This is a genomic window from Amazonocrinis nigriterrae CENA67, from assembly GCF_016056305.1.
GTDB classification, from domain to species: domain Bacteria; phylum Cyanobacteriota; class Cyanobacteriia; order Cyanobacteriales; family Nostocaceae; genus Amazonocrinis; species Amazonocrinis nigriterrae.
The window spans coordinates 1-56,121 of record NZ_JAECZC010000097.1; the positions used below are offsets into that span (position 1 = coordinate 1).

Here is a 56,121-nt window from a genome sequence, read left to right on the forward strand (position 1 = left end):
GGATGAGGGGGATGAGGGGGATGAGGGGGTATTTTCTGGTGCAACTCGTCCTATTCCTCCAGCTTTGATGTCTTCCCCTTTACTCAGGCAGGGAGTTTTACTGTTTTATATTGGGCTATGTTATTGCCGCTTAGCTGAACAAAATCAGATAGAAAATCGTCGCCATTGGGATGTAGCTAAATGTTATTTTCAGCAATGCTTGAGTGTGTTACAAGTGGCTGGTCGTCCAGATATAGCTGCTGAATTTATTGGTCAACTGGCTGAAGTTTTGCAACATATGCAAGAGTGGGAAGATTTGCAAATTGTTGCTCAAAAATCTTTAGAGTTGCATCAAACTTATGGCAGTCAAATTCAACTTGCTTGTGACTACGGTTTTCTGGCTCAAGTGGCTGTACAACAAGCGCGGTGGGTACAGGCGAGTATATTGGCACATGTATCATTGCTAAAATTAGCTGAGGCGCAAAAGCAAAGCGGGAGTCAACAATCTTTATTTCCGTTACTATTGGCGCAGATTTCTTATTTAGTTTTAGCGAAAGCACAAAGAAATCTGGGTGAGCAAAATGTCGCCCGTGAATATTTAGATAGAGCTAGTAAGGAACTGTCAGCAGCTTTAGAAAATAGTACTCATCAATATGATGCCCATCGTTATATTCGCCTGTTACGGAGTTTGCGATCGCTCTATTTTGAAGCAGGTAGATATGTAGAAGCCTACACCATTAGACAGAAACGGCGTTCTGTCGAGCAACAGTATGGTTTCCGCGCTTTCATTGGTGCAGGTCGCTTGCAACCACAACGACAGGCGACAAACCCCGCTTTGATGTCGTCATCTGGAAGTAGCAGTGTCGCTTTAGAAATAGTTGCCTCTGGTCGAGAACGAGATATTAACAATTTAATTGGTAGAATTAGCCGCGCGGATCAAAAGCTGACGGTAATTCACGGTCAGTCAGGGGTGGGTAAAAGTTCTATTGTCAGTGCAGGGTTAGTGCCAGCGTTGCAAAATAGAGCAGTTGGTGATCAAATTGCTGTACCTGTGGTCTTACAAGTTTATACCGATTGGGTACAGGCTTTAGGCAAATCTTTGAGTCAGGCAATCTCTCAAATCAAGACAGAGGTAGCCATTGAACCGGATGCTTTGCCATACGCTGATACACCCATAACCATTGCCGATATCTTGCAACAATTACGAGAGAATGCTAATAACCATCTGATAACAGTTTTAATTTTTGACCAGTTTGAAGAATTTTTCTTTGGTTATAGCGATCGCCAGCAAAAGCAAGCATTCGATAGATTTATCAGTGACTGTTTAAATATATCTTTTGTGAAAGTGATTCTCTCCTTACGAGAAGATTATTTACATCGTTTATTAGAATTTCAACATCTCTCAGCCCTAGAGGCAATTAATAATAATATCCTGGACAAAAATATCCGCTACCAATTAAAGAATTTTTCGCCAGAATATGCCAAAGCCATCATCCGCAAATTAACAGAACGTTCTCATGCTCACTTAGAACCTGCCTTAATTGATGCTTTAGTCGATGATTTATCCACAGAATTAGGAGAAGTCCGTCCTATAGAATTGCAAGTAGTTGGGGCACAACTCCAAGATGAACAAATTACTACACTACAGCAATATCAGCAATATAGACCAAACAAACTAATTGAAAAATATCTCAAAGAACTGATTAAAGACTGCGGCCCAGAAAATGAACAAGCAGCTTTACTTGTTTTGTATTTATTAACAGATGAAAGTAACAAACGCCCTTTTAAAACTCGTGCAGAATTAACCGCAGAACTAGCAGAATTAGAAGATGCTGCCAAATTAGAACTAGTATTAGATATTTTAGTGCGCTCTGGGTTAGTGGTGTTATTCCCTGATGTACCAGAACGCTATCAACTGATTCATGATTATTTAGTAGATTTAATTCGCTACCTACAGCAACAAGAATCGAGTTTACAAGCACAACTGAACCAACTACGCTCTAAAGTAGATCAAAGTCAAGCTGAAATTGAGCGACTGAAAACCGAACTCAGACAAAAAAAGCATCAAGTCAAATTAGTAGGTTCTCTCCCGCAACAGGGATTAGATTTAGTTACAGAATTACGAGAACTTCGTAAGCGTGAAGAACTGAGTCAGTTAGAAATTGAGCAATTACGAGCTGAACTAAAGGAAAAAGAATTAACAACTCAATTAGCAGAAAGTCAGGAGAAACAAAGGCTAAGTGAAACTCGATTAAATCGTTCACTGAAAATTGCCTTAACTGCTTCAATCCTCGCGATCTTAGGATTAAGCGTCTCGATTATTACAGCAGTCAATAACGAAATTAAAACCCAGAGTGTATCCAGTGAAGCACTGTTTGCTTCCCAAAAAGGTATCGATGCCTTAAAAGAAGGTTTAAAGGCAGGGAGAAAATTGCAACAAGCAGTCTGGGTAGATGATAATACCAGAGAGCAGGTACAGACAGCGCTCTATCAGGCAGTGTCCGGAGCAAGGGAGTATAATCGCTTAGAAGGGCATTTATCTGGAGTAAATACTGCTACATTTAGTCCCGATCGCTCTTTAATTGCCTCTGCTAGTGCAGACACCACTATTAAACTCTGGTATCCCGATGGTAGCGAGTTTACAACTTTATCAGGGCACAAAGATGTAGTTAATAGCCTCAGTTTCAGCCCAAATGGTCAAATTATTGCTTCTGCTAGCCAAGACAAAACAGTAAAATTGTGGAGCCGGGATGGTAAATTGCTTAACACCTTCAATGGTCATCAACTTGGGGTAAATAGTGTTAGCTTCAGCCCTGATGGTCAAATTATTGCTTCAGCTAGTAGCGACAAAACTATCAAGCTTTGGAATCGAGACGGTAAATTACTCAAAAACTTAGAAAATAATAGTGCTGTGTTAGGTGTAGCCTGGTCGCCTGATGGTCAAAGTATTGCCTCTGTAAGTGCTGATAACACTATCAGCCTTTGGAGTAGAGACGGTCAGCCACTCAAAACTTGGAAGGGACATAATGATGCAGTCTTGGCTGTATCTTGGTCGCCTGATGGTCAAACAATTGCTACCGCTAGTTTAGACAAAACAATCAAACTTTGGAATCTGTCAGGGAACTTACTAAGTATTTTGTCAGGTCATAGTGCAGGAGTTACTGGTGTAGCTTGGTCGCCTGATGGTCATACTATTGCTTCAGCCAGCATCGACGAGACAATCAAACTTTGGGGTGCTGATGGTGTGTTTTTGGGTACGCTGAAAGGACATAATAATTGGGTAAATAGCGTCAGTTTTAGCTCTGATGGTCGCACCCTCGCTTCTAGTAGTCGGGACAAAACTATCAAACTCTGGCGTTGGGATGATTTGCTGCTACGCAACCCCAAAACCGATAACAATGATTGGATTACTAGCATTAGTTTTAGCCCAGATGGACGCACCTTAGCAGCAGCGAGTCAAGATAACACTGTCAAAATTTTAACTCGTTATGGGAAATTACTCCGCACTTTCAAAGGCCATAATAAGCAAGTTTGGGGTGTGAGTTTCAGCCCTGATAGTCGGGAAATTGCTTCAGCGAGTAAAGATGCAACGGTAAAGGTTTGGAGTAGCGACGGTAAACTATTGCACACCTTGCAAGGTCATAATGATACAGTTTTGGGTGTGGCTTGGACGCCTGATGGTCAAATCATTGCTTCAGCGAGTAAAGATGCAACGGTGAAACTTTGGAGTCGTGATGGTAAATTGCTACGCACTTTACAAGGTCATCAAGATGCAGTTAATTGGGTCAGTTTCACCAAGGATGGTCAGTTACTAGCTTCAGCTAGTGACGACAACACAGTGAAAATCTGGGGTATTGAAGGTAAATTAATATACAACTTAAAGGGTCATAGCCGCCGGGTGAATGGTGTAGCTTGGTCGCCTGATAGCCAAACTCTTGCCTCAGTTAGTATTGATAGTACGGTGAAAATTTGGAGTCGGAACGGTCGTCTACTTAAAACTCTCAAGGGGGATGGCGATAGTTTCATCGGTGTCAGTTTTAGTCCTGATGGCAAGACTTTAGCAGCTAGCAGTGATGACAAAATCAGACTTTGGAATCAACAAGGAACTTTGTTGATTGTGTTGAAAGGTGATAAAGAAGAGTTAACTAGCGTTAGTTTTAGCCCTGATGGTCAAATTTTAGCGGCAGGTAGTGGCAATGGTACAGTAATTTTTCGGAAATTAGCTGATTTAAAGCTAGAAAATTTACTGTCACAAGGTTGTACTTGGCTACAGGATTATTTGCAGACTAATCAGAGGGTAACAAAAAGTGATCGCGCTTTGTGTCCTGGTAGGTAATCGGGTGCAGGGGGGATGAGGGGGATGAGGGAGATGAGGGAGAATTCTTAACTCCTAACTCCTAACTCCTAACTCCTAACTCTTCATTCACTGTGGTTATATTTCTAGCAAAGACTCATGGTAAATGTTCTCGTTAAATGAGTAACAATAGCGATCGCGCCCCTTTTGTTTGGCATTGTACAGTGCTTGATCGGCTGAAGTGATGAGTGTATCTGGTTTGATGTCGTAAGTGGGTATGACACAAGTAATACCCAAACTAACTGTGACGATATTCTTGATATCAGACTGTGCATGAGGAATAGCCTGATTGTGAATTGCTTGTTGAATATTTTGTGCTACTTTGATCGCTCCTGGTAAGTCAGTATTGGGGAGGAGTACCGAAAATTCTTCTCCTCCATAACGCGCTACTAAATCAGCAGGACGGTGAACTGTCTGTTGCACTGTTTTGGCTATTCTAATTAGACAATCATCGCCTCCAAGATGACCATAGTAGTCGTTGTAAGATTTGAATTTATCAACATCGAATAAAATCAGTGACAGGGGTTGTTGTTCTTGTGCAAGGCGTTGCCATTCTACTTGCAGTCTTTCATTGAAGCAGCGACGGTTAGCTACCTGAGTCAAACCATCTAGATTTACTAGTTGTTCTAGTTTCTGATTGGCATCTTCTGCTGTTTCTTTAGCAATTAATAACTCTGCTGTTCTCTCCTGTACCCGTTGTTCCAAAGTTTCAAAAGATGTTTGTAACTGAAGTGCCATGTTGTTAAACGACTTTGCCAGTTGACCTATTTCGTCTTTTGAGCTTATTTTGGCGCGGATATTTAAGTTACCTGCGGTAAACTGCAAAACTATATTGGTAAGGTAAATTATTGGCTTTGTTAGCAGTTCCCCAATGGTAAAAGCGACGATTGTCACGACTGAAGCGATAATTGCAAATAGAAACATTGCGTCACGCATTTGCTTTTTTACAGGTGCGAGGGCAACAGTCAGGGGTTGTGCGAACAACACAGACCAAGGTTTATATTTTAAACGAGCGATCGCAATCAAATTAACCTGATTACCTGTTGCTGATAAAGATGCAATTAAATATGAATGTTTATTATCTAATGCTTGCTTAAGTTTTAACTCATTAGTTGCCAATTCTTTGACAGGATAATTGGGCAAACGCCCTTTCCTTTGTAGTTGATTTATAACCTCCAAAGGCAGAGGTACAATTGATTTAAAAAGTAGTTTTGGTGCAGTACTATGTGCCAAATAAATATAATTTTCATCTAAAAGAATAGCAAAGGATTTTGCCCCTGCCCGTTCAGTTTGTCGAGTTACTAACTGCTGGACAACAGTAGCATTGTAAGAAACACGCAATACACCCAATATATCTCCCTTGGCATTGCGAACCGGACTGCTAAAAAACAGGGTAACAAGATCAGGAATTGTCGGCGATCGCTTCATACCAGAAACAAAGGATAACCCAGTTTGCAGAGGTTTCTTAAAATAATTTTCAACTGATTCATCTTTGCCAATATTCGATGTCTGTGTATCCAATACATTTTTCCCATTTAAGTCGAGCAAAGCATAGGAGAGAATATTGAGCATATCTTTGCGACTAAGACGAATTAATGTTTCTGTCGCCAATAGCATTTCGGGGCTGTCATCTCGCTGTTTTGGAGCTAGGCTGAGGTAGCGTGCTAAACCTGGTAAAATCGCCTCTACGCGCACGGCATTGAGATTACCATCAATAAAGGTATCTATTCTATTAGCGGTTTCGTTAGTCGCCGCAGATAAAGCTTGTCGGGCGTTGTCTGTTAGTGCTTTTTCAGTTGTCTGTTTGTTAATAAATGCTAATAATAGCAAAGGAATCAAAGCAACAATGAGAAACGAGGTGATCAACTTTGTACGGATGCTGCCCAAAAAAGGCTGCTGCATGGCTTTAAACTAGGAGGGAGGATTCAAGAAGGAAGAATTGAACAAACTTTTTAACTCAGGAATGCGGGTAACATTTCCAGAGCGAATAAAAAAGTCTGCATATATATTGGCAGTTTTGTAGATGGAGTTAGGGTTGCTAGATTGAAATAATTTTTGATTTTCAGCTAAATCAGTTAGGTTTACTCCCTCCAGAGAGACTGTATTGCTAGGAATTTTTAAGGCTTTGCTGATGATAGCGTTTCCTTCTTGAACATTTGCTTTCCAGTAGGCGGCGGCTTGCAGCCATGCTTGCACAAATGCACGAATGTCTTGGGGGCGATCGCGGATTGTATCACCGCGAAAGATAATCATATCTAAAATCAAGCCAGGAGTTTGTTTACTGGTAAATAAAATATGTCCTCCTGATTTAATAGCTTCAGAAAGATAAGGTTCCCAAGTGTGTCCGGCTTGAATAACATTATTTTTCAGGTGTTGAGGAATTTCTAAAGCCTCTAATTTAAGCAAGTTCACATCATCGCTGGTTAAGTTAGCAGTTTTCAACATTTCAGTCACAAAAACTTCGCTAAAACCGCCTAGATTTGCACCTAGCTTTTTCCCTTTCAAGTCAGCGAGGGTTTTAATTTGTGATTGGGCGACTACCACATCTGCTCCTATTGATTCATCTATCACCAGCACACCTTGTATATCAGGATTTGTGGCACTTAAGATAATAAAACTTCCCAAGGATGCTGTAATACCATCATACTTACCCGCACTGAAATTTGCTCTTTCTAATTGAGTGTATCGCTTATTATAAATTAGTTCTACATCTACCCCTTGGGCTTTGAAGAATCCTTTTTCTTTAGCAATGATGCCTGGATATTCTCCAACAAAATATCCAATTGGCATTTTCAGGGGAGGGCGTTTTAATTCGGTTGGTACTGAAGCATAACAAGCAAATAGCAAACAGATGATAATGAGAAAAATACTAAAATATTTGAGTAGTTTAAACATACAATACTTGATAAATTTTAATAAATTTTTATAAAATATTTCAATAAATTAAATTATCTATTAAAACTTAAATAACGGAAAAACCTTGTTAATTTATTTATGAAAAAAAATAATTATTTTCTTATCCCTCCACCCATCAATAAACCAATCTCTTCAACTGTCGCTGTCTGTGCATCTAAAATAGCGACAAACTCACCCCTGTACATTACAGCAATGCGATCGCTCATTGCCATTACTTCTTCTAATTCAGTAGAAATATACAAGATTGCCGCGCCGCGATCGCGTTCTGCTAACAATCGAGAATGTACTGCTTCGGTTGCGCCCACATCTAGCCCCCGTGTTGGTTGCATGGCTACAATTAAATCTGGTTCCCCTGCAAGTTCCCGCGCCAACACTACCTTTTGTTGATTTCCCCCTGAAAGTTGACTGACTTTGATATCTTCTCCCGTCGCCCGGATGTCAAATTCTTGCATTGCAGACTTCGCATGATTGCTAATCGCCTCTTTTTGTAATAAAAAGCGACGACAAAACGGCGACTTTTTAAAAGCTTTCAAAATCAAGTTTTGGGCGATACTAAATTGCAAGACCAAACCCATTTTTTGCCTATCTTCAGGAATGTAACCAATAATCCCTCTTTTTAAAGAAGAATCTCCAAACTCGATTTTTCCCTGTTTAATGCTTTCTAAACCAATGATTGCATTAGCTAATTCTCGCTGTCCATTCCCATCAACACCTGCAATTCCTAAAATCTCCCCCGCCCGCAAATCAAAAGATAAGTTGCGGACAGCCACAACACCCCGATTATCTTTCACTTGCAAATTCTGCACTGATAATGCTATCTTTCCTGGCGATAAAGGTGATTTTTGGATATGTAAAGCCACTTCTCGCCCTACCATCAATTCTGCTAACTGGTGAGGTGTGGCTGATTCGGTTGTGGTCGTTGCTACTACTTTTCCCCGCCGTAATACTGTGATTGTCTCGCAGAGATTAATAACTTCCTCTAACTTGTGGCTGATAAAAATAATTGTCTTGCCAGCAGTCGCCAATTGCTGCAAGATCGTAATTAATGATTTTACTTCCGGTGGTGTCAAGACTGCTGTAGGTTCATCGAGAATCAATAATTGGGCTTGGCGGTAAAGAATTTTGAGAATCTCTACACGCTGCTGTACACCTATTGGTAAATTTTCTACTTTAGCAGTCGGGTCAACTTCTAATCCATAAGCTTGAGATAATGCGGCAATTTCTTGTTGTTTTTGATGCAGATTCAGATGCCAATAATTCTCTGTTCCTAAGACAATATTTTCTGTAACAGTCAACTGAGGTATGAGCATGAAGTGTTGGTGCATCATACCGATTTTTAGTCTAATCGCTTCCTGTGGATCAATAATTTTGACTGGTTGTTCTTGGATATAGATTTGACCACTATCAGGTTGATATAAACCACTAATAATCTTCATTAAAGTGGTTTTACCTGCTCCATTTTCGCCTAAAATCGCATGAATTTTTCCAGTATCAACGCTCAGGCTAATATGATCATTAGCGACAAATGAGCCAAAGCGTTTCGTGATGTTTTCTAAGCGTAAATAAGTCAATTTTAGATTTTAGATTTTGGATTTTGGATTAAAATTTCGATAATTCAGCTATTACACAGTGTATGCAATAACTTATGTATTGACTTTTTTGACACAGCGTGTGCCTTTACCACCTTCTTGGCAGTTGTCAAACGTGATTTTTTTATTGATAATTTCTTGTTGCGTCTTTAGGGCTTTTTGCTTGACTGCTTCTGGTACTGCTTTACCAAATTTACCTAAATTTAGTATATCTGGCTTTTCTAGCCCAATTGTATATATTTGACCTTTTAACTGTTTTTTTTGTGCTAGTTCTGCAAGGTAGGTGATTCCTAAATCTAACCGTTTAATAGCGCTTGTCAAAACAGCTTTGGGGGCCACATCTAACTGGTCTTTAGTGTTGCCAAAAGCATAAACTCCTTTGTCACTTGCAGTTTGTAAAACTACGTTGGAAGCATTATCTAACCATTGATAAATTACATCTGCGCCGGAAGAAATCAAAGCCAAAGTCGCCTCTTTCCCCTTAGCAACATCATTCCAATCACCTGTGAAAGTAGAAGTAATTTGGATATTTGGTTTAACTGATTTTGCCCCTAGTTCAAATCCCCGTAATTCTTCCTCTGTTGCTGCAAATTTTTCGCCTGCAATGTAAGCAATTTTGTTGGATTTTGTGATGGAAGCGCCAATAATACCGCACAAGTAGCTGGCTTGCAGGTGGTCTATTCGTAAAGAGGCAATATTTTCTCCTTTAAGATTACCATTTACACCAACAAAAAATGTATTGGGAAACTGTGAAGCGACTTGTTCCACGGCTGCATCAAATTGTCCACCGTGGGCAAATATCAAATTATAGCCTCTACGAGCAAAATCTGTAAGGGCTTCTGTTTGATCTGCTTGTGCGACTTGTTCCACATAGGCGATGTCTGCACCTAGTCTTTGTTTTGCTAGCTTCACTCCCTCGTAACCAGATTGATTCCAAGCTTTATCGGTGATGACTCCAGGGAGGGCGATCGCTATTTTAAACCCTTGACCGCTCCCAGATGTGGCTGTCTTGGTTGGATTGTTACTGCAAGCTTTCAGCAATAAGCTAGTAGCAAAGGTAGCTGAACCATACAAAACAAATCTACGCCGACTGAAATTTCTCATCATACACCAGCCTGATAAGTGATATTCCTACTATTGACCGAAGACAGACCGACACCAACCAATAACACTGAAATAGTTAGGTCAAGTGTAAAATCAGGTGAAACCCATGAGCAAAAATAAGGAACTGTTCCGTGTCATCCTTGCAGTATCTATTATCATAGTTGGAGTCACACACTTTGTTGTGCCAGAACAATATGTCAAAATTGTGCCACCGCAACTTCCTTATCCTTTAGGATTAGTTTATCTCAGCGGCTTTTATGAAATTTTGGGCGGTATTGGGTTATTAGTCCCGCCTGTCAGCCAAGCAGCTGCTTGGGGACTTTTTGTGCTTTTTATTGCTGTTTACCCAGCCAATATCAATATGGCGGTGAACCTGATTAAGGTTGACCATATACCAAATTCACCTTGGGTTCACGTAGTCAGACTTCCTTTGCAAGCAGTTTTACTTGCTTGGGCTTGGTGGTATACAAAACCTTCAGATAAAGAAAAACAAGCTTCTCTGATTCCTAAATCACTGATTCCCAAAGAATTAGAATGGTAATACCATTTTAGATTTTATATTTTAGAGCCAGTCGCGTGAGTGAGTCTCTTAACTTTTCCCTTAACTGGCGTGATTGTGAAAGATTTACTAGTAATCGTATTGAGCTTTTTATCAGTCGCAATTCTTTTTCAAATTGGTATAATTTGTAATTATTTTCAACAAATCAATATATTTTATGAGTACATCAAAAACAGTGCAACAATTGCAAGCTGAATGGATTACACGAGAAAATTTTCAGCGTTATGGACAGGTGATTTTTGCTAGTCAAGATGGTAAAGGTTTTGATGCAGAAGATGCTCAATTAAACTTGCAAAATGGAACTCCGCGATTTTATATTATGCGCCTGGATAAGCGAGGGCGGAAATTCCATAAAATTACTCGTCATGTACAATGTACTCAATGTTTAGGTTCCTTGGAAGGGAAAGACTGGTTTATTGCAGTTTGTCCTCCTCATAATGATGTGAATGAACCAGTGTTAGATGAAATTGCTGCTTTCCGTATTCCGGGAAATTGTTTTATCAAGTTAAATGAAGGAACTTGGCACGCGGGGCCATATTTTGAGCATGATGTAGTGGATTTTTATAATTTAGAACTCGCGGATACAAATGTGGTGGATCATTTCACCCACGATTTTCTCAAAAGTCATCAATTGGAGTTTGAGATGGTGTAGGTGAGAGAAGAGTTGAATTAGGTAGAAATGAGGTAGCGATCGCCTGATTGGATATTTGCGATTAACTGATAGGTTTAATCAAATTTCTGAAACTATAAACTCAGCACTAGAGGCAATGATGATGTGATTACCTCTAGTGCTGAGTTTATGTATCTATTTGAGTAGAAATTATATAGAGAAGTGGAAGATTTGAGTCAAAGATAAACCCTAGTAATGAGATATACCCTAGTAAAAGGTAACAGCACAAAGGGGAGGGTAACGAAACCATCCACTAGTGCATTATCACTAGAAATAGCAGAGATTACCCGCAGGCGTATTATCATTACGAGTTTTGGAATCAGAACGATCACCTTGTGAAGTTATAGAACTACATTCCCAAGCGTCTGCTGAACTAGATTCAGGAGATAGAGCAAGAAAAAGCGCCTGTTAGGAAGATTTTTCAGGTATTGGGTGATGAAATCATGATTTTGAGTTATCACAGTCAACAAGACTATATGAAGCTTTTATAAACTTAATTATTGCTTGTGCGAAGAGATCTTCATCTTAATATATAGGAATATTTTATGTATTTTTTAATACAACTTTTTATCATAAAATCATGACTTATGCAAAAATAAATTGCTTTTTTTTCAATTAAACTATGCGTTTTTAGCAAGATAAAAGCGAGATTTATCTCCTTATTTTCTTTTTAATAAGCAAATAAAATACCTTCAGAGGAAAAATAAGTTTAAAAATATACTTATGTTAGATATGTATAAGTATTTGTATTAGTTAAATAATTTAAGATTCAGTAAAAATGCTTATTTAACATAGAAATAGTGATAAATAATCATAGTGAATGTCAAAAACTGAATGGAAATTGATAGGAGGTAATGTGATGACATATAAAGATTTATTGTTTAGACGACAATTTTTGATCACACCTGACAGATGTGAAGAGCTTGAGCATTGGCAACATAAAACCCTTGGTAAGTTTCATATTTACGCTCACCCTGATATTGAGCTTAATGTTATTGATGAAAATCATGAAAAGCCTAAAATGGCTTTGATCGGATACATGATTGATCCAAATTTTCCAGAGCAAACGAACATTGATATATTAAGAAGTATCTATAATTCCATAAACTCCATCGATGGAATTTGTAAATATTTATATGATATGGCAGGACGATTTGTCTTAGTAATAGATGATCCGAAAGATACATTTATTTTTCATGATGCCTGCGGTTTACGAAGCGTTTTTTATACTCAAGAAGGAAAGTCAACTTACATTGGTTCTCAACCTCTGGTCTTTAAATATGTAATGCCGATCAAATATGATGAAAGATTTCATATTTACAACGAATCTAAGTACAAAAAGAGCAATATCGAACATTGGATACCAAGTGGGTGTTCTCTTTTTAAAGACATTTTTCATCTAGTGCCCAATCACTATTTACGATTATCTACTTTTGAACAAGTACGATATTGGCCAAATAAAGAATTGCAAGATGAGCCTCTTGAGTATGTCGCAGGAAAAGTATCTGAGTTGTTAGAGAGGTTAATGAAAGCAGGTAATTATAGGTTTTCATTAGCTTTTTCTTTAACGGCTGGATTTGATTCTCGAACTCTACTTAGCGCCTGTAAAGCTATTGCACCAGACATTTATTTCTACACGCTTCAATATCGTAAATTAACATTGTTGGCACATGATATAGCAATCCCAAACAAATTGTTGGGTTCACTTGGTTATGATCATCATGTAATAGATTGTAGAAAAAAAACTGATCCATCATTTGCTCAGGTCTATGCACTAAATACACCAATATCCCACAATAATGATTGGGGCGATATAGCCTATGGAATGATGGTAGGTGGTTATCCTTCAGATAGGATAGCTGTTAAAGGAAATTGTTCAGAAGCAGGTCGTTCTTATTATCGTACTCTTTATGAGACAACAGGAAATCATCAACCTCTTGAAACTCCAGAACAGATTATCGATTTAATACAAAGAGGATGGTATGAAATTCCTTTTGTGTGCGAACAAATAAGGGATTGGTACAATCAAACAAAACCAGTATCTGAGGTCAGCGGAATAGATATACTTGACCTGTTTTTTTGGGAACACCGAATGGGAAGTTGGCAAGCTCAAAGTCAGCTTGAATGGGATCTTGTACAGGAAGTATACACTCCTTTTAATCACAGACGTTTGCTGGAAATAATGCTCAGTACTCCAATAAAATACCGACGCGCCCCAGAGCATTTATTACATAAGGAAATATGCAAGACTCTTTGGCCTCAAGTTCTGGAACAACCGATTAATCCTCCTTCTCCTGTAAAAGACTGGTTTAAAAACAATTTTGAGCGGCTCGGATTAGAGAAAGTAGCAAGAATAATTTACACAGGCGTTGTTTCACAAATAGGCTAAACTGCTGAGAGAGCGAGGCAAGCAAGGTCTTGATGTTAACGCAGAATTAGGGTGATAACAAGAATACATTCCATCACCAAGTGATGCTGTGATGACGGAGTAAAAACTTTTCACAGATCGCAATGTGTATTTTGCTAAAACCAGAGAACAACTAGCAAATGGTGAGTTTGAATTTAAAGCGGAAGATTTGCCTAACATAATAGTAATTATTTACTGCTAGTAGAGACTTTAGTACTATCCATAAGGGGTCTACGGAGTTTTTGCAGCGAGTCTCAATTTACTCTTGATTTTCATAAAGGTAGTCTTCTAAGTCATTTAGACCCACCTTTGCAGTGTCTTTGCCTTTAAATAAACTGTAGGCATAGTATATCTTCATTAGCCTCTTTCTATTTTATTCATGTTTGCTGTTGTAAGCTAATCGTCATTCATTTTTCCGGGGTGAGTTGCTTGTGGTAAGCGGTTCAGCTTTGGGGTTATGCAACTTAAATGCTCATTAGCTTATCCAAGAAAGAGGCTGACAGGAAGAGGCATTTTTCTGCTTGATATCAAAAATTTTTTACTAAAATTGTGCGCTTGCTCTCAATTTTTATCTCTTTGAATCTTGCAATTTCACCCATTGAGCAGGAACAAAACAGCCCTGCTCTCCAAACCTCTCCCCGAAGGGGAAAGAGGCTTTGAAACCCCCATTTCCTCGTAGGGAAGGGAGGGTAGCGGGGTTAGGTTCGGAAGCTTTTGTTGTTAGTAATAATACTTTTTAAACATCCTCTAAGCGTTGGGTTGTAGAGCGAACTTTTGGTTGGTTTAATTGGTGTCGGTATTTAAGCAAGGATAATGAATTCCGCCTAATGGTTGGTTTAATCATCCTTATGTTCATCTTGTCTGTTGCTTTGCAAACCTCGTTTTTTCTAGATGTCTGGCTTCTTCCTCTGCTGCTAGGTGCTGCACCTATACATGCTTTAATTGAATTACCAGAACACTTAGGTTGCAATAGTAGTACAACAAATTTGTTCAAGAATACTCGAACTATTAGAACTAATAAGTTTGTTGAATGGTTTACAAATGGTAATAATTGGCATGTAGAGCATCACGAAAATCCAGCAGTGCCTATGGAGTATCTTCGTGAACGGCACAAGCAGCTTGCACCTAAGATCGAGTACCTAGAACCTTCCTACCGAGAATTTTACAGGAAATTCTTTAGAGATTTGATTAGTCGAAGCTTTAGAGGTGAAAGTAGCCAAGCCGCATTTAAAAATTAGGGACTTCCAGAAAATAAAATATACAATATCTAATAATGATAATCATTACAAAAAGGATAGAGGCTGCCGCAGGCAGCCTCTATCCTTTTTATAGTAAATTCGAGAATGATTAGATTGTTGGGTAGAAAAAGGTGTCTATTAATTTCTACTGCTGCCATGTCAGGTTGCTAGGATATGCTTTAGTCATTCGCTCACGAGGTGCTGATTATTATACAAATTTCAGCTTAAGCCTTGTGGGTTTTCTTACAACAGTCTCCCACTTTTAAAACATCCTCTAAATTCCTGTCATGATTCAAATTTTTTGTAGCTGCGATCGAACATTATTTATTAGTGTATTTATTAGTGTGTTCTCTTCCATCAGCAATCCCACACTATCGATGATTAGGCTGATTGCGTTTGTCGAAAAATTTATAGAAATTGACTCTAGCCATTACATTAAAAATATAGGAACACGAACTATTATTATCAACTGAGCTTGCAGATACTTTGATTAGAAATCTTCTTTAACTAATACAAATTTTCAAATATCAACAACTGATTTTTGAGATTTTAATCTTCGTGTGCTATCCAAAGTTGATGTTCTAGTAACTACATTAAAAAATAGCTCTTCATATTGCTTAATCGCATATTCAAAAGAATAGCGTTCGACAGCAAATTCTCTGCCTTTGTGACCTAGCTGTGCCGCCAGTGCCGGATTATTATATAAATCCAGTACCGCCTCCGCCAAGGCTGAAGGTGACTCTGGTTCTACAATCATACCGCCGCCACTCTCTGTGATTGCCTTAGCAGCCGTACCAGTCGCAGGTACCGAAGCCACTATTGGGCGACCGCTTGCCAGCAACAGTGGTATTTTGGAAGGCATATTGAAGGAAATGACATTACGCTTTTGCACAATCAACCCTACATCAGCAGCTGCTAGCATTTGTGGTAATTGTTCTCGCGGCTGCAACGGCAATAGCAAAACATTATCTGCTCCACAGGACAAACAATATTCTTGCAATCTTGCCAAGGCTGTTGATTCGCCAGCAATCACAAAGACAATATCTTGAATGTGACGCAATAGTGCAGCGGCGGCTACTACTGTCTCTAAACCTTGCGTCAGGGCGATATTACCAGAGTACATCACTACAAATTTGCCATCTAGCTGATGAGCAGATTTCCATTGGTTTTTCTCCTTGGCTAAGGGGCGAATGAAATTCACATTTACCCAATTGGAAATGCAAACTATTTTTTTGGCAGGTACTCCCTTTGTCACCAAATTTTCAAAAAAACCATCGGCTATCACACTGATGTTTTGTGCGTTGTGATATGCAAATTTCTCTAAGGCTTCACAGGCTTTTATCATCCATTTATTTTTCATTAAGCCCACGCGCACTGCTGCTTCTGGCAAAATGTCTTGTACATTCAGCACTACTGGGCATTTATATAATTTCCCTAGTAAAGCTGCTGGCAGTGAAACCAGTAGCGGTGGCACTGTTAAGAGAATCACATCTGGTCGCTTGCCATTGAAGGCTTGTGGTAAGCTTGTAACTATAAAACTCAACTCTAACAGTAGTCGATCTACAAGATTGGGTTTGGATTTTATTCGTAGATAACTGCGCTGGACTGTGACGCCATTGCTTTTTTCTGTGAGATACCACTTTCCCTGATAGCCTGGATATATCTGGCGTTGAGGATAGTTTGGCATCCCTGTTATTACCCGCACTTGATGACCTCGTTCTACCAGTCCTTCTGCCAGTTCTGTCATTAAGGGTGCGATTCCGATCGGCTCTGGATGATAGTTGTAGGAATAAATCAGAATGTGCATGATTTGTAAATTTTTTGAAGTCAGCCTCTGAGGCTCAGGTGTATTTTTAATATCAATAAATACTACTACTTTAATGATTAACTACACCAGGGTGGAGAGAACCACTTATGACAGTTTATCAACTGCACAATCAGTCAGATAAAAATCAATACATGAGTCCTGTTGATACAAACTCCAATTATTTATCGTGATATGCTTTATGATCTAGCTGGCTATTACAACAGTAGATTGGATTGCAGATTTTAATAAATGCTAAAAAATCTTCATATAAATTGTATCATCTAAGCACAATTTGGGTGACTTTTTACTTCGTAAGTAAAATTTTTTTTATTTAATTCAAATAAATGGCCAAATATTCAAAAGTTAAATCATTTACACTTTGCCTCAAATGTATCTATTTAAATATAGCCTTCTGATACGAGAAGACTAAGTAAAATTTGTGGTTCGTAATATTTTTACGTTTGACCCCAATCTCAACAATGATTATGGTAAATAAAGCGCTAAAAGCGATTACTAGTAGTTTTTTCATAATCCTTCCGTTGAAAATTTGCGCTTGTGGGGCTAACCATCGCCACTTGCACAGGTTAACGGGCTGAGTCTTGGTTATTTAAAGCACTCTGCGCTCGATCAAGTCCTTGCTAAACTGTTTTGCATGGCATACATACGTCAGCATTACGGCGAGGTAAACTGTTGGAATTGACTGATAAAGTTGAGCTACGCAACGTTAAAAACATTGTCCTATGCCTGCATTTTTATTAGAACTTGGTACAGAAGAACTACCCGCAAGTTTTCTCAGTGATGCCTTAGTGCAGTGGCGATCGCGCATTCCCCAAAGTCTAGAAGCCAATAACCTTACAGGCGCATCTGTAGACGTTTACGGTACTCCCAGGCGCTTAGCAATCCTCATTCAAGGTCTACCATCCCAGCAACCAGACCGGGAAGAAGAAATCAAAGGCCCACCCGCCCAAGCAGCTTTTAAAGATGGCAAACCCACACCAGCAGCAGTAGGCTTTGCCAAAAAGCAAGGAGTAGAAATCGACGCTTTGGAAGTTCGCCCCACAGACAAAGGGGATTTTGTCTTTGTGCAAAAAAGAATTCCCGGTCGTCCGGTGGCGGAAATTTTGACAGAACTTGTACCTCAGTGGATTTCCAGTTTAGAAGGTAAGCGGTTGATGCGCTGGGGTGACGGAGACATGAAGTTTTCCCGGCCAATTCGCTGGCTGGTGGCTTTGTTAGATGAGACAGTGCTGGCGATCGCCTTAGAAAATGGTTCAGAAACCATTACCAGCGGCCGCATTTCTTACGGCCATCGCGTCTTACATCCTGAAACTGTGACAATTGACCAAGCAACTGATTATGTTAGTACCCTGCGTTCTGCCTCTGTCGTAGTTGATGCTGATGAACGAGCAACTACAATTAAACAGCAAGTTGAGGCGGCTGTACAAAATTTAAATGGTTCTACTGAAATCTATCCTAATTTGTTAGAAGAAGTCACTAACTTAGTAGAATGTCCATCCGCAGTTGTTGGGAGATTTGAAGGCGAATTTTTGCACTTGCCTGTGGAAGTAATTACCACAGTTATGGTCAGTCATCAGCGTTATTTTCCTGTGTTCAAAACAGCAAATAACCAAGAATTACTGCCCTATTTCGTCACTGTTTCCAACGGCGATCCCGCCAAATCAGATATTATTGCCGTTGGCAATGAAAGAGTCATCCGCGCCAGATTGGCAGATGGACAGTTTTTCTACAAAACTGATTTAGCCAAACCTTTAGAAAGCTTTTTACCACAATTAGAAAAAGTTACTTTCCAAGAAGATTTGGGTTCTCTACGTGCCAAGGTAGATAGAGTCATCAAAATTGCTGACCAAATTACCACACAACTGCAATTGGGAGAACAAGAACGCCACAACATCGAAAGAGCAGCTTTGCTATCTAAAGCTGATTTGGTGAGTCAAATGGTTTATGAATTCCCAGAATTACAAGGGATAATGGGACAAAAATATGCTTTAGCTAGCAACGAACCAAAAGAAGTAGCAACAGCAATTTTTGAACATTATTTACCACGGGGAGCCGACGATATTTTACCCCAAAGCTTAACAGGTCAAGTTGTCGGTCTAGCAGATAGATTAGACACATTAGTTAGTATCTTTGGCTTGGGCTTAATTCCCACAGGTTCTTCTGATCCCTTTGCTTTGCGACGAGCAGCAAACGCTGTAGTTAACATTACATGGACAGCTAATTTGCAAATAAATTTAGAAACTTTATTAGAGCAAATAGCAACCGATTTTGCAACTACATACAACAAAGACCAAGCAGAATTAACTAAAACATTGCAAGAATTTTTCTTGCAACGCATCCGCACCTTACTGCAAGAAGAAAAGCAAATTGACTATGACCTAGTGAACGCCGTTTTGGGAGAAAATGACCCAGAATATACAGAACGAGCCTTAAAAGATTTATTGGATGTGCGCGATCGCGCTTTGTACCTCCAAAAAATTCGCAATGACGGCACATTAGATAAAATCTACGAAACCGTCAACCGTTCCACAAGGTTAGCAGCCCAAGGTGATTTAGATACCAAACAGCTAGAACCAACAGCTGTAATTGACAAAGAATTATTCCAAAAGCCTTCCGAAGCAGCTTTCTACGATGCAGTTATTGATTTGGTACCGCAAACTCAAACAGCCCAGCAATCAAGAAATTATCAACTGTTAGTAGCAGCCTTAGAAAAAATTGCTCCCACCGTAAGTAACTTTTTTGATGGCCCCGATAGCGTGTTAGTTATGGATTCCGACCCCAAAATCAAGCGCAATCGCTTGTATTTGCTGGGATTACTGCGGAATCATGCCCGCGTGCTGGCTGATTTTGGTGCGATCGTCAAAAATCTGTAACCTCAAGTAACAAAAGGGTGGTGTAATTTTTGCCGATAAGCGGTAGTATAAGGAGTGCTTAACCAGGGTACTCTGCTACAGTCTATGCCAAGAGCTTCTGTAATTGGATTGGGAAAATCCGGTATTGCTGCGGCGAGATTGTTGAAAAGGGAAGGCTGGGAGGTGGAACTAAGCGATCGCAACACCTCCGAAACCCTCCTCAAACAACAACAAGAACTTGCTGACGAACAGATAACTGTTAAACTAGGACATTCCCTAGAATTGGATGATACTGATTTATCCCAGTTAATTGTTGTCAGTCCTGGTGTACCTTGGGATATTCCCGTGTTAGTCAAAGCACGAGAATTAGGCATTGAAACCATTGGTGAAATGGAACTCGCTTGGCGATACTTACAAGCTTTACCTTGGGTGGGAATCACCGGCACCAACGGCAAAACTACAACCACCGCCTTAATTGCTGCAATTTTTCAAGCAGCCGGATTAAATGCCCCCGCTTGCGGTAACATTGGCTACGCCGCCTGTGAAGTTGCCCTGTCTTTCAAGAAAGCAGGGGAGCAGGGGAGCAGAGGTGCAGGAGAAGCAGGGGAGCAGGGGAGCAGAGGTGCAGGGGAGAACGCTGATAACTTCTCACTCCTAACTCCTAACTCCTCACTCCTAACTCCTAATTCTTTACTCGACTGGGTAATTGCCGAAATTAGCAGCTATCAAATTGAATCTTCTGTATCCCTTGCACCTCGCATCGGTGTTTGGACAACCTTTACACCAGATCATTTGGCGCGTCACAAGACTTTAGAAAACTACTACAACATTAAAGCTAAGCTTTTGCGTCAGTCGCATTTGCAAATATTCAATGGTGATGATCCTTATTTACATAAAGTCGGTAAAAGTGATTGGCCTGATGCTTACTGGACAAGTGTAAAAGGCAAGGATTTTTTAATCGGGGAACAAGGCTTTTATATAGAAGATGGATGGGTTGTAGAAAAGTTGCAGAACTCCACACCAGAAAGAATTGTGGAAGCCTCGGCTTTGCGAATGGTGGGTGAACATAACCTGCAAAATCTGCTGATGGCAGTAGCAGCAGCGCGGTTGGCAGGAATTAATCGCGATGCCATTGATACTGCAATTCGTGAATTTCCTGGTGTTGCCCATCGCTTAGAATATATCTGCGCTTGGGAAGGTATTGACTTTATTAACGACAGCAAAGCCACTAACTATGATGCTGCGGAAGTGGGGTTAGCATCAGTCAAAAGTCCAGCAATTTTGATTGCAGGTGGAGAAGCAAAACCTGGTGATGATACTGCTTGGTTAGCAAAAATTAAAACTAAAGCAGCAGCAGTATTATTGATTGGCAGTGCTGCACCGGCGTTTGCCCAACGTTTGCAACAGGTGGGTTATTCTCATTACGAAATCGTGGAAACGATGGAGAAGGCAGTTCCTAGATCGGCAAAATTAGCCAAACAGTATCAAGCACCTGTAGTGCTGTTGTCTCCTGCTTGTGCCAGTTTCGATCAATACCCAAATTTTGAGGTTAGGGGAGACGATTTTCGTAGGTTGTGTCTTGCTTGGGTAGGTAGTTAAGTATTTGGAAGCAGGCAAGTCAACAGCTAGTACAACATATAAATATAGAGGTTTTCATCCAAGTCAGGTATGGGCTAATTGTAGAGGCAATTTATGAATTGTTTGTACAGTGTACCTTTGATTTAGGATAATTCCTCCATTTTTATTGCATCAATCTTCTAGCCTGTTATCTGTAAATACCCTTACCTAAATGGCAGGCTTGTCAAATAAAATTCAGTAATTTTTCAGAGTTTATGAATAGTTACTTTATAGAAAAATTAAAGAATTTTTATAATAAGCCTCGTGACTTTTTCAAAAATTATTTTAGTATTTAATTTTCTCAACTTAATGATAAATATATTTTATCAATTAAATATTTAAAACATAATTGCTTAAATAAAACTTTGTAAAATATACGAATATTCTCTCTATGCAGAAATTAATTATTCGGCAAAAATTATTTATTGTAAATAAGTGAATATCATTAAATTAGTACTTGTAACAATGTAATAAATTTTCAATTCTTTCTGACAGTATTGAATAATTAATAGTCCAGTAAATCTTGATTTTTGACAACTTTAAACTATATTTGGTACACATAGCACAAAACAGATATAAAAATATACTCACTATTATAAGGCTTTTTACTACTGGCTTTTACTTAATCTATATTAGTTATTCATACTAGCTAAAATTAGGTTTGCGTGCTATTAAATTATTTTTAAATTAATTTCTTAATTTAAAAGATGATAGTTATTTATTCCATTTAGTTGTTCCCTAATAAACAAACCTAATAATGAAAAAGTGTCAATTCCCTAGAATTAAAGTTTTGCCATTACAACTTGTTCTGATTGTTCCGTTCGTTTTACAAATTTTTGGAGCAGTAAGTTTGGTTGGCTTTCTGTCATTTAAAAATGGACAGAAAGCTGTCAACGACTTAGCAGACCAACTAATGAATCGAACAAACACGATGGTGGAACAGCATCTGAATTCTTATCTATCTATTCCTCACAAAGTGAACCAGATTAATGCTGATGCCATTGAAATGGGATTATTAAATGTGCGCGATCGCATAACTATGGGCAAATATTTCTGGAAACAAATGCAGGCCTATGATTTATCTTATATCGGTATTGGGCTGACTACAGGTGAAGGAGCAGGAGCCGCACGGTATGACGGCAAAACTCTCACAATCGATGATTGGGGTGCGAAACCTCCAAAAAATCTTTACACCTATGCCACTGATGACCAAGGCAATCGCACCCGTCTCACTACTATTTATGATTGGGACAACTTTCAGATGTCCTGGTATACAGAACCTATAAAAGCAGGTAAACCTGTGTGGTCGCGGATTTACACTTGGAATAACCCAAATCATCCATACATCGTTGCTTCCGCTGGTCGTCCCATTTACGATGCACAAAAACGATTACTGGGAATGGTCGCCACAGATATCCATTTATTGAAGCTGAGCGAGTTTTTACAACATTTGGATGTCAGTCGCACTGGACAAGTTTTTATTCTAGAGCGCAATGGGATGTTGATTGCGAACTCTAGCCATCAACAACCCTTTACCATAGTCAAAAACAAGATTCAGCGGTTGAAAGCTACAGATAGTCCCGATCCCATAGTTCGGAACATCAGCCAACAGATCCAGCAAAAATTTAATGGTTTCCAATCTATTAGCGAACCCAAAAAGCTGCAATTCAAATCGCAAAAAGAAGCAGATTTTGTGTATATCTCTCCTTGGCATGACTCATATGGACTGGATTGGCTAGTAGTGGTGAGTGTACCGGAACACACTTTTATGGCACAAATTAATGCCAACACTAACACTACAATTGTGCTTTGCTTGGGGGCATTGATATTGGCAACTTTGATGGCATACGTTACCTCTCGTTGTATTGCACACCCGATTGTGAGATTGAACCAAGCAAGTCAGGCTATGGCATCTGGCAACTTAGATCAAGTAGTAGATGACAGCAATATCCAGGAATTCAACAAGCTTGCTCACTCTTTTAATTACATGGCAGGGCAATTACGCGAATCCTTTAACGACTTAGAAAATAGCAAGGCAGAACTAGAAGACCGAGTGGAAGAACGTACAGCTGAACTTAAAACCATATTGAGTGAGTTGCAGCGCACCCAGGCACAAGTAATTCAGAGTGAAAAAATGTCTAGTCTCGGTCAACTTGTAGCAGGGGTAGCACATGAAATCAACAATCCAGTGAACTTTATTCACGGCAACATTAGTCATCTGAACGAATACACTCAAGATTTGCTGCAAATGATTTATCTCTATCAAGAACGCCATTCTAGTGATGACCCAGAAATTCAAGCATTTGCAGACAAAATTGACCTCGAATTCCTCATTGAAGATTTACAAAAAATGCTGTCTTCCATAAGAATAGGCACTGAGCGGATTCGCACTATTGTGTTATCATTGCGGAACTTTTCGCGCATGGATGAAGCAGAATTTAAAGTAGTTAATATTCATGAAGGCATTGAAAGTACACTATTAATTCTGCAACATCGGCTCAAAGACAAACCAGAGCGTCCAGCAATTGAAATAATTCGAGATTATAGCAATTTACCTCAAGTAGAATGCTATGCTGGGCAACTCAATCAAGTTTTGATGAATATTCTGGTAAATGCAATGGATGCCTTAGATGAGGTAGATGCCCAGCGTACCAGTGAACAGATGAAAGCAAATCCCAGTCAAATTACTATTCGTACTTCAGTGATTGATTCGCAGTGGGTAGAAATTGCGATCGCTGATAATGGGCTAGGAATGCCAGAACAGGTTAAAAACCGAGTATTCGATCCTTTTTTCACTACTAAACCTGTGGGTAAAGGCACAGGTATGGGCATGGCCATCAGCTATCAAATTATTATTGAAAAACATCGTGGTAAATTGCAGTGTTTTTCTACCATTGGCAAAGGAACTGAGTTTATAATTCAACTGCCTATCCAACAACAAGTTTTGCAACTCCCCACGGCTATGTAACTAACGCGATGACTCAGTTACATTAAAAAGCCGGGGGATTGTTGGTTCACGAGACCGTCTGTTACCTCACTTCCTGTGCTGTGAGGAAGCTAAATACGCGATCGCACGAATTTCTCTAACCTATCCATGCCTTTTTCAATTGTTGCCAAATCTGTGGCATAGGAAAGGCGAATATTGTTATCAGCACCAAAGGCAATTCCGGGAATTACCGCAACTTGATGTTCTTCCAACAGCGCATCGCAAAATTCCAAGGATTTGAGATTAGTTTTGCTGATGTCAGGAAACAGATAAAAAGCGCCGTCTGGTTTGGGACAACTGAGTCCGGGAATGGCGTTGATTCTCTCTAACATTACCTGTCGCCGTTTGGCAAAAGCTTGGCGCATTTCTTCTACACAGTCTTGAGAACTTTCTAAAGCGGCGATCGCACCATATTGGGCAAAGGTACAAACGTTAGATGTACTATGTCCTTGGATGGTACTTGCTGCTTTGATAATCTCCAATGGCCCCGCTAAATAGCCGATACGCCACCCTGTCATCGAGTAAGCTTTGGCAAACCCGTTACTAATTAAGGTGCGGTCAAAAATTTCCTTTCCTAGAGAACCAATGCTGAGATGTTCTGCACCATCGTAGAGAATCTTTTCGTAAATTTCGTCGGAAACTACGAAGATATCTGCATCAACTATTACCTCTGCCAGTGCTTTGATTTCATCTGGCGTGTAAACCATTCCCGTGGGGTTTGATGGGGAGTTGAGGATAAATAACTTAGTTTTAGGCGTGATTGCTTTACGTAGTTGATCCGGTGTAATTTTGTAGCCAGTTGAAGCATCTGTGTGAACAATCACCGATACTCCACCGACCAAAGTCACCATTTCCGGGTAACTTAGCCAGTAGGGAGCAGGGATGATCACTTCATCACCTGGATCGATTAACGCTACGATCAAATTGTATAGAGAATGCTTACCGCCGTTAGTGACGATCACATTCTCTGGCTTGTAATCAAGACTATTATCAGTTTTGAGCTTGCGGGCGATCGCTTCCCTTAACTTTGGTTCTCCGGCTGCTGGGCCATACTTGGTTTTGCCTTCATCCAAAGCTTTTGCTGCTGCGGCTTTGATGTGCGCTGGGGTGTCAAAATCCGGTTCTCCAGCACTAAAACTACAAACATCTATTCCTTCTGCCTTCAGTGCTTTAGCTTTAGCTGCGATCGCTAAAGTCAATGAAGGTGTCACCTGACTCACTCTTGCTGCCAGTTTCATTATTACTTTCTTCGGCCAATCTCTCACTCATTTTAGAATATCCCAGAATCCCTATTGAGATTTGCCTTTTAAGAATTCCTTAGCTGGCTGCTGACTGTTGACCGAAAATTTTTCAGACATCAAGCTAAGGCACAGGTGGTTCTAATCGCCGTTCAAAAATCAAGGGTATTTAATTCAATTATTTTCGTAAACTTTTATACTCAATTATTGCTAGCTTTTTGGTGACTTCTAGCTTTCAATTGTAGGACTCAACGCTAGGAGTCAAGCTGATTAAATCATCAATATTTCGTTTCATATTATAGCAGATTGTATCTAGTGGCAAATCATTGGCATCGTAGCCAAAAGGATTTTCTATTTCCAATCCGATAGCTTCAATTCCAAATAAGGTAAAACTGATTAAAGCAACAATTAACCCTGTCCACCACCCAAGACTATGTACTAATTGGAAAGGCAAAAGGCAGCAATATAATAACATTAACTGCTTGAGATGAATTGCATAGGCTAAGGGCATTGGTGTTTTTAAAATTCTCTCACAAGAGCCTAAATTATCTACTAGCTTATTTAATAATTCTTGCATATTGGATAATTGATAACTATTTATACATTTGCGGTTGTACTGCTGCTTGAGGAAATCTTCTATCCAAAAAGCCACTTCTAAAGGAGGATTATTCATATTCTTCAGTTTGAGATATTTAGAATATGACATCAAGTTTTCTAGCTCACTGTTTACCCCTTCTCCTCGCAAATGTAATTTAGTGGCAACAGCAAAAGCCACCAACAAGTATAATGTGCCAATTTTTTTATTTCTGTCTTCTGGGTGAATTTCATCAATGCTAACCCAAATTTGTCGCGCCAGATTCCTGACATTGTTCACTATAGAACCCCAGTTTTTTCGACCTTCCCAAAAACGATCATAAGCTGTATTCGTGCGAAAAACTAATAATAAACCTAAAACAATACTGGGAATAACGTTTTGGAAAATAGGTTGTGATACAGGGAATTTAAAATAGTAAAGTATAGAAATTAAAACACCAAATAAACCACACCCGATCACACGTCGATAAATTGCTGAAATTACCGAACCTTTTATCTGTAAAGCAGTTTTTAACCATCGCACTTTTTTGACTGACATGCAATTCACCCAAAGGAAAATTTACCGAAGAGATTCAGAAAGTATCTGATAACTTAAAAATCATAACTCTGGAAGTAGCACAACTGTCACTGAGGAATTTACTATCATTGCAACATCACCATCTTCTTAGCGTTGGAAATTTGGGATTGATGAGGGCGGCACGTTAACTGATATTGTGGTAAAACGCCTTGATGGGCAGTTATAGCAAAGTGCTGAGTGCTTAGCCAGTAGGGTGCGTTATGGACGTTAGTCCTAACGCACCTAAAATCTAGGATGATGCGTTAGCCTACTGTATAAAACTACAAAATGAATGGTATGGAAGTTAATACTAGAGTATGCATTGTCTAGATTTATTCTGATAACATCAAAAAAGAGTCCTAACTCAATAGGTAATCAAAGTTATGGTCGAAACAAAAAAAGTTCCCCCTCGTCGTCAAGGCAGGTTATTTCCAGAATTTACAATACCACCAGAAGAACTGGCTAAAAGACAAGCAAAAAAAGATGCCCGTGGCAAAAAAGCTCGTAATTTTTTTAACCAAATTTGCCCCCAATTGATAGATGAACACTACAATTGGTTCATTACTATTGAACCCAATAGAGGTGATTATTTTATTGACCCAGATATAGAATTAGCTGAACAAAAAGCGCGTCAAAAGTATCCTAGCGGCTGGGTTGTCACCTTTCGTCTCAATGAGACAGGAACTTGTGGCAGAATATGATTTTGGGTAGGTTCGGTGAGATTGGAGAGTTAAAAATAAAAAAGCGATCGCTCTCAGATAAAATAGGTGCGATTTTCAGACATACATTTGTGTCTGAATACCTAAATTTTCCATCAATGCTGTCAGAGAGATTCCGCGCAGACGTGCTAACTCTGATAAATACTCTATGCGTTTGGCTTGTAGTTGTTCTATTTCTCCACTCAAGTTTAATAACTCAATATGCTCCTCTTTTGTCAGAGTTTCAGCATCTCTTTTAGCTATTAATTCATCGTAAAAATTTTGAGTATTTGAAGGAATACCTTGATTAATTTTGAGTAATAATTCAGCTTCGACTTGTGGCAAATTAGAAGCTTTGCGTTGCGCCTGTAATGCTATGACTTGAGATACAAATTGCTCTAAATCAGGTTGGCTTAACTGTTCAACAGCCTTTAATAATTCTTCTGAAGATAAGTGTACTTCCAGTTTAACAGTTGACATTTTCCGCTTCTTGTCAGGTATGGCGATATTCTACCAAGTGTCAGTTTTGCTGTTGCGATCGCCAGCCACCACTCTCACCCACTTTTGCCATTTCAGACTATCGGTAGCTTTTGATAACTGCTTTTTATATCCCTCGACTGATTAATTCCTCCTGCATCGTCAACATAATGGCAGGTATAAAATAGCTAAGAGGAAAAACTGTGACTGAAGAATTCAAGAAAGGCGACAAGGTGAAATGGAATACGGCGCAAGGTGAAACTACTGGCGAGGTAGAAAAAAAATTAACTTCAGCCACAGACATCAAAGGACATCATGTTGCTGCTTCAAAAGACAACCCAGAGTACTTGGTGAAAAGCGACAAAACAGGTAAAGAAGCCGCTCATAAACCTGATGCTCTTGAGGATATTGAGGAGTAATCTTGAGTTATGAGTAAAGATGTCAAATCAGTAATAGATGAGTTTCATTCTTCAGTCAACATGACAGCAAAGGAATTAGAATCTTGGCTGAAAACAGAGGAATCTCAATCGGTTGGACAAAAGAAAGACGACGATGAATCAATCGGACATAAATCTGGTAAGCACATTATTGAGTTGTTGAAAAGCAAAAAAGATGACTATAGTGATGATGATTTATCACACATGAAAAAAGTCATTAGTTATATTCATCGTCACTCAGTACAGCAACCTGAAGGTGATGTTGAACATACGCGCTGGCGATACTCATTAATGAATTGGGGACACGATCCTTTGAAAGTTAAAAGTTAGGAGTTAGGAGTTAGAAATTGTTTTAACTCCTAACTCCTCACTCTTAACTCCTAACTATTGATTTAGCCAAACCAATGAGATGGTTCACAGCCTGGCTGAACCGTTTCACACAAATGATGGCTTATCCAATCTGACTTGTCTTGAAAGATAGAATAAATGCCTTGGTGAATCAAATTTTGTACATGTAGTTGCTGCTCTAATGGACTACGAGGTAACTTGTAATTTAACAAGCACTCTTTTTCTAAATTTTGTACTAAAGTTTGTCCCTCAGATACCGCGCTATAAAAGCAGGGAATGCGGTTGAGAACAAAAGTAATTAACTCTTGACGTAAGTCAGGAATCGCAAAAGCTTGTTGATAAGGATGATATGGATATGTATCCAAAACACTTTCAATCTCTCCTAACACTGTCTGCTGTGTTAAATTAACTACTGTTTTCATAAGTTTTTTTTAACTCCTTTTTTGTCCATTCAATGATTTTTGTAGAACCAAACACTCTACATAGCAGCCGTTGTTGGCAACTAGTTAGAAGTGATTTAACTAATAAGCTGATTCGACCCTAAACTTAACTTTTTATCTTGGTAGAATATCAGACATCTAGCTCTAGTAAATTTAGTGATTTTTTATACTCCTTAACAGGATTAATCCTGAAAATGGTACTTAACAAGTGAAGAGCGTCGATGTTTTATATGTATAGTCTAATTATTTCAAATTTATGATTAGTTGACAAAAAACTATACAAAATGCAGCATTAGCTATTAGGGATCAATTTTAATAATATATTAAGTAATTATAAATTAGTTGTAATATTGAGTACAATAAAACTGTATAATTTATTTACATTACTTATTAATTTAAGTGTGAATTATACTCAAATATTTAAATTTACATCTATAGTATCCTGGAAAATTGGAATTGCTTATGTTCATTTAGTCAGCCACTATATTTGGTGAACTACTACGCCGAGCAACCAGTCTAGCTATAGATCAATTTATTAGGTAAAAACTTTGAAAAAGTTCATATTAGGTAGAAGTAATTGATGCAGCTGATTGTTAATTTCCATAGATGCAGCCAGACCAGAAAGCATTGCACCTTCTACCAGATTGCCACCACACCAATCACCACAACACACTAAAGGTAAGGAACTATTGGCAGATAAAACAGCTTCTTGCCAAGGACGACTAGGAAAGGCGTAGCGCCAACGATGCACTTGCATCCACTCAGGTGTCCCCAACCAAGGAAGCCTCAAACTCTCGGCTGCATGTTGCAACATTTCCTGTGCTGCAGGTTGTAAATCTGATGACTCTAGATAAACTTGGGCAAAATTAGCACTACTTTGCAATACAAAAACAGGTTGCTGAGGGTTGAGGCGCTTGCTGCTATCGAAACCGATCCATCCAAGAACAGGATCATCTACAAAATTTAGGGCTTTCCAGTGTGGAAGGGGTTGGACTGTGGCAGGATAGCCAGCGATCGCACTAATACAAGGATAAAATTCTACAGAACTCAAATTATCCAAAAACTCTTTGCCCAATACACTTTCACCCAAAGGTGTCAACAGCATCAACGCTTGAGGCGCTGGAATCGCCAGGACTAAAGCTTTGGCAGTTAATTCTTCATTGCTAGATTCCAACGTCAAACGCCAACTATTTTCAGGAGTTTGGTTAATGGCTATGACACGCTGATTGAGCAAAATATCCAAACCTGGGGCGAGAAATTTGGCGATCGCACTCATTCCCGCAGGCGCAACATAACGAGGTGCGGAGTTTTCGCCCAGTTCTGAGTTGGGTTTGAGTTCGTAAACTGTGTCTGTCCAGACTTCTAAAATATTGCGATCGCGTAACAATTCCACAAAATTTCCCAACAATTCACCTTTGGGTTTGAGATAACACGCACCATGATCCGCCCAAGTTTCATTCAAGCGGCGTGTGGCGACTCGTCCCCCCAAACCACGGGACTTTTCCACAACTATCACTGAATATCCGGCTTGAGTTAACTGTTGGGCGCAGACTAAACCCGCCATCCCGGCACCAATTACTGCAACATCGGTCATTAGTTATTCGTCCTTTGTGAATGGTCAGTGGTTAGTGGTCAGTGGTTAGTGGTCAGTAGTCAGTGGTTAGTGTTTAATAGAAAAACGGCTGACAACTGACAACTGACAAATAACAACTGACAACATAACTACTGATGACTGCTGAAAGCTAATAGTAGAATAGGGTACAGGAAAGCTGTACGGAAGAGAGGAAGGGAAATTGGATGAGCTGAGGGCGGCGCTTGAGCTAGCAACAGAAGATGAATTGCAGGATTTAACAGCAATTCTGTTTAGTCGTAAGTTTAATCCCCTAGATTATGTTCATACACCAGAACCTATCGATGTCCAAAGTCAAGACCGCAAAGCTTGGCTAGACGCCTTAGAAAGTCGCTTTCGGTTTTTGGCGGCAGATGGGATAACGGTATTACGGGGACGCACAAACCAGGTAAGTTACCGACAAGCGTTAATTCAAGTATGTAAATATTTGAAAATTCCCTATTCTAATCAACTGTCAACCGTTGATTTAGAAGCAGAGGTATTTTTAAATTTGTTAGGGCAAGTGTGGAAAAAATTACCCGAACAGGAAAAGCAAAAATTGACAGCGCGGGTACAGCATCATCTGGTGAAATCAGAACTGAAACAACCACTACCACTTCTATTGCAGCGTGACCCCTTAGGGTTACTTTTCAAAGGCGGTAGTGCGTTGGCTGTGACTTCTATCCTTCAGCCATTCGTTCTTAAACAAATCGCCCAGCAATTTGCCATACACTTTGCTACCTATCAAGTAGCCAAGGAAGCGGCAATTACAGGCTCACAAGCAGCGACAATACAGTTTAAAAACTATGTCGCAATACAAATGGCAAAGCGCGGGATGACTGCAAGTGCAGCTCGTTATGGAGCAGTCCGTAGTATGTTTGCTTTCGTAGGGCCAGTGATGTGGGGTTGGTTTTTTGCTGATTTAGGGTGGAGAGCGATCGCCACTAATTATGGTAGGATCATTCCCACCATTTTTGCTTTAGCGCAAATTCGTCTGACTCGTTCGGAATGTTGGGAGCCAGCTTGAAGTTAGCTTTTTACCATCCCTACCCTGATTTACAAACACCTTGGAATTTTCTGCAATTTGGGTTGCTGATTTTTCCATTGAGTCCGTTTTTGGGGGCTGTTAGTATAATTCTTGCAGCCTTTATCACTTGGCTGCGAAGAAACCGCACAATTATCAGCCTCCCCCTCAATTGGGGTTTTGCCCTTTGGAGTGTCTTACTAATCGTTTCTGCCGGGTTTGCCTATGAAAAAACAGAGGCTTTCGTCGGCTTATTTAATTTATTACCGTTTTTCTTAGTTTTTATTGGCTTAAGCGCTTTAATTCAAACAACAACCCAATTACGCCATCTAGCTTGGATTTTAGTTATAGGTTCGATGCCATTAGTGATTATGGGCTTCGGGCAGATGTTTTTGGGTTGGAATTTCAAATTACAGTTTTTGTGGATTGTGTTAGATTGGGTGATCGCACCTGGAGGAGATCCACCAGGACGTATGGCTGCAATATTCATGCACGCTAACACCTTTGCAGGTTATCTAGGGATTGTCTTTACCCTAGGTTTAGGCTTGTGGCTAGAACAATGGCGTCAAAAGTCAAAAGTCAAAAGTCAAAAGTCATCAGTCAACAGTCAACAGTCATTAGTCATCAGTCCCCAGTCCCCAGTCCCCATCCTCTTTTTAACTGTTGCGATAATTGCCAATTTTATCGCTTTGATTTTAACTAATTCGCGTAATGGGTGGGCGATCGCTATAATTGCCTGTTTGGCTTATGCACTTTACCAAGGTTGGCGTCTGCTTGTGGGTAGTGTCGTTGGTGTCGTGGCTAGCATCCTTTTAGCAGCTTTCGCCCCCTCATCAATAGCTCAATTTTTTCGTCAAGTTGTTCCTGCTTTCTTTTGGGCACGCTTAAACGATGATATGTACCCAGATAGACCAGTCGCCTTAATGCGGAAAACTCAATGGGAGTTTGCCTGGTCTTTGACTCAGCAACATCCTTGGACAGGTTGGGGCTTACGTAATTTTACAGCACTTTATAAAGCACAAATGCAAATTGACTTGGGTCATCCCCACAACTTGTTTTTGATGCTATCTGCTGAAACTGGTTTACCGAGTACTTTGTTATTTTTTAGCTTTCTTAGTTGGGTTTTATTTGCCAGTATCCAACTTTTGCGGAAATCAAACTATATACCTTCAGAAGATAGAGTGATATTTTTTAGCTATCTTGTGGTTTTTGTAAATTGGCTACTATTCAATACAGTAGATGTAACTTTATTCGATTTTCGTTTAAACACACTTTCGTGGGTACTTTTGTCTGCTATTTGTGGAGTAGTTCATCACTATAAACGACACGAAAAGTTAAGAGTAGATCAAAATTGACTTGGCAGTAATTTTGACTATCAACGGCAATGATATCGACTCATTCAGTTTCAGTGGTTACACTGGAGCCTATCAACACTTCCAGTTAATAATATGACTATATTCACATTTGTGACTGTGAGTGTGGCTAATTGCAAATTAGCTACTGTTGCTGATAGTTGGGAAGGTGTAGGGACAACCCTTTTGGGTTTTCCTGCATGACGGGCATCTGTATTTAGATGCCCTTTTATATTTTTTAGGACTTATGCAGCAGAATTTTAAACTATACGGTTTAGTTTGTTACTGGTGTCAGTAAGACTATATCTATCAGGTTAAGGGAGATTGTTAGACGCACTTTTACTTTGACATGTAATTGATTTGATTTTTAAAATTTTGCAAAGTGTGACAAATTTAATCAATCATAGTATCACTACATGATACTATAAAAATGGAACTTAACAGTAGACACCAAAAAACTCTTGATGCCATTTTTCAAGACCCTATTAGATCTAATATCCCTTGGAATGATATTGAGTCTATGCTAATTGCGCTCGGTGCTGAAGTATCACAAGGAAGAGGATCAAGAGTCAGATTTGCTCTTAATGATATCAGAGCTACATTTCACAGACCGCATCCCGAAAAAGAAACTGATAAAGGGGCTGTTAAGTCTATGCGTCGTTTCTTATTAGAAGCTGGTATTAAAGAAGCAAAGACAAATGATGATGAAATATAAAGGATACGAAGCAGTTGTAGAATTTGATGCTGAGGCAGAAATCTTTCATGGAGAAGTAATCAATATTCGGGATGTGATTACTTTTCAAGGTACTAGCGTAAGTGAGCTAAAGCAAGCTTTTCATGATTCAGTTGATGATTATTTAGATTTCTGCAAAGAACGAGGTGAAGAGCCTGATAAACCATTCTCCGGTAAGTTTATGGTCAGAATCAACCCCGAATTACACAAAAAAATTGTAATTAAAGCAAAGAAAGAGGGACAAAGCCTTAACTCACTAGTTGAAAAAATCTTGTACCTGTACGCTAACTAAGTAATTTATCTAATTTTATTTTTTTATGTTTGATAGCCCCTCCAACTGATGTATAAATCATTGAAAACCCCACTGCGAGAGTTTGCAAGTGAGGTTTTTGGTAGTAGTGCATAGTAATGAGCTTCTTAGATTAGCATTGTAGTGATGAACAAAATACCATATAGCACCGATATGCTTGTCCAGCATTTTATTTATCATGACTATGGATCACTACCGAAGTGTAACCACTAGGTAAAATGAATGTGTCGCTAACTAATGCTAAGACACTTAACTAGCCAATCTGTATGTTTACAACAGCTGAGTTTCTTCAATACACCCAATGGTCGGGTATTGCTACGCTGGTATTTGCTGCCTTAGCAGTCCTGGCTTTTATTTTCAAATGGGGCATCCGCTTTCGGCTGGTAGGCACGACTGGCTTTATGCTGGTGCTGACAGGTGGGTTATTTGCACTCTCATTGGTTCCTTTAAGCCGCACTGTAATTCCAGGAGCAATGAAATACACTCTAGTTTATGACAATGGAGCAACACAAGCAGTAATTGCTACATCACCCCAGATTTCACCCACACAATTAGAGGCAACTCTGCGTCAAGCAGCTAGTAATCTATATTCTTATGGTCGCTTAGGTTCACGGGGAGATAACTATCTAACGATTCGTGCCCGTACTCTCATACACCCAGAACCAGGTGTTTCTGTACCACTTTACTTGGGTCAAATCAAGCGAACACTGGCTACGCGTGAAGATCCACAAATGTTAGTTGAGATTTATCAAGAAAAATTTGCTCAATTGCCAAAACCCACTGCTTAATGGCAATAGTTACGAGTTGGGAATTGGGAATTGGGAATTGGGAATTGGATTCTACTATTAGTCATCACATCTCACCCATCACCCATTACCCATTACCCATCTTCCCTACTTCCTTGTTGCATATATCACTTTGCGATCGCATATCCTTGCTTGCTGGAGTCATTGGGTTTTCTGTCCAGGAAGCTTTTTAATAATTTATACTGCTTCACCCATAAGTATATTCCTATAGAGTCGAAATCATTCATCTGTTATCAGGATGACATTGTTTTTTTTGTATATCACAATACAATATTTAGGATTTTTAGATTAAGATAATATTTACTAATTTTACTTAATGAAAAAAAACTCAATTAAATCAGGTGTTGGTAATCAGTGGTGCATACTGCTCAGTAGTTAGTTATTTTCAAGCTAACCAGTGACAACTGACTCATTACCAAGTCACAAATATTTTTACTGAGTATCTCACAGTGGTATCGTTAGTGGAATATACGGTTATTCAATACTTTGATAGTTCGCAATTTGAGGCTAATGGGCATTACTTAAAGTTAAGCTACACCTTCAAAGCACTTTGCGCTGTATCGGGCATTGGGAATTGGGCATTGGGAATTGGGAATTGGAAATTGGAAACAGAAACTCATTTGATTAAGTAAATTTCTTCCTAATCCTCAGTCCCTAGTACCCAGTATCCAATTTCCCAGATTACTAGTAGTAGCAACTTACTCACGTCATCACCATCACCAAGCAAGATGAAAACAATAATACTCAGCGCCAAGTAAAATTTAATTAAGAAATATCAAGGTTTTGGCAAACTAGTTTATATGCATAATCAATTAATCTCTACTCAAACTTTGTCTACTCAAACCTCTAGTTCTTTATTTACCCTTGCGGTTGCGCCAGCAAAAGTCATCCGTGGTTGTGGTGTGTTGCAGGAGGCAGCAGCAGAAATTGCTCGTTTGGGAAGTCGTCCCTTAGTTGTGGCAGGGCGCACTCTTGCCACTGTCCAAAAAAGTTTGCAACCAATTTTAAAAGAACAACAGTTGCAAATTGCCCAAGCTGATTATGGTGCAGATTGCTGTGAAGCGACTCTAAAATCTTTAAAGAAAGCAGCCAAGGAACATAAAGCCGATGTGATTATCGGTGTTGGTGGCGGCAAAGCAATGGATACAGCTAAATTAGTCGCTCATCAATTAGAGTTGCCCGTGGTGACAATTCCCACCTCAGCGGCTACCTGTGCGGCTTGGAGTGCCCTTTCAAATGTATATTCTCCAGAGGGGGCATTTCTCTATGATGTGGCGCTGTCTCGCTGTCCAGATTTATTGATCCTCGACTACGACTTGATTAAAACTGCACCACAACGTACATTAGTAGCCGGTATTGGTGATGCGATCGCTAAGTGGTACGAAGCTTCAGTTAGCAGTGGGCATTCACAACAAACTCTAATTATTTCCGCAGTCCAACAAGCGCGAGTTTTGCGAGATATTTTATTGCAAAAGTCAACCGCTGCCCTCGAACAACCAGGAAGTGAGGTTTGGCAAGAAGTCGTAGATGCCAACGTTCTATTAGCTGGGGTAATTGGGGGATTAGGTGGGGCACAGTGTCGCACCGTTGCCGCCCATGCCGTACATAACGGTTTAACTCACATTTGTGGGCACACTAGTATCCACGGTGAAAAAGTCGCCTATGGTATTTTGGTGCAACTGCGTTTAGAAGAAATGATTCAAGGCAATCAATTAGCAGCAACTGCACGGCAGCAGTTATTGAAGTTTTATGCAGAGATTGGATTGCCGCAAAAATTAGCTGATTTGGGATTGGGCAACATCACATTAAGCGAGTTGCAAACAGCCGCTGAAATTGCCTTAAATCCCAATTCTGACATTCATCGCCTACCATTTAAAGTCGCACTAGAACAGTTAATGGCAGCGATGGTTTCTACTACAGCACCCACAGATAGTAGAGACACCACAAGTCGAGTGTTGACAAGGGGAATAAGTGACGAGGTTGAGGAATGAGTTTGGATTGGATTGTCCCAGCAGAACGTATACAAAAATTGCCACCTTATGTATTTGCCCGTCTGGACGAACTTAAGGCTAAGGCACGGGAACAAGGACTAGATTTAATTGATTTGGGCATGGGAAACCCCGATGGTGCCACACCACAACCAGTGGTAGAAGCCGCGATCGCAGCTTTGCAAAATCCTGCTAATCATGGTTATCCCCCATTTGAAGGTACCGCCAGTTTCCGCCGTGCCATCACTAACTGGTATCGTCGCCGTTATGATGTTGTACTCGATCCTGATAGCGAAGCCCTACCGCTACTTGGTTCCAAAGAAGGATTGGCTCATTTAGCGATCGCTTATATTAACCCAGGTGATTTAGTACTGGTTCCTTCTCCCGCTTACCCCGCCCATTTTCGCGGCCCGGTAATTGCTGGGGGTCAAGTCCACAGCTTGATTCTCAAGCCAGAAAATGACTGGTTAATTGATTTAACTGCCATTCCTGACGAAGTTGCCCAAAAAGCTAAAATTCTCTATTTCAACTATCCCAGCAATCCCACCGCCGCCACTGCCCCCCGCGAATTCTTTGAAGAAATCGTTGCCTTCGCCCGTAAATATGAAATTCTGCTGGTGCATGACTTGTGTTATGCCGAGTTAGCTTTTGATGGTTATCAGCCAACTAGCTTGTTAGAAATTCCCGGTGCGAAAGAAATTGGTGTGGAATTTCACACTCTATCTAAAACCTATAATATGGCTGGTTGGCGTGTAGGTTTTGTGGTGGGTAATCGCCATGTAATTCAAGGTTTACGGACATTGAAAACCAACTTGGATTATGGGATTTTTGCCGCCTTGCAAACAGCAGCAGAAACAGCTTTGCAACTGCCAGATATCTATTTACATGAGGTGCAACAACGCTATCGTACCCGCCGTGATTTCCTGATTCAAGGGTTAGGACAATTGGGTTGGGATATTCCCAAAACCAAAGCCACAATGTATCTTTGGGTGAAATGTCCTGTTGGCATGAGTTCAACAGATTTCGCCCTTGATGTCTTGCAGCAAACAGGTGTTGTTGTCACTCCAGGTAATGCCTTTGGCGTTGCAGGTGAGGGATATGTCAGAATCAGTTTGATTGCCGACTGCGATCGCTTGGGTGAGGCTTTGCATCGCTTTAAGCAAGCTGGTATCCGCTATCAGCCTGAAGTTCTTGTCTCTGCTTCAGAATAGAATACGCAACTAGCACACTAAATAAAATAAAGGTTAAGTTTGTAGGGTGTGTTATCGCCAAGCGCCACCCCATCGCTAGTTTGTAGGTGCGTTAGGACTTCCGGCCATAACGCACCTTACTATATTCAAGCTAAAAAATTGATGACAATGGGCGTAAGTCCTGAGCTTATTTCTCTTCGTTGCCAGTCTTTTGCTCTTCATTTGGACGTTCGGTAGCAGGAGGATAATCTACAAATTCCAGAGTTCTAGTTGTATTTGTAGTAGCGCCTTCTAACAGTATATCTTCAGGGTTTACTGATTTATCCGCAGCTTCATCTATGAGTCCTTCAGCATTAGTATTAGGTTTGTCTGAAGTGCCTTTATGATTAGCATGACCACTTGGCATAACTATTTCCTTAAATATTGATAAACTACACACATCCTCAGCCTAAACTCGTTAGTTGTCAGGGATACACTATCGAAAGGCTTAAATCCAAATTGGCTCGACTATGACCAAGAAAGATTTACTTCGCAACGAAATTTTTACGGTGGAAAATATTCTTTCACCTACGGAATGTGCTGAGTATATTGCTTTAACCGAAAACCTTGGCTATACAGATGCTCCCATTACTACCAGCCGAGGTTTTGAAATACGCCCCGATATTCGCAATAATCAGCGCGTTATCCTTGATGATCAAGAGCGTGCTTTGCAGCTATGGCAACGTGTATCAAGTTATATCCCAAGTAGTATTGGAAGATGGCGGGCTGTTGGGTTGAATGAGCGTTTTCGTTTCTATCGCTATGATCCAGGTCAGCGGTTTGCACCTCACCATGATGGTTCTTATACACGACCCAATGGCGAACAAAGTTTATTGACTTTCATGATTTATCTCAATGAAGGCTTTCAAGGTGGCGAAACCCGCTTTTTTCTTCCCGAATACTACGGTGATTTATCGAATTTTTTTGTGCTGCCAGTAACAGGTATGGCTTTGTGTTTTGTCCACGAGTTAGCACATGAGGGCGCTGCTGTGATTCAAGGGCGGAAGTATGTCTTGCGATCAGATGTAATGTACAGTAGATACTTTTGAAAGTAGAGAAAAAACGTAGCATATATGTAACACTTTATAGAGCCTGGACTTGCATTCTTTAAGTACAGGGTATGATGATAAGAGTAAAGTGATGAAGCTAGGATATATTTTTAACCACATTGTTGCTTAATCTGTAACACTATTGTGATTAATCAAAATTCCGAAAATATCCTGAACACACAAGTAGAACAAGCATCAGGTGAAGGCTATAAATTTAGCTGGTTTGATTGGTTTTGCCTCTGGTATCCTCCAGGCTGGCTAATTTTATTTAATCGCCACTGGCAATATTATCACAGCGATCCCGATGGGTGGAATTGGCTAGAATATGGGTTATTCTTGATTCCTGGCGGATTTTATTTAGCGTTGCTCAGTCGATGGTTGCGGTTGGGTTGTCGTTTACCACGTATAGAAGTTGATGAATTTAATCCCAAATATCAACAAGCTTTTCGTACAGAAGTTTTAGCTTTTATTGTTAAATATTATTTTCAAGGAGAATTGCAAGCAATTGATAATTTGCCACAAACAGGGCCGATGATTGTGGCTATGAATCATGCAGGGATGTGTTTTCCTTGGGACTTTATCAGTTTGAGTTATTTATTAGGTGAAACTCAAGGGTGGGTAGTGCAACCCTTGGCAAATCCAGCATTATTTGAGCATCCTTGGATAGTTTGGTGGCTACCACCCAAATGGTCACAGGTTTTAGGCGGTGTGCCAGCAAAATTAGCTGATTTTGAAGCAGCACTGGCCCAAGGTAAAATTCTTTTATATGCACCAGAAGGTGTACGCGGCCCTGCAAAAGGTTGGAGTCAACGCTATCAACTGCAAAAGTTTGATATCAGCTTTATTCAGTTGAGCGATCGCTATCAAATTCCCATTCTCCCAGTTCTCTGCATCGGTAGCGAATCTTTACATCCTTGGACTGTTAATTTTAAAAAACTGCAACGACTATTCAAATTACCATTCTTGCCTTTATCGCCATTAATGATTGCCTTGATTGTATTTCCCTCAATGGGAGTTTGGGCAATGAAAACTCGATTACGTTACTTTATCCAGCCATTAGAAAAGGATATTTATTCAACTAAAAATCGTACAGCAGCTTATCAACAAGCACAAAAATTTCGAGATAAACTGCAAACTCAGATTAATCAATTGTTAAATAAGTAGGAGGCAGAAGGCTTGTGATGAGCAGGTTTCTCCGTTTGGCATTTATATTTAATTATGTCCACCTACTGACTACAGAGTTAATGCACGTCTTTGAAATTTCATAGCGATCGCTCTAATTTCTATTTTTATTCTGCAACCCCAAAAACGGAGTGGGAGAATAAGGAAATGGCCTGATTCTAACTCCTAATATCATGTCCGGTTAAATAATTATGATTAAATTTCACGCAGAGTCGCAGAGGCGCAGAGAGTTTTTATGAGTTTTTATCATAACTAATTAGGCGGACATGATATAACTCCTAACTCCTAACTCCTAACTCCTAACCTAATTTCCTCAAGCAATCACAGGCGTCACTGTCACTACTTTCTCAGCATCATCCACCGTTATTTTTGCTAGTCCAAACTGCTCAATTACTGCTGCGTTTGTCGTCAAATGCGTACTCACCTCTGCTACCCGATACTGACTTTTCTGTGATGCTAAAGTAGCTGGCAATAACAACTGATCTGCTAGGTGTTCATCTACTGGTGCGCCAGTTTGATGAAACTTCAGCAGTTGTTCACAGGCAATTTCTGCCACTTTTTCTGATGACAACCGCAAACGCCCGAACCCACCAAAACCAGTTAAACTATTTTCATATTCCGCAGTTAAAAAAATACCTGCTCCTGGTGCTATACCCTTTTCTCGCAAAGCTTTTACAGATGCTTTTAATCCTGCTTCCTTTAACAAATTCTCAGCACGATTCGCCATGCGTTGGGGAATATGGGCAGGAAGTTCTGTAGCTACGGCCAAACCCCGCACCTGCTTTAAATCTCCGCGTTCTAGTAAGTTGATACTACTGAGTTTAGTACCACCACTCACCTGCATCTTTACCTCTCCCCCGCCTTGGGGATACCACCCCCAAGCACCTAACTTCACTTCTGCTTCTACCCCCATTCGCCGTAGCATCGATAGATAAACTTGCTCAATGTATGTCATTGTCGGGCTAAAAATAACATGAGTTCCACCCCGTAGCGTGACCTGAGAATCTCCAGGTGCAAGGGCTAAAGGCAAAAGAATTGTTTGTAACACCAGCGCAATTGCACCGGCGGAACCACCTTGTTGCACTTCCCTGACATCAAAGGTATAGATTCCTGGTTGTACAGCAGTACCAGGAATGAATTCCAGCATCATTGAACCCAAAGCATCACCACGCAGTTGGGCATTACAAATTCTCGCCGCAGCGCGAACTGCTGTTAAATGTTGTGCTGCTAATCCTGGCTTTTTGCGTCCAGCGCGAATGCCTGCAATATGTATCGGTTCGCCAGTGATGGCGGCTAAACTTAAAGAACTGCGGAGAACTTGTCCCCCTCCCTCTCCGTAAGAACCGTCGATTTCAATCATGAGCGATTTTACATGGTCGGGCCACTTGCGTGTAAGGTTTCCCCATTGAACAAAGTGGCGTGATTTTGGGTTTTCCCTACGGCTGTAGAAATCAAAGTGCAGATTTGAAATCCCTGGTTAATGGATTTCCTTGCATTACTAATTTTTAGTTTTTAATTTTTAATTGGATGACCTGACTTTTACCAGGATTCATCAATCCGTAGGAATCACTATTTCTTTAAATTTTAACTGCTTAAGGTCGATTTCTTTTCTGTTGCTCTCTTTAATTAGTTGCAGAAGTTATGCCAACTGGGGGAGGCCCAGGAACAAGTGTCACCGGGAAGACTGGCATTTTCCCCACCAAGGTGACTACAATCTTCATAGCATAGCTAGGCAAGAGTGTCACCTGTTCCCGTACTCCACAAGAAAATCGTTAGGTTAAAGCGTTGGAAAGCTTTTTGCGAAGCGCTTGCCATCTTATCGATACGGCTATAAGCTCTTGTGCAAAATGAACCTCAACTTTCCAGCTGTTATCAAAGTAGATTTTATGTTAGCTGCTCTTGGCTTTTCGCTTTTGAGCAACTTCAGTATCAGGACTGGTACTGCTAACTGGCTCCTCAGTCCCCAACAATTGATGTATTTCACTTAAGGAACTGGGTTGAGCTATAGGCTCCTCCAATGACTCGCTCACATACTCAATTAGGTCTTCTACTTGGCAATTCAAGGCTTTACAAAACCTAACTATTCTTTCAATATGGTCTGTCCCAGTCCTGCCGCTTTCCCAGTTTTGGATAGTGCTTTCAGTCACGCCGACAAGACGCGACAATTCCAGCTGGGTTAGCCCTGCTTTCTCACGAAGCAAAGCGATCCTTGGTTTTGGCTTATGTTTCACAGCTACAGCACTTTTATCTTAATCTTATAGTCGTAGATCCTAGCACCAAAAAAAACCAGGGCCCAGAAAATCACTAAAAAAACTTTTGCCTAACTTTTTCATTTTACTGAGTACTGAGTGGTGAGAAGCCACTTCATCTACAACACTTAGCACTCAGTAGTTTGCTACAGCTCCTTCATACCTGTAAAATCCCACCCCTAAAAGGAGTGGGATGAGTTTAACCAAGCTCTCTCGGTTGATCATTGCAACAAAGCGATCGCATCCTGTTTCAGGAGATAACAAGTTTCAAAACACAAGATTAAACTATTCCTGGGCCTCTACCACGCTTGTCACCTTGCTCTGTCAATTCACCTTGCTTGTCTTCATTGGCTTCTACAAGTTCCTCAATCCGGTTTTCAGTATCCTCTGACGCTTCTTGTCGCGCATCACCTGGAACTTCATAGTACATTTCCGGTTCAACTGCGTAGTTGTTCAACAAACCTTCTTTGTCTACCGTGTAGCCATCTGTAGTGTGTATACTTCCTGCATCTGTTTGGTCATCAGTACGGGCATTAGCCTCTCTTTGTTCTGTAGGCAGTGTTTTATATAAGTCTCCTTCTCTTTCTTTGCGAGCAGCAGTTTCAGCAGGTACAATGCCTCTATCATATGTATCTACTTCAGCTCGTTCGGATGAATCTACACCTTTTTTAAATTCTTGATTAGCCATAAATAATGTCCTCGTTAAAGAATCGTTGATAACTTTAAAAATTAGATTAGGCTGTTTTTACTGACCATTAAACTATCTTGAGAAGTGATTTAAAGACAAAAAATCACTATTTATTTCTGCCTTCCGGTATAATTATTATCAACTTTTGATAATGCATAATGTGTATAAATTATCTATAGATATTAATACAATCATTATTTTGATTTATATAGCAATAATTAGCTAAATCATATCTAAATTGTATATAGCGTTTGCTAATCACATGAGGTATGTCAGAGCAAACTCCTCGCTTGCGGGGAACTCGGAGCTACCTCTGGGGATTAGGGGCAAGAGTTGGGGGCAGTGGGGTTCTTGTACCTCACTCAACTGAGAACTGCTATAATCACTTATCTAATCTTATGCAGAAGCAAGCTATGCATGGAGAACTTGGAAACCCCACGAATGTAGGAATGAGCCACTGCGTTGCAGAGGTTTCTTCGTTGAGTGCAAGTGATGTTGAAGATTAGGAACTGGGTATTGGGTTTAAACCAGAAAAATTATGGAATTTGCTTTAAACCCATCCCAAATTTTGGAATAATTTCTCAGTGACCAGTACTCAGTCCCTTTTATATTTAGTCGCCTACAATTTGTTGTTTGAGTGATTGTATTTCCTTGGCTAGTTCTTGGCGAGTTGAATATTTGATCAGATAGCGGAAAACAAACCAGGTTGCATAAATAATTCCAATCAACTCAAAAATCGGCTCTAACAAGGGAATATCATTGATTGCATCGAGTATTGTCAGCACTATTTTCCCTGTAACTATTGCCGCCAAAATTAAAACGACATTTGTCAAAGCCTGCTTGTAATTATCAAAAAAGTTACCTATATATTCAGGTAGTTGCTCTAGAAATTCGGAAGTTTTTCTGGCAACTCGCTGCCATTGAGCTTCAGGTTCATTAACTGGCGGTAACTTGGGCAAATTTTGATTTGCTGGGCTGTCTAGTAATAGCACACCTTCTGGTGAGGTGGTATTCGAGGATTCTAGTTGCTGTTGTTCGGTTTCCATAGTTTTGTAATTTGGCAATTACAGCCTTTTGTTAATTGAACTGACATTAATAAACATACTTATGATAAATATAATACAATACAGTTCAATTAAGAAGAATGGTAATTTTCAAAGTTACTTATGCGAGAAAGGTTTCTCGACTTGAGTAAAGTGGCTTTTGAGCGTAACCCAATCAGACCAAGTTGTGCAATTGTTGGGTTTTGTTCCTCAAACTTCACTAGCTTTCAACTTAGAAATCTATCTCCAGCTTTAGTTTGACAAGCTACGCCATTTTTAATTTATACTCTTAATTGAACTGTATTGAAATATGAGATTTTTTAAAGTTTTAGATTTCAGATTGTAGGATTTAATCTCAAATCCCAAATCTAAAATCTAAAATTATCTATTCAGAGATTTTGCTGTTCAACCGTTTTATTGTTTAGGTTGAGCAACTGTTGCTTTAACTTCTACTTTTTTCACACCTTTAATTTCCTTAGCTAAAGGTTCAATTTTAGCCAACTGCTGCTGATTACCTACAGTTCCTCCTACTGTAACAGTTCCATTTTCTGCTGCTTTAACTGTTAGCGCGCTATTGGGTATGTTAGCTTCCAATTTAGATCTTACTTCGCTTGCTAAGTCACCTGTGGCTCTGTTTGTCTCGTCACCTGCAACTTTATTCCGTTCTTCACGAGCGCGAATATCTTCATTTAATTGTCTTCTACGGAGTAAACTTTGAGCATCTTGTTGAGCAGCTTCTGTTGCTTTTACATCTGGTGTTTGTGCAGCTTCATTAGGATTATTAGGTGCAGATTCACTTGTTTTAGAAGGGTTTTGACAAGCTACAGCACCAAAAACTAAAAGAAAACTAATTAAGAAAGGAGTTAGCTTTTGCATATTTTTAATTATTGATAGAAACGTGAAAGTTTGAGAATTTGTGTGTTGCATATTTTGGGGATGAATCTGTAACTCGGCGTTATATTTTGCTGAGGCAAGATATTTAATGCCACAAGGTCATCCCTAAATTTTGCAACGTTGAATTTGTTGATGTTTGAGGCTATGGCAATGAGCAAGTTTTGGTGTGCTTGCTCTTTGCACAGATGTGTATTAGTTAAAACTAACTGGCGTTAGATTTTTGCATCTCGGTGGTCAATAATCACGACTGAGGGGTCATCACGATCGCTTGTTACAGAGTAAGATGGGGAAGAGCGATCGCTAACTCGGTCAAAATTATGGTGATGCTCTCTATCTAAATCGGGAGCGTCATAGATACCATATTCTTCAATACCTCGCCGTCTGAGAATTGCTTCGGCGTGGTTGATTTCGGTTTCTGTACCATCTACTATGACTATATAATCGCCTTTATTAAAGCGATCATTATATACTCGCGCCCGGTCTTCGGGAATACCTAAACCAACGAGTGCGCCAACAATACCGCCAGCTGCTGCACCGATAGCACCACCAGCTATAGTCGTGGCTATGGTCGTTGCTACTGCACCGCCTGCAATTATTGGCCCTATTCCTGGAATTGCTAAAGCACCAAGACCAACTAATAAGCCTCCTAAACCGCCTAGTGCGCCACCTGTAGCAGCTCCGGCTTTTGCTCCTTCATCTGCTTTATTGCCCACACCGGCGTTATGATGACCATTTGTATCTTTGCCTAGAAGCGAAACTTTGGTCATGGGAAAACCAGCATCTCTAAGTTCAGTTAGTGCTGCTTCTGCATCCCGGTGATGAGAAAATACACCAATTGCCCGTCTCTTTCTTTGCAAACCGACATTGGTATTGGTAGTATCGATAGTACTGGTGCGATCGCTTGGGCTATAAATTTCCCAATGTTGAATTCCATGCCGACTCAAAATCGCCGCAGCCCGTTGGATATCAACATCTGTACCACTGACGCTGACAATGTAGTCGCCTTGATTAATCCGCTCATTATAGAAGTGAGTGCGGGGATCTGGTAGTCCTATTCTAATAGGATCAAAGCGATTGCTAACATTAACACCTACCAAAGATTCACGATGTAAAGGCTCTCTATGAATTAAAGAAATTTGGCTCAAAGGAAAGCCTGCATTTCGCAAGTCTTTAATTGCTGCTTCTGCATCTTCCAGGTGAGAAAAATAACCTATAGCATGTTTGTTATAAGTAACATCTCGATGGGCAACATCGGCAGTTGCATAGTCAGTAGTGGGATGGTCATAAACCCCAAACTCTTCAACACGGTGTCTCTTGAAAATTGCTTCTATTGTAGCAATTTCCGCATCTGTACCATCTATAATTACTAAATAGTGGCCTCGTTCAACTCTTTCGTTATAAACTCTGGCTCGCTCTTCAGGTATTCCTAAACCAATTAATGCTCCAATTAAACTACCCGCTGCTGCACCAATACCAGCACCAGCGATAGTTGTAGCGAGGGTAGTTGCTGTTGCTCCTGCAAGCATAATTGGCCCTATACCTGGAATTGCTAAGGTGCCAAGACCAACTAATAAGCCAGTTAAACCACCTAAAACACCGCCAGTAACCGCCCCTGTTGCTGCACCTTCATCAGACTTATCACCGACTCGTTCTTGCACTGGAGTACCAGCAATATCGTCTCTGCGGTCTGCATCCTTAGCAATAACAGAAACTCTGTCCATTGAAAAGCCAGAATTTTTTAATTCATGCAGTGCTTGTTCAACGTCTGTGCGATTAGAAAATACACCTATAGCACGTCTTCTTACACTTATTACCATATAACTCCTCCTACAATAACATAATGTTTTAAGTGCATTATTACTATTGATGGCACTACATTTAATTAACACTAATTTTTCTAAAAAAAACATCAATCTCTTGGGAGAAGTTTTATCTCTATCATTAGATATAGGGAAAGATATTAGCTATCTAAATTAAGTTTTAGCCGATATATTATATAATTTGCAAATCATAGATATCACATTTATAAATGTACTCTTTTATATATTTTATTTACATAAATAACTAGCAACAAATAAATATATTAGCTAATATTTACACCTCTAAAAGTGAGGAATAAAACTCTTGAATATTCATCTTGAGAGAGCTTTACTATTAGCTTAAACAGAACTTACACAAAGGTAACGTATTTTGCTTATGTGAGTGTAGCAAAGCAATCCTAGTCTTGAGGAGATTGCTTTGCTACACTCTATTCCACTCATAATGACCAATCATTGCTGCGTAAGTTCTATTAATGTGAGTTCGATAAGCGCTGTTTTGACCTCTCCCCCAACCCCTCTCCTACGAGGAGAGGAGAGTAAAACCGTGATTTTTTCGTTTCTCCTCCCTTGCCTAAAAGAAGAGTAAGACCGGGAGGGAGAGATTCATCTAACTCAAGTTAGTTCCTATTAAAAATAAATTTCTAGGTTGTTTTTGCAACTCTTGCAAAATTTAAGTATAAAAAAGATTAATTAGGTAATAGAATGAGCTACCACATGAACTTCTGTGCAGCTACAGAGAGTTCATAAAATAAACTGCACAGGCAATTTTTATCTTTATTCTGTTTTTTGTACAATGGTATTTTTTATTTTAAAATTACCAAAAATTATCATTTTTATTATAATTTAGTATTATTTATTTTACTGAAATTATACCTTAAGTAGCATATAAGCTACCTAATTAGTAAGGGGAAAACATTACTTATATTATATAGAGTTATGACTAAAGAGGGTGTAAGACAAGATAATTCTATATTTAGACTGAGAGATAAGACATTTCTTACAGAAATGGTTATTTCATGCATTAATCGACAGGAAGAAAATACTATGTTTCATAGTTTTGAACCTATGTTGGGATGGAGTTGCTTAACTTTTGTCATAGCACCCATCAACTCAGTGCAAAATGTTCTCAATCCAGAAGAAGGAACTCTTGTTTTTTCTAGTTCTAAATTTTTAGTGGCACTATTAGCTGGGACTTTGATGGCATTTGCTTTTCAATTTCTATTGACTAACTTTTCAGTTGCTGTTGGAATCTCATCCTTGGGAAGAGACTCTGATGACTATGAGTCAGAAAGTTGGGGTCATAAAATTCGTGAAATTGAAGGGAAAGTTGGTATTTGGGCAATAATCACCGCAAGTATTGCGTTATTCAGTGCTTCTTTTTTAGCAGTAAAACTGACTGTAATTGAAAGTGCTATTCTAGGAGCAATTATCGGTGTAGTCATTTGGTCTACCTACTTTTCATTAGTAGTTTGGTTGGGTTCATCAGCAGCAGGTTCCTTAATTAGTTCTATCATTAGTACTGCTAGTTCAGGATGGCAAACCTTGATGGGTAATGCAACTGATACCATCAGGACTAATACTATCAAAAGAGAGATTGTTTCTACTGCTGAAGAAGTAACAGCCGCAGTTCGCCGCGAGTTAACTTCAGGTTTTGACCCTGAAAGTATTGCTAATAAGTTACAAAATTCCTTGGCTTCTGTACAAATACCTCAGTTAAACTTAGAGGAAATTCGCCATCAATTTGATCAGATATTGAGCGATGTAGATTTACAAGCGATCACTAACAGCAATCTACTACAAAATATTAATCGCCAGACATTTGTTGATTTAGTCAGTAATCGGACAAATTTATCAAAAGAAAATATCAATCAAATTGCTGAGCAACTAGAAAATGCTTGGAAACAAGCTTCATCTCGCACAAATCCGACTGAACAAGTAATTAATTTATTGAAATCTGCCACTCCTGAAGAGTTGAAATCAGAAAATTTAGGTGAAAGGCTGCAACAATTGGTAGGAACCAGAACAAATGGTAATGGCAGTAATGGTGGTAGAAATGGTGTGATTAAGCAAGCCATGCAATATGGCTTGAGTGCTGCTGTTCCAGCAGTGCTAGATAGAGTCAATCTCTCAGATATTGATGTGGGTAAAATCACGACTCAACTACAAAAGTTGAAACAAAACGTTCAAGACATAGATGTCGATAAAATTACCCACGAATTGCAAAAGTTCACAGATAAAACTGCTGAACAAATATCTCAAAGATTGCCAAAGCCAACATCTAATATCAAAAAAGATGTAGAAGACTACATCCTGAATTCTTTTCCTTGGCATTTCAATCGCATTTCACTTAAAGATGAATTCCAAGAAGTCATTTATGATCAAAATGCAGACCCTGCAACCATCAGACAAGAATTACAAAAAATTAATCAAGATGATTTTGTCAACTTGCTAACCCAGCGAGGTGATATTAGCGAAGTTAGGGTACAGGAAATTGCCCAACAAATGGAAAGCGTCCGTCAAGAAGTTTTAGAACTTGTGCAACAGACTGAAGCACGAGAAAAAGGTCAAGACTTCCGCGTTCGCATCGAAAATTATTTGCGTTCTACAGGAAAAGAAGAACTCAAACCAGAAGCAATTGAGCAAAACTTTACTAGATTGCTAGAAGATCCAGAAGCTAGTTTTGAAGATTTACAAGCTCGTTTCTCAGAAATTGACCGCGATACTTTTATACAATTGCTTCAGCAACGTCAAGACTTTAATGAAGAAGAAGCTCATAATATTGTTAGTCAAATCGAACGCACCCGCGATAACGTCTTGAATCGTGCTAGAGAACTGCAAGAACAAGCAACAACTAAAGCCAATGAACTACGGCAAAGGGTTGAAGAATACCTACGCAATACTAATAAGGAAGAATTGAATCCTGAAGGTATCAAGCATGATTTTAGAACTTTACTAGAAGACCCGCAAGTAGGAATTAGTTTGTTGCGATCGCGCCTCTCACAATTTGATCGTGATACATTTGTACAACTCCTCTCTCAGCGTCAAGATTTGAGCGAAGAGCAAGTAAATCAAATCCTAGATACTTTAGAATCAGTACGAGATAGTATTTTACAAGCACCGCAAGCAGTAGCACAACGGGCAAAACAACAGTACGAACAAACCACAACAGCCTTAGCTGAATATCTCCGCAAAACCAACTTAGAAGAACTCAACCCGGAAGGTATTAGACGAGATTTAGAAACATTACTGGCTAAACCGCAAGAAGGTGCTGCTGCATTGCGCGATCGCTTGTCGCAAGTTGATCGAGAAACTTTGGTCAAATTGCTCAGCCAACGCCAAGACTTGAGCGAAGAACAAGTTAATCAGATCATTGACCGGGTACAAGAAGCCATTAATAATATTATCAGAGCGCCGCGACGTTTAGCAAGCCGTACCGCTGAACGAGTTGCAGACTTTCAAGCCAATCTCGAAGACTACCTGCGTCATACCAATAAAGAAGAACTCAACCCAGAAGGTATTAAGCGCGATTTGCAATTGCTGTTCCAAGATCCACGTACAGGAATTGCAAGTTTAGGCGATCGCGTTTCTCAATTCGACCGTTCTACACTTGTAGCGTTGCTATCTCAAAGAGGCGACATTTCCGAAGAAGAAGCCAACCGCATAGTGGATCAAATTGAGTCTGTGCGTAACTCTGTAGTTGAGCAATACCAACAGATTCAGCAAAGAGTACAATCTGTGATTGATGGAATTTTTGCTAGAATTCGCAACTATCTTAATTCTCTGGATCGTCCAGAACTGAAATACGAGAATCTCAAAGAAGACTTTGCCAAATTGTTTGACGATCCCCAAGCTGGATTTGAAGCATTGCGCGATCGCCTCAGTCAATTTGATCGTAACACCTTAGTTGCTATCCTCAGTTCTCGTGAGGATATTTCCCAGGAAGATGCTAACCGTATTATCAACCAAATAGAAGCAGCGCGCGATAGCGTACTGCACAGAGCCGAACGCATCCAGCAAGAAGCGCAAAAACGCCTCAAAGGTATCCAACAGCAAGCTCAAAAGCAAGCTGAAGAAACCAAGAAAACCGTGGCCCGTGCTGCTTGGTGGCTATTTGGTACAGCTTTCACATCCTTGTTAGCCAGTGCTATTGCTGGAGCGATCGCTGTTAAAGACATAGCTTGGCCTGGATAACTTCTCTCTTTTATTCGGGAATTTCTCATAGTAAATACAAGTGACATTCAATCTCAACGATTGAATGTCACTTTGTTTTGACCATACCACTTTTTAGGTTTTAGATTTATTCCTAGGTAGTTTTTGGGACTAGTGCCAAATTTAAGATTTTGGATTATTTTTTCAGTTTTAGCAAGACTACTACTATACCTGCTATCAAATCCTTCATCTCAAATTCAAAAATAATTTATTTTTGTAAACTGTACTTAGGTATTTATCAATACATGTGATAAATATCACTTATATTATAAATTAACGTCACTGACTGTTTAGTCGGTTAACACTTAAAATTTCTATATAAATTATACAAAAATTAATTTAACTCAATAATGGGCAGTTTGGGGAGTACTATGAAGGTCGACAAACTTATACAAGCAGCTATTGTAACTTTTGCTCTTAGCGTATTTACAGGCATAAATAGGTCTTTTTCAAGCCAAATAACCAGTAAAACCGACTTGAACAACGAAATAGTCTTAAATTTAAATCAGGTACAAAAGTAATATATACAACTACAGTGGGCAAAATATCCAGATTACTCATATCATAGGCTGGAGTATAAATCTATTAGCCAAATTTAAATATTGAGTAAAATATTTTGCCAAACTGAGTATGAAAAGCCAAATTTTAGCCATAGCTACATTTTTAACCACAATCAACCTAACAGCGATCGCTCAAGCAGCAAATTTTGAACAAGTTAGACAATTATTGGCAACCAAAGAATGTCAAAACTGCGACCTGACAGGTGCAGGTTTAGTGATGGCTGATTTATCTGGAGCGAATTTAAGCGGTGCTAATCTTACAGGTGCTAACCTCAGCCGTGCTAACTTGAGTGGTGCTGATTTGAGGGGAGCGAATTTAAGCGGTGCTAGTTTATTTGGGGTTAACCTCAGCGAAGCTAAGTTAAGTGGTGCAAATCTAGCTGGTGCTGATTTGAGAAACACCTATTTAGTCAATGCAGAATTTAATAGTGTTTACCTCAACGGTGCTAATTTGCAAGGTGCAGTTGGTATCCCATTGCAAATTGCTCAACCAGAGGAATTCTACGCTTGGGGTGTAGCCGAAGCGGAAAAAGGTAACCACCAGCAAGCAATTAACTATTTTAATCAAGCGATCGCAGCTAGACCCGAATACGCAGGTGCTTACTTAGCTCGTGGTGTTGCTTATTATCAAATCTTTGACCGCCAACGTGCATTTCAAGACGCTCAAATCGCTGAAAAACTGTTTACAACCCAAAAAAATGACCCTGGAATGCAAATGGCACAGGCTTTTATGAAAGAATTACAAACACCCTACACAGAGAAAGTCAGTACTGGAAAGCCTAGTTTTTTCAACTTTTTAGGAAGTCTCGGTTCAGTCTTGCTGCAATTTTTACCCTTTTAAAATCAATTTTTATAGATACCAACTTTGCAGGTATTGCACAAAAATTTTAGGAGCTAAAGTTGTTGTTTCGGATATTGCGTTTGTGTATCATGGGATATATCATATTATTATCACTAAATTAACCAAAGTCCACCATGAAGACCATCATATCTGGGCAAAACCTGCCTGTAGAGTCAGTGATGGCTCAAGAAAATGAAACATCCTCCATCAAGCACCTAGAAAAAATTCTCCAACTTGAAGGCTCTTTAGCAAAATTAGTAGGAAACGGCGAAGAAATTACTATTCCTGAATCGGTTTATCAAGTGTTGCGTCAAGCTGTTCATGCAATGGCATCAGGTAAAGTAATATCTATAGTCATCCAAGAGCGAGAACTAACGACACAACAAGCTGCTGAAATGCTCAACGTTTCACGCCCCTACCTGATTAAGTTATTAGAACAAGGTGAAATTCCTTACATTAGGGTAGGAACACATCGACGTGTTCGTTTTGAGGATTTAATGAAATACAAACAACAGCGGGATAATAAGCGTAGGAAGGGATTGAAGGAATTGACTGAGTTTCTTCAAGATGAAGGGTTCTACGATGAGGATAGTAGCAAATTAGATCAGTAAAATGGCTTCTATCTCTGTTGTTTTGGACTCCTGCGTGATCTTTCCTATGCTTTTGTGCGATACCCTGTTGCGTGCTGCTGAGGTAGAACCATACCAAATTTATTTTTCACAAGAAATTCTAGAAGGTGCTACTCGCAACCTTGTAAAGAAGGGAAGGATGACAGAGGACAAAGCAGCACGCTTTCAAGAAATGCTTACAGCGTTTTTCAATTGAATAGACACCAAATTTAGTAAACTGAAGGAGCAGCAAAAATACTCATAGTTATGCCGGCTCCCTACTCAACAGATTTACGCCAACGTGTGATAAATGCTTATGAATCCAAACAAGGGTCGCAACGCCAATTGGCTGAACGCTTTCAAGTGAGTGTATCCTTCATTAAAAGGTTAATTCGTCGCTATCGAGACACGGGACAGGTGACATCTTTGCCTCATGGAGGAGGTGCGATCGCTAAAATCAGGAATAGTAGTTTGGCAGTAATTGAGCAGTTAGTTGATGAGCAACCAGATGCAATACTTGAAGAATTATGCTCTGGTTTTGCAGCCAAAAGTGGTGTCGAAGTCAGTGTTACGACTATGCATCGAGCAGTTCAAAGGTTGAAGTTGACCACTAAAAAAAACACTATATGCTAGCGAGCAAGACAGTTCACGAGTCAATCAAATGCGCTTTGATTATCGAGATTGGGTTTTAGGTATAGACCCACATAATTTGGTATTTGTAGATGAATCCGGTTTGAGGTTGGGAATGACACGACTGTACGGTCGTGCAAAAATTGGTGAGCGATTGCATGATTCATGTCCTCGCAATCGAGGACAAAATATATCTTTCATCGGAGCTTTAAGTTTGGATGGGCTGATTGCCACTATGAGTATTTCAGGTAGTGTCAATACCGATGTGTTTGTAACTTATGTGCAACAGATTCTAGCACCACAGTTATGGGCTGGAGCAATTGTTGTCATGGATAATTTATCAGTACATACTGCTGCGGTGATTCGAGACTCAATTGAAGCAGTTGGTGCACGTCTTGTCTTTTTGCCTCCTTACTCACCTGATTTATCTCCAATTGAATTATGCTGGTCAAAACTGAAGCAGTGTTTACGAGCAGCAAAAGTTACAACCCATGAGGCACTAAATCACGTTTTAACTCAGATTGTGAATGAACACATCTCCTCTGATGATGCTTGGGGTTGGTTTGCTCACTGTGGTCTATTCATCTGAAAACTGCTGTAAGACACACTTTCCTGAAGCAATGGTGGAAGTACCACAACATATAGTTGCAGCTATGACAAATGATCCAGACGATCGCCATGTTGTCGCTGCTGCTATAGTTGCTAAGGCACAAATCATTGTTACTTCTAATTTGAAAGACTTTTCAGCAGAAGCTTTAGAACCTTGGGGTATTGAGGCTTGGCATCCAGATGATTTTTTGTTGGAGCTTGATAATCAATTTCCCAGAAAAATGATTCAAGTAATTCGGCAACAATCAGAGGATCTTCAGAATCCCCCGCTAACGGTTGCTGAGTTGCTTGACAAGTTAGAAAAAAATAATAAAGTCAAGAAATTTACTGCTAACATTCGCTTACATAATATATTCTGAAGCTATAGTAGAAACTGCCAAAAAAGCCTTGAGTAAGTTAGGTAAGGCAGCACCAGAAGGTGGTCGATACTTGGAGGGTAGACGATATCGACTCTGGCAAAATCAGAAAATTATTACAATTAGTTCTAAGGATAAGCGAGGAGAGATTCTGCGGTTTGAGAATGGGCAGATCCAGGGAAATCTTTCATCAGCGGATGTTGAGGCGTTCCAAATCTTTGAACAAAACTTAGAACAAGAATTAGAACAAGCTAAAATACAAAAATCTCAAACTTTATAGCCTAACGTTGACCGCTAATGTTACATCTAATATCGTTGAGCGGTGAAAAATCAACGTGAAAGCACAGGTATTTAGAGGCGTAAATCAACTGTCTTACGAAGAGATCCCAGTCCCAACTCTGGAACCAGATGAAGTGCTGGTACAGGTGCGGGTTGTGGGGTTGTGTCAATCAGATATTAAAAAAATCCGTTATCCTCTGTATGAGCCACCGCGGATATTTGGACATGAAACGGCTGGAACTATTGCCGCAGTGGGTTCTGAGGTGAAGAATTGGCAAGTAGGACAACGAGTGGCGGTGATGCATCACATTCCTTGTATGCGTTGCGCCTACTGTTTAAATGACAATTTCTCGATGTGCGATGTCTATAAAAATATCTCGACCACAGCCGGATTTAATGCCAGTGGTGGCGGTTTTGCTGAGTATGTCAAAGTTCCCGGACATATTGTGCAGAATGGTGGGTTAATTCCTATTCCCGACTATATCAGTTTTGAAGAAGCGAGTTTTGTAGAACCGACTAATTGCTGTCTCAAAGCAGTAAAAAAAGCTCAAATTGCCCCAGGACAAACTGTTTTAGTGACAGGAGCAGGGCCAATTGGATTAATGTTTGTCATGTTGGTAAAGTATTTCGGAGCCAAAGCGATCGCTACCGACTTACTGCCCTCTAGAATTGAAAAAGCTTTAAATGTTGGTGCAGAGGCGGCTTTTGATGCTCGTGACCCTGATTTAGCTCAGAAAATTCATGCTCTCACCGACGGTATGGGTGTTGATGTCACCTTGCTAGCAGTTCCTAGCGAGAAAGCTTTCACTCAAGCACTTGACTGTACTCGCAAAGGCGGTAAGATTCTGTTTTTCGCAGAATTTCCCGATGAATTAGAAATCCCAATCAATCCGAATATTCTCTATCGTCGAGAAATCGACTTAATGGGTAGTTACAGTTCATCCTATCGCCTTCAGCATCTATCCGCCGATATTGTATTTAATCAGCGTATTGATGTCCAAGCATTGATTAGCGATCGCTATCCATTACAAGATTTATCACAAGCCGTAGAACAAGCGATCGCTCCCACGCCGGATACCTACAAGATTTTAATTTATCCCCAGTGAGGGGATGAGGGGGATGAGGAGAAATGATCTAAAAATTATCTCCCCACCTCCCCATCTCCCCAC

Annotated in this window: 47 protein-coding genes; 30 read left to right on the forward strand and 17 right to left on the reverse strand. The window is 39.8% G+C overall.

The genetic code is table 11. The features are described 5' to 3' along the window. Positions 1-4,315: WD40 domain-containing protein (locus I8748_RS30395; protein ID WP_198128208.1), on the forward strand; the 4,315-nt coding region annotated here is incomplete at its 5' end. A 96-nt stretch (positions 4,316-4,411) separates the two neighbouring features. Here the strand turns inward: I8748_RS30395 and I8748_RS30400 are convergent. The 4 genes from I8748_RS30400 to I8748_RS30415 all read right to left on the reverse strand — a co-directional run bounded on the left by I8748_RS30400 (position 4,412) and on the right by I8748_RS30415 (position 9,945). After that, positions 4,412-6,235 carry a diguanylate cyclase domain-containing protein gene (locus tag I8748_RS30400; RefSeq protein WP_198128209.1) on the reverse strand — a complete coding sequence of 608 codons (1,824 nt, stop codon included), beginning with the start codon at positions 6,233-6,235 and terminating at the stop codon, positions 4,412-4,414. 9 nt (positions 6,236-6,244) lie between these two features. Further along, positions 6,245-7,228 carry an ABC transporter substrate-binding protein gene (locus I8748_RS30405; protein ID WP_198128210.1) on the reverse strand — a complete coding sequence of 328 codons (984 nt, stop codon included), beginning with the start codon at positions 7,226-7,228 and terminating at the stop codon, positions 6,245-6,247. A gap of 113 nt (positions 7,229-7,341) precedes the next feature. Beyond that, a complete protein-coding gene (locus I8748_RS30410) occupies positions 7,342-8,820 on the reverse strand; it encodes an ABC transporter ATP-binding protein (RefSeq protein ID WP_198128211.1) in 1,479 nt (492 codons plus the stop codon). Between the two features lie 72 nt (positions 8,821-8,892). Further along, a complete protein-coding gene (locus I8748_RS30415) occupies positions 8,893-9,945 on the reverse strand; it encodes a BMP family protein (protein ID WP_198128212.1) in 1,053 nt (350 codons plus the stop codon). A gap of 103 nt (positions 9,946-10,048) precedes the next feature. Between I8748_RS30415 and I8748_RS30420 the strand changes: the two genes are divergently transcribed. The 4 genes from I8748_RS30420 (at position 10,049) to I8748_RS30435 (ending at position 14,816) form a co-directional block, all read left to right on the forward strand. Then, positions 10,049-10,483, forward strand: a complete 435-nt coding sequence (locus I8748_RS30420; protein WP_198128213.1) for a DoxX family protein — start codon at positions 10,049-10,051, stop codon at positions 10,481-10,483. 175 nt (positions 10,484-10,658) lie between these two features. Further along, positions 10,659-11,153 carry an ureidoglycolate lyase gene (locus I8748_RS30425; RefSeq protein ID WP_198128214.1) on the forward strand — a complete coding sequence of 165 codons (495 nt, stop codon included), beginning with the start codon at positions 10,659-10,661 and terminating at the stop codon, positions 11,151-11,153. A gap of 877 nt (positions 11,154-12,030) precedes the next feature. Then, positions 12,031-13,560, forward strand: coding sequence for a hypothetical protein (locus I8748_RS30430; RefSeq protein WP_198128215.1), 1,530 nt, complete (start codon positions 12,031-12,033; stop codon positions 13,558-13,560). Positions 13,561-14,426: 866 nt separating this feature from the next. Next, positions 14,427-14,816 (forward strand): fatty acid desaturase, encoded by a 390-nt coding sequence (locus I8748_RS30435; protein ID WP_198128216.1) that lies wholly within the window; start codon positions 14,427-14,429, stop codon positions 14,814-14,816. Positions 14,817-15,336: 520 nt separating this feature from the next. Here I8748_RS30435 and I8748_RS30440 read toward each other — a convergent pair. After that, the gene (locus I8748_RS30440) at positions 15,337-16,623 is read right to left on the reverse strand and encodes a glycosyltransferase family 4 protein (RefSeq protein ID WP_198128217.1); all 1,287 of its coding nucleotides are present in this window, start codon (positions 16,621-16,623) and stop codon (positions 15,337-15,339) included. A gap of 740 nt (positions 16,624-17,363) precedes the next feature. Between I8748_RS30440 and glyS the strand changes: the two genes are divergently transcribed. The 3 genes from glyS (at position 17,364) to I8748_RS30455 (ending at position 24,078) form a co-directional block, all read left to right on the forward strand. Next, positions 17,364-19,514: a glycine--tRNA ligase subunit beta gene (gene glyS / locus I8748_RS30445; RefSeq protein WP_198128218.1), complete on the forward strand. Its 2,151-nt coding sequence runs from the start codon at positions 17,364-17,366 to the stop codon at positions 19,512-19,514. An 84-nt stretch (positions 19,515-19,598) separates the two neighbouring features. Beyond that, on the forward strand, positions 19,599-21,092 hold the full coding sequence (gene murD, locus I8748_RS30450) for a UDP-N-acetylmuramoyl-L-alanine--D-glutamate ligase (protein ID WP_198128219.1): 1,494 nt from the start codon (positions 19,599-19,601) through the stop codon (positions 21,090-21,092). A 775-nt stretch (positions 21,093-21,867) separates the two neighbouring features. Further along, the gene (locus I8748_RS30455) at positions 21,868-24,078 is read left to right on the forward strand and encodes an ATP-binding protein (protein ID WP_198128220.1); all 2,211 of its coding nucleotides are present in this window, start codon (positions 21,868-21,870) and stop codon (positions 24,076-24,078) included. A gap of 89 nt (positions 24,079-24,167) precedes the next feature. Here the strand turns inward: I8748_RS30455 and I8748_RS30460 are convergent, their stop codons facing one another. Together I8748_RS30460 and I8748_RS30465 are read right to left on the reverse strand one after the other, a co-directional pair. Beyond that, positions 24,168-25,334: a pyridoxal phosphate-dependent aminotransferase gene (locus tag I8748_RS30460; RefSeq protein WP_198128221.1), complete on the reverse strand. Its 1,167-nt coding sequence runs from the start codon at positions 25,332-25,334 to the stop codon at positions 24,168-24,170. Positions 25,335-25,569: 235 nt separating this feature from the next. Then, positions 25,570-26,466: a bestrophin family protein gene (locus tag I8748_RS30465; protein WP_198128222.1), complete on the reverse strand. Its 897-nt coding sequence runs from the start codon at positions 26,464-26,466 to the stop codon at positions 25,570-25,572. Between the two features lie 401 nt (positions 26,467-26,867). Here I8748_RS30465 and I8748_RS30470 point away from each other — a divergent pair, with 401 nt between their 5' ends. Then, positions 26,868-27,185, forward strand: coding sequence for a hypothetical protein (locus I8748_RS30470; protein ID WP_198128223.1), 318 nt, complete (start codon positions 26,868-26,870; stop codon positions 27,183-27,185). 75 nt (positions 27,186-27,260) lie between these two features. Here the strand turns inward: I8748_RS30470 and I8748_RS30475 are convergent, their stop codons facing one another. After that, the gene (locus I8748_RS30475) at positions 27,261-27,662 is read right to left on the reverse strand and encodes an STAS/SEC14 domain-containing protein (protein ID WP_198128224.1); all 402 of its coding nucleotides are present in this window, start codon (positions 27,660-27,662) and stop codon (positions 27,261-27,263) included. A gap of 200 nt (positions 27,663-27,862) precedes the next feature. Here I8748_RS30475 and I8748_RS30480 point away from each other — a divergent pair, with 200 nt between their 5' ends. Further along, a complete protein-coding gene (locus I8748_RS30480) occupies positions 27,863-28,078 on the forward strand; it encodes a hypervirulence associated TUDOR domain-containing protein (RefSeq protein WP_198128225.1) in 216 nt (71 codons plus the stop codon). 9 nt (positions 28,079-28,087) lie between these two features. Continuing rightward, on the forward strand, positions 28,088-28,426 hold the full coding sequence (locus tag I8748_RS30485) for a DUF3140 domain-containing protein (protein WP_198128226.1): 339 nt from the start codon (positions 28,088-28,090) through the stop codon (positions 28,424-28,426). A gap of 62 nt (positions 28,427-28,488) precedes the next feature. Here the strand turns inward: I8748_RS30485 and I8748_RS30490 are convergent, their stop codons facing one another. Together I8748_RS30490 and I8748_RS30495 are read right to left on the reverse strand one after the other, a co-directional pair. Further along, entirely contained in the window at positions 28,489-28,866 is a 378-nt protein-coding gene (locus I8748_RS30490; protein ID WP_198128227.1) for a hypothetical protein, read from the reverse strand. A gap of 553 nt (positions 28,867-29,419) precedes the next feature. Continuing rightward, entirely contained in the window at positions 29,420-30,478 is a 1,059-nt protein-coding gene (locus I8748_RS30495) for an NAD(P)/FAD-dependent oxidoreductase (RefSeq protein ID WP_198128228.1), read from the reverse strand. 199 nt (positions 30,479-30,677) lie between these two features. On the opposite strand from I8748_RS30495, the gene I8748_RS30500 reads away from it, so the two are divergent. From I8748_RS30500 to I8748_RS30535, 8 genes are all read left to right on the forward strand, one after another. After that, positions 30,678-31,520 carry a YaaW family protein gene (locus I8748_RS30500; RefSeq protein WP_096557277.1) on the forward strand — a complete coding sequence of 281 codons (843 nt, stop codon included), beginning with the start codon at positions 30,678-30,680 and terminating at the stop codon, positions 31,518-31,520. Next, positions 31,502-32,872, forward strand: coding sequence for an O-antigen ligase family protein (locus I8748_RS30505; RefSeq protein WP_198128229.1), 1,371 nt, complete (start codon positions 31,502-31,504; stop codon positions 32,870-32,872). Before I8748_RS30500 ends, I8748_RS30505 begins: the two co-directional genes overlap by 19 nt. A 427-nt stretch (positions 32,873-33,299) precedes the next feature. After that, positions 33,300-33,584 (forward strand): type II toxin-antitoxin system HicA family toxin, encoded by a 285-nt coding sequence (locus I8748_RS30510; protein ID WP_198128230.1) that lies wholly within the window; start codon positions 33,300-33,302, stop codon positions 33,582-33,584. Next, positions 33,571-33,894 carry a type II toxin-antitoxin system HicB family antitoxin gene (locus I8748_RS30515; protein ID WP_198128250.1) on the forward strand — a complete coding sequence of 108 codons (324 nt, stop codon included), beginning with the start codon at positions 33,571-33,573 and terminating at the stop codon, positions 33,892-33,894. Before I8748_RS30510 ends, I8748_RS30515 begins: the two co-directional genes overlap by 14 nt. A 284-nt stretch (positions 33,895-34,178) precedes the next feature. Further along, positions 34,179-34,700 (forward strand): Ycf51 family protein, encoded by a 522-nt coding sequence (locus I8748_RS30520; RefSeq protein ID WP_198128231.1) that lies wholly within the window; start codon positions 34,179-34,181, stop codon positions 34,698-34,700. Then, entirely contained in the window at positions 34,700-34,891 is a 192-nt protein-coding gene (locus I8748_RS30525) for a hypothetical protein (protein WP_198128232.1), read from the forward strand. Before I8748_RS30520 ends, I8748_RS30525 begins: the two co-directional genes overlap by 1 nt. Before the next feature lie 627 nt (positions 34,892-35,518). Continuing rightward, positions 35,519-36,709: an iron-containing alcohol dehydrogenase family protein gene (locus tag I8748_RS30530; protein WP_198128233.1), complete on the forward strand. Its 1,191-nt coding sequence runs from the start codon at positions 35,519-35,521 to the stop codon at positions 36,707-36,709. Next, on the forward strand, positions 36,706-37,917 hold the full coding sequence (locus I8748_RS30535) for an aspartate aminotransferase (protein ID WP_198128234.1): 1,212 nt from the start codon (positions 36,706-36,708) through the stop codon (positions 37,915-37,917). The genes I8748_RS30530 and I8748_RS30535 overlap by 4 nt, the downstream gene beginning before the upstream one ends. Positions 37,918-38,083: 166 nt before the next feature. Here the strand turns inward: I8748_RS30535 and I8748_RS30540 are convergent, their stop codons facing one another. Next, positions 38,084-38,302 carry a hypothetical protein gene (locus I8748_RS30540; protein WP_198128235.1) on the reverse strand — a complete coding sequence of 73 codons (219 nt, stop codon included), beginning with the start codon at positions 38,300-38,302 and terminating at the stop codon, positions 38,084-38,086. A gap of 103 nt (positions 38,303-38,405) precedes the next feature. Between I8748_RS30540 and I8748_RS30545 the strand changes: the two genes are divergently transcribed. Further along, complete coding sequence (locus I8748_RS30545; protein WP_198128236.1) at positions 38,406-38,984, forward strand: prolyl hydroxylase family protein; 579 nt, start codon at positions 38,406-38,408, stop codon at positions 38,982-38,984. A gap of 144 nt (positions 38,985-39,128) precedes the next feature. Continuing rightward, positions 39,129-40,148 (forward strand): 1-acyl-sn-glycerol-3-phosphate acyltransferase, encoded by a 1,020-nt coding sequence (locus tag I8748_RS30550; protein WP_198128237.1) that lies wholly within the window; start codon positions 39,129-39,131, stop codon positions 40,146-40,148. 331 nt (positions 40,149-40,479) lie between these two features. On the opposite strand, the gene rtcA is transcribed toward I8748_RS30550, so the two are convergent. The 6 genes from rtcA to I8748_RS30580 all read right to left on the reverse strand — a co-directional run bounded on the left by rtcA (position 40,480) and on the right by I8748_RS30580 (position 46,857). Beyond that, positions 40,480-41,526, reverse strand: a complete 1,047-nt coding sequence (gene rtcA, locus I8748_RS30555; RefSeq protein WP_198128238.1) for an RNA 3'-terminal phosphate cyclase — start codon at positions 41,524-41,526, stop codon at positions 40,480-40,482. A gap of 529 nt (positions 41,527-42,055) precedes the next feature. Further along, complete coding sequence (locus I8748_RS30560; protein ID WP_198128239.1) at positions 42,056-42,397, reverse strand: helix-turn-helix transcriptional regulator; 342 nt, start codon at positions 42,395-42,397, stop codon at positions 42,056-42,058. Positions 42,398-42,695: 298 nt separating this feature from the next. Continuing rightward, complete coding sequence (locus tag I8748_RS30565) at positions 42,696-43,103, reverse strand: hypothetical protein (protein WP_198128240.1); 408 nt, start codon at positions 43,101-43,103, stop codon at positions 42,696-42,698. A 611-nt stretch (positions 43,104-43,714) separates the two neighbouring features. Next, positions 43,715-44,149: a CAAD domain-containing protein gene (locus I8748_RS30570; protein ID WP_198128241.1), complete on the reverse strand. Its 435-nt coding sequence runs from the start codon at positions 44,147-44,149 to the stop codon at positions 43,715-43,717. Between the two features lie 411 nt (positions 44,150-44,560). After that, positions 44,561-45,022 carry a BON domain-containing protein gene (locus tag I8748_RS30575; RefSeq protein WP_198128242.1) on the reverse strand — a complete coding sequence of 154 codons (462 nt, stop codon included), beginning with the start codon at positions 45,020-45,022 and terminating at the stop codon, positions 44,561-44,563. A 230-nt stretch (positions 45,023-45,252) separates the two neighbouring features. Beyond that, complete coding sequence (locus tag I8748_RS30580) at positions 45,253-46,857, reverse strand: general stress protein (RefSeq protein ID WP_198128243.1); 1,605 nt, start codon at positions 46,855-46,857, stop codon at positions 45,253-45,255. Positions 46,858-47,904: 1,047 nt separating this feature from the next. On the opposite strand from I8748_RS30580, the gene I8748_RS30585 reads away from it, so the two are divergent. From I8748_RS30585 to I8748_RS30625, 9 genes are all read left to right on the forward strand, one after another. After that, the gene (locus I8748_RS30585; RefSeq protein ID WP_198128244.1) at positions 47,905-51,051 is read left to right on the forward strand and encodes an MFS transporter; all 3,147 of its coding nucleotides are present in this window, start codon (positions 47,905-47,907) and stop codon (positions 51,049-51,051) included. Positions 51,052-51,699: 648 nt separating this feature from the next. Then, entirely contained in the window at positions 51,700-52,470 is a 771-nt protein-coding gene (locus I8748_RS30590; RefSeq protein WP_198128245.1) for a pentapeptide repeat-containing protein, read from the forward strand. A gap of 134 nt (positions 52,471-52,604) precedes the next feature. After that, positions 52,605-53,081 (forward strand): helix-turn-helix domain-containing protein, encoded by a 477-nt coding sequence (locus tag I8748_RS30595; protein WP_198128246.1) that lies wholly within the window; start codon positions 52,605-52,607, stop codon positions 53,079-53,081. A 1-nt stretch (position 53,082) separates the two neighbouring features. After that, positions 53,083-53,295: a PIN domain-containing protein gene (locus I8748_RS30600; protein WP_225896596.1), complete on the forward strand. Its 213-nt coding sequence runs from the start codon at positions 53,083-53,085 to the stop codon at positions 53,293-53,295. Between the two features lie 50 nt (positions 53,296-53,345). Then, positions 53,346-53,711 carry a helix-turn-helix domain-containing protein gene (locus I8748_RS30605; protein WP_198125864.1) on the forward strand — a complete coding sequence of 122 codons (366 nt, stop codon included), beginning with the start codon at positions 53,346-53,348 and terminating at the stop codon, positions 53,709-53,711. A gap of 28 nt (positions 53,712-53,739) precedes the next feature. Then, on the forward strand, positions 53,740-54,297 hold the full coding sequence (locus I8748_RS30610) for an IS630 family transposase (RefSeq protein WP_198128164.1): 558 nt from the start codon (positions 53,740-53,742) through the stop codon (positions 54,295-54,297). Between the two features lie 31 nt (positions 54,298-54,328). Continuing rightward, positions 54,329-54,676 carry a hypothetical protein gene (locus I8748_RS30615; RefSeq protein WP_214662820.1) on the forward strand — a complete coding sequence of 116 codons (348 nt, stop codon included), beginning with the start codon at positions 54,329-54,331 and terminating at the stop codon, positions 54,674-54,676. Between the two features lie 28 nt (positions 54,677-54,704). Continuing rightward, entirely contained in the window at positions 54,705-54,953 is a 249-nt protein-coding gene (locus tag I8748_RS30620; RefSeq protein WP_198128248.1) for a hypothetical protein, read from the forward strand. Between the two features lie 55 nt (positions 54,954-55,008). Continuing rightward, positions 55,009-56,058, forward strand: a complete 1,050-nt coding sequence (locus I8748_RS30625; protein WP_198128249.1) for a zinc-dependent dehydrogenase — start codon at positions 55,009-55,011, stop codon at positions 56,056-56,058. Positions 56,059-56,121 lie beyond the last annotated feature (63 nt).

Bases quoted from the DNA above. Each gene is read 5' to 3' on its own strand.
- I8748_RS30400 (WP_198128209.1), bottom strand. From the start codon at position 6,235: ATGCAGCAGCCTTTTTTGGGCAGCATCCGTACAAAGTTGATCACCTCG.
- I8748_RS30405 (WP_198128210.1), bottom strand. From the start codon at position 7,228: ATGTTTAAACTACTCAAATATTTTAGTATTTTTCTCATTATCATCTGT.
- I8748_RS30415 (WP_198128212.1), bottom strand. From the start codon at position 9,945: ATGATGAGAAATTTCAGTCGGCGTAGATTTGTTTTGTATGGTTCAGCT.
- I8748_RS30420 (WP_198128213.1), top strand. From the start codon at position 10,049: ATGAGCAAAAATAAGGAACTGTTCCGTGTCATCCTTGCAGTATCTATT.
- I8748_RS30425 (WP_198128214.1), top strand. From the start codon at position 10,659: ATGAGTACATCAAAAACAGTGCAACAATTGCAAGCTGAATGGATTACA.
- I8748_RS30430 (WP_198128215.1), top strand. From the start codon at position 12,031: ATGACATATAAAGATTTATTGTTTAGACGACAATTTTTGATCACACCT.
- I8748_RS30435 (WP_198128216.1), top strand. From the start codon at position 14,427: ATGTTCATCTTGTCTGTTGCTTTGCAAACCTCGTTTTTTCTAGATGTC.
- I8748_RS30440 (WP_198128217.1), bottom strand. From the start codon at position 16,623: ATGCACATTCTGATTTATTCCTACAACTATCATCCAGAGCCGATCGGA.
- glyS (WP_198128218.1), top strand. From the start codon at position 17,364: ATGCCTGCATTTTTATTAGAACTTGGTACAGAAGAACTACCCGCAAGT.
- murD (WP_198128219.1), top strand. From the start codon at position 19,599: ATGCCAAGAGCTTCTGTAATTGGATTGGGAAAATCCGGTATTGCTGCG.
- I8748_RS30455 (WP_198128220.1), top strand. From the start codon at position 21,868: ATGAAAAAGTGTCAATTCCCTAGAATTAAAGTTTTGCCATTACAACTT.
- I8748_RS30460 (WP_198128221.1), bottom strand. From the start codon at position 25,334: ATGAAACTGGCAGCAAGAGTGAGTCAGGTGACACCTTCATTGACTTTA.
- I8748_RS30465 (WP_198128222.1), bottom strand. From the start codon at position 26,466: ATGTCAGTCAAAAAAGTGCGATGGTTAAAAACTGCTTTACAGATAAAA.
- I8748_RS30470 (WP_198128223.1), top strand. From the start codon at position 26,868: ATGGTCGAAACAAAAAAAGTTCCCCCTCGTCGTCAAGGCAGGTTATTT.
- I8748_RS30475 (WP_198128224.1), bottom strand. From the start codon at position 27,662: ATGTCAACTGTTAAACTGGAAGTACACTTATCTTCAGAAGAATTATTA.
- I8748_RS30485 (WP_198128226.1), top strand. From the start codon at position 28,088: ATGAGTAAAGATGTCAAATCAGTAATAGATGAGTTTCATTCTTCAGTC.
- I8748_RS30490 (WP_198128227.1), bottom strand. From the start codon at position 28,866: ATGAAAACAGTAGTTAATTTAACACAGCAGACAGTGTTAGGAGAGATT.
- I8748_RS30495 (WP_198128228.1), bottom strand. From the start codon at position 30,478: ATGACCGATGTTGCAGTAATTGGTGCCGGGATGGCGGGTTTAGTCTGC.
- I8748_RS30505 (WP_198128229.1), top strand. From the start codon at position 31,502: ATGTTGGGAGCCAGCTTGAAGTTAGCTTTTTACCATCCCTACCCTGAT.
- I8748_RS30510 (WP_198128230.1), top strand. From the start codon at position 33,300: ATGGAACTTAACAGTAGACACCAAAAAACTCTTGATGCCATTTTTCAA.
- I8748_RS30515 (WP_198128250.1), top strand. From the start codon at position 33,571: ATGATGAAATATAAAGGATACGAAGCAGTTGTAGAATTTGATGCTGAG.
- I8748_RS30520 (WP_198128231.1), top strand. From the start codon at position 34,179: ATGTTTACAACAGCTGAGTTTCTTCAATACACCCAATGGTCGGGTATT.
- I8748_RS30525 (WP_198128232.1), top strand. From the start codon at position 34,700: ATGGCAATAGTTACGAGTTGGGAATTGGGAATTGGGAATTGGGAATTG.
- I8748_RS30530 (WP_198128233.1), top strand. From the start codon at position 35,519: ATGCATAATCAATTAATCTCTACTCAAACTTTGTCTACTCAAACCTCT.
- I8748_RS30535 (WP_198128234.1), top strand. From the start codon at position 36,706: ATGAGTTTGGATTGGATTGTCCCAGCAGAACGTATACAAAAATTGCCA.
- I8748_RS30540 (WP_198128235.1), bottom strand. From the start codon at position 38,302: ATGCCAAGTGGTCATGCTAATCATAAAGGCACTTCAGACAAACCTAAT.
- I8748_RS30545 (WP_198128236.1), top strand. From the start codon at position 38,406: ATGACCAAGAAAGATTTACTTCGCAACGAAATTTTTACGGTGGAAAAT.
- rtcA (WP_198128238.1), bottom strand. From the start codon at position 41,526: ATGATTGAAATCGACGGTTCTTACGGAGAGGGAGGGGGACAAGTTCTC.
- I8748_RS30565 (WP_198128240.1), bottom strand. From the start codon at position 43,103: ATGGCTAATCAAGAATTTAAAAAAGGTGTAGATTCATCCGAACGAGCT.
- I8748_RS30570 (WP_198128241.1), bottom strand. From the start codon at position 44,149: ATGGAAACCGAACAACAGCAACTAGAATCCTCGAATACCACCTCACCA.
- I8748_RS30575 (WP_198128242.1), bottom strand. From the start codon at position 45,022: ATGCAAAAGCTAACTCCTTTCTTAATTAGTTTTCTTTTAGTTTTTGGT.
- I8748_RS30580 (WP_198128243.1), bottom strand. From the start codon at position 46,857: ATGGTAATAAGTGTAAGAAGACGTGCTATAGGTGTATTTTCTAATCGC.
- I8748_RS30585 (WP_198128244.1), top strand. From the start codon at position 47,905: ATGTTTCATAGTTTTGAACCTATGTTGGGATGGAGTTGCTTAACTTTT.
- I8748_RS30590 (WP_198128245.1), top strand. From the start codon at position 51,700: ATGAAAAGCCAAATTTTAGCCATAGCTACATTTTTAACCACAATCAAC.
- I8748_RS30595 (WP_198128246.1), top strand. From the start codon at position 52,605: ATGAAGACCATCATATCTGGGCAAAACCTGCCTGTAGAGTCAGTGATG.
- I8748_RS30600 (WP_225896596.1), top strand. From the start codon at position 53,083: ATGGCTTCTATCTCTGTTGTTTTGGACTCCTGCGTGATCTTTCCTATG.
- I8748_RS30605 (WP_198125864.1), top strand. From the start codon at position 53,346: ATGCCGGCTCCCTACTCAACAGATTTACGCCAACGTGTGATAAATGCT.
- I8748_RS30610 (WP_198128164.1), top strand. From the start codon at position 53,740: ATGCGCTTTGATTATCGAGATTGGGTTTTAGGTATAGACCCACATAAT.
- I8748_RS30615 (WP_214662820.1), top strand. From the start codon at position 54,329: ATGGTGGAAGTACCACAACATATAGTTGCAGCTATGACAAATGATCCA.